Genomic DNA, 57,671 nt, shown 5'->3' with positions numbered 1-57,671 from the left:
TTAAACAAATTGGAAAAGCGTTTCCAATTTTGTTATCCTAATTAAATTTTTATTGAAATCGCGTTTCAGTATTAGAAGGAGAAAAATATGTCAATTATCGATTTAATAGAAAAAACCACTTTTTCAAGTTCTGAAAAAGAAGCAGTGAATTATATTCTGTCCCAAGGTTATAATGTGCATAATTTAACATTAAAACAAATGTCAAAAAAGAGTTACACTTCTCCTGCGACGTTTGTTCGAGTAGCTCAGAGGTTGGGATTTAAAGGATAGAATGAATTTAAAACGGATTTTTTAAAAGAAATGGCTTATTTTGATAGACAGGCCAATAATATTGACTTAAATATTCCGTTTGATAATACGGATTCCATTCTTAGTATTGCTAATAAAATTACAGAAATAAAAAAAGAAGCTTTAGAAGATACAATTGATTTACTTTCTTACCAAACGCTGTATTCTGCTGTTGAAATGTTACATAATGCCAATGAAATAAAAATCTTTGCAAGTAATGTCAATATTTTATTAGCAAAAGAATTCCAGTTTAAAATGAATCGCATACAAAAATCAGTTTCACTAAGTTCTCTTGAAGGAGAACATATCTATGATGCATTAAACACGAGAGAAGGAGCGATTGCATTAGTCATTTCCTATAGTGGAAGTAGTAAAAAAATGGATGAAATTATGCAAACTCTTCAATCTAGGAAAATCCCTATTATTGCAATAACTAGCCTCACTGAAAATTTATTAACTAAAAATGCAGATGTTATTCTGCATATGGCTACAAGAGAAAAATTATATTCTAAAATTGGGCAGTATTCCACTAATACTTCTATTTTGCATCTTCTCGATATTTTATATTCTGCTATCTTTGCAAAAAATTTCGAAAAGAATATGAAACATACTATTGAAACTTCTAGAATGGCAAACTATCGGAGGGCGACTGCTAAACCGATGGAAGAACAGTAATGATAATATAATACTTTTGTTTGTCTAACGAAATGAAATAAAAAGCATGACGGTATTATCATCCATCGGTCATTGACACCAACAATTGAAAACATGATAAAAGCAGAAAGATTAGGAGCAGATATGGCTGCAAGGGTTATGTTGAAGGTGGGATTATTCCTGCTAGAGGATATGGAACATTTACTGTTTTACCAACAATGGCGGAGTTATTAAATATACCTATTCTAGCTGTTGGAGGGATAAACGATGCTCGTGGCGTGAAAGTAGCAACTGCACTGGGAAATTCGGTGTTTATAGGAACTCGTTTTATTTTGACAAAAGAATCACCAGCCTCCAATGAAACAAAGGCAACAATTCTTTCGTAAAGAATTTCAACAATGTATTTAGATAAACCAAATAATATTGATACGAGTTCTTAGTGTTCATCATAAATTTATTGATCATATGGTTAGGTTGATTAAATTTATGCTAACTGGTTTAGGAGTGGTACTGGCTTGGGTTTTTCTAAGAGAGGACGTTCTGTACTCTAATAGAATTGATATTTTAGCTTATGCTGCTGTAGCTCTTATAATTTTCTTCTTTTTTATTTTAGTTGAGTATAGTAGAAAATATAACGAGTGTAAATTCGTTACAATTTTAAAAGATATTCGTATGTTGTGAAAAGAAAATAGAATAGAGGTAATTGTTGAAGAATAAGTTTAATATTGTCAGTTTGAGTTTAATAACTTCAATCATTCAAGTGTTATTAATAAATAATTTTTTTGATAAAAGTAACAAGCTAAATTTAAACGAATGTATTTTTTTATGATATGCCAAAAATTTACGTTTCCGAAGCAAGACGTGTTATTTTATTTTCCTCATTGCTGCTAATGAAGCATTTTTTCTTCTTTTTATTGTTATTTTAAGTTTGCCAAGAAATTCCAATTTTTAATACATGCTATCTAATTTATCTGCTGTTGATATCTGCTTACTAGTATAAAGGTGACCATATAAATCATAAATTATTTGTATAGATGCGTGTCCGATTCACTCTTTAATCATATATGGATCTTCGCCATTATTGATTAATAGTGCGACATGAGAGTGTTGTAAATATTTTAGTGAGAGAAGTATCTCTTCTAAAAATTGCATCATACTTTTTACGCACATTGTCTTTAAGCAACAATTTATTATCCTTTTGAAAGATTTGTATTTTTCCTTGTGTTTCAGAAGTAATGATTTGATATTTAGATAACCAATTGTATTGGGGATGTCTCCATTCCAATAAATCATCCATTAAGTGTCTGTTCACTGTTACAAATCGTTCGCCAGCTTTGGTCTTTTGTGATTTGATTGTTTTACGCGCATTGAAATTGGTGCGTTTTTGAAGAATGGGAAATTTTCACCAACAGAGAAGACTGAATTAGAAATTGAACTGATTTCATTACATGGTTTTTATATGCAATTTACGGATCATGGTGTTATTTTACCAGTGCAAGATAAGTTCTTAATATTTTCTTTCAAAAAAGTTGGAAAGATGTGATTTGTATATTTGTTTAAGTTATAAAGGAGTCATTAAGTTCTCCAATGTAGCGATTTTTGCGCCAATCAGTAACACCAAACGAAACTATCCATTATATGTTCCGTTAAAAGACACAGAGACCACTGGAAAAGTTTTATTAGACCAGATTAGTAACGATTGATTTCAATGCTCGAAAGTATCGATACGTTGAAACAGTCAGTGAGGAATTTATCAGACAACTATTGAAAATTGCTAAAGTAAATTTTGAAAAAGATTAACCCATAAAAAGAGAAATAGCCATCTAAACAGAAAGATAGCTATTTCTCTAAATTGAAATTATAGGTATTCCATGGTATAATTTTTTATGTAAGGAAGAGTTGCGTCAACAACCCTTCCAGCAGCACCGTTTAAGACGGTGACAGGTTTTAATTACTTATAGAAATAATCGTCATACCTGCTAAAGTCAGACGGTTATTTCTTTTTTTTGTCGTCTTTTACTGCGGATAGGATACCAAAGATAATCGTTGCGGTAAAAGAACCGAACGCAATCATTAGCCCTAACGCTTCAGCGACTGACAAAAAGGCGTCTCCTCTCTAAAGATTTTAGCACTTATTTTCATAAGCACCACCACCTTTCGAATAAGATTAGCCACCGTCACAAACTCTACTGCCACTTAAATTATACCATGATTTTAAGGAGAATTCGATGATATATAAGGGTTCTTCTTTTTTATTTGCTACAAAATAGATGGAACAAAGAAGAGGATTCGGAGACGGTGCAGTCGCCCATTCCTCAAGTACAATCTCTTTTTTGTGATCCATTCAACGATTTGGTGACTTCTTTCATTTGCTAGTCATCGTTGCCTTGGTTTGCTATTTTCGTCCGCAAAGTCGGACATAGAGAAGAATTAAATTTTATGGAAGTACCATAAAAAGACAAAAAGGATGTCCTTTAAAGCATACACTTAACTTCTCAGGATGCAAGTATGTAGGACAATCGTTGCACGATTGTTTCATTGTTCATTTTTTTGTTTTGTGCGCCATTTTTATCACCTCGAACAATCGATAGCTGCGAAAAAAGGCAAAGTTTACAGCAAGGTCTATCCTTTATTTCTCACAAGAATCTTCAAAAATAAGCAAGGGCAAAGTAAGTCGCAAGCATCTTTTGTTTATTTTTTGCCGAGTGAGAATGATCGATTATTTACCAATCGCTTGAAGCAATGTTGTGAACTCATGGTAATTGATTTGTTAGACCATATTATCGTTGGACAAGATTCTTATACCTCCTTTCGAGAAGAAAGTTGGTTGTAAAGAAAAGTTCAGGAGAATTCAGTCGGATTCTCCTGTAAGTAATCCAGGATAGAATGTACTCTTCTGATAATGAACGTTTTTTGATTGTCAAAAGAGAAAATTGTTTATGTTGTTATTCAGCCATTGATTTTCATTTGGAACACATGGTCTATCTAGCAGAAAAGAAATATTACTGGGAAAAATTTGAGTTGATGTGTCTGGAGGCTTCGTTTGAATTACGGGAACTGACCTACATGGAATTATAAAAAATGGTCTATGTATAAATTAATAAGTCATTTAGACTACAGAAATCTTTTTAGAGATACTGTGGTTTTTTTATTTTTTTCAGTGCATGATTTATAGAAATTGTCTATATATAAATCGGATAAATCTTTGTTTTAAACATTTTTACAAAGGTTTATTTCTTTGTTTCTTAAATAAAGTGTTGACAACAATATAAAAAGGTTGTAAAATTCAAATTGCAATAGATAGTAACGAATTCTTGATAGCGCTTTCTGTAATTGTATGTCTATTTGTAAAATGAGTAGAATTAGTGAAAAAATAACTTGATAAATTGGAGGAAGAAATGGAAAAAACAGTCAAGCCAAATTGTGGAGCACGTATTGATCGGCTTCCTACAAGTAAAGTACAGTGGCAATTATTTGGAATAGTCGCGATGGGACTATTAGTTAGCTGGAGTAATGCGATAGGTGGTTTGGTTTTAGCGCAGTTAGCTGAAATAGGTTGGACGAATAATAGTACTAGTGCGATTTTTTCTTCTATGACCACTGCAGGAATGTTTTTAGGTGCATTGATAGGTGGAATGATCGGAGATAGAATTGGTCGTAGAAATAGTTACTTGCTATTCGTTGCTATCCATATTATTTCGATGGTTATAGCTGCACTTTCACCAAATATAACTTTTCTAATTGTAGTTCGTGTGGTGATGGGATTTGCTTTGGGTGCATTACTAGTTACGCTATTTGCCGGTTTCACAGAGTATGTACCTGGTAAAACTCGTGGTTCATGGTCAGCACGAGCTTCATTTATCGGAAATTGGTCGTACCCTATTTGCTCAACAATCGCATTATTCATTGCACCATATCTTTCAGCAGATATGAATTGGAGAGTTCAATTTTTGATACCAGCTGCATTGTCTACCGTTCTGTTACTACTTGTGTTCAAAAAATTCCCAGAATCTCCCCGCTGGCTAGAATCACAAGGCAGATACGAAGAAGCGGAAAAATTGATGTCAGAGATTGAACAAAATGTGGAGAAATCTACAGGCAAACCGTTACCAGCAGTAGAAATTACAGCAGGTCAACAATCGAAAAAAGAAGTAGTCATCAAATATTCGGAACTGTTTAAAGGTGAATTGTTGAAACGTGTTATCTTAGGTTCCTTCGTATTGATAGCCATGAATGTTGTGCAGTACACATTGATTAACTGGCTTCCAACTATCTTTTTAAGTCAAGGGATCGACCTAAAAGATTCTGTGTTACTGAATACGATGAGTATGTTTGGGGCACCGATCGGTATTTTTATTGGAATTTTTCTAATCGACCGTTTACCGCGTAAAATCTTTGGTCCATTCTTATTGATTACGATGGCTGTTTTGGGCTATGTGTATTCAATGCAGACAAGCATGAGAATGATTTCTATGTTAGGATTTTTCTTAATGATTTTTGTATATATGTATGTAATGTATGCTTCAGCAGTTTATGTTCCTGAGATTTGGCCAACAGCTGCAAAGTTAAGAGGTGCTGGCTTAGCCAATGCAGTCGGACGTGTAAGCGGTATCTTATCTCCGTATGCGGTCGCTTATCTTCTGGACACATCTGGAGCAACAGGAGTGTTTACTTTATTGGGAATAACTGCGATTGTTACAGCGGTTGTGATAGTGCTCATTGGAGTTGAAACACGGGGTGCTTCTGTTGAAGATATTGGTAATGTAGATCTTGAAGATGAAGAAACAGTAACAGCTGAATAAAGTATAAAAATATAATTTTGGAGGAGATAAAATGAAAGCACTAGCTAGATATGGTAAAGAATTTGGAGGATACAGACTGATTGACGTACCAGTTCCCGAAATTGGGGAAGAAGACATTCTTGTAGAAATCAGAGCTGCAGCTATTTGTGGAGCTGATATGAAACATTTTCGAGTAGAAAACGGATCTGATGAATTCAATTCTATTCGCGGACATGAGTTTGCTGGAGATATCGTAAAAGTTGGATCAAAAGTAACTGACTGGCATGTAGGTCAGCGAATTGTATCTGATAATTCAGGACATGTATGTGGTAAATGTCCATCATGTGAAAAAGGTGATTTTCTAACTTGTAAAGAAAAAGTTAACTTAGGTTTGGACAACAATCGCTGGGGTGGCGGCTTTACTAAGTATTGTGTAATTCCAGGAGAAATTCTGCGCATTCATAAGAGTGCGATTTGGGAAATTCCTGAAAATCTTGACTATGAGGACGCTTGTGTATTAGATCCGATTAGCAATGCGTACAAAGCGATTGCGCAACGCTCTAAACTTTTACCAGGACAAGATGTAGTTGTGATGGGAACTGGACCTTTAGGATTGTTCTCAGTACAGATCGCTCGTATTATGGGCGCGGTAAATATTGTTGTTGTAGGGTTGGAAGAAGACACAAAAACACGTTTTGCTGTGGCTAAAGAATTAGGTGCTACTCACGTAGTCAACGGTTCTAAAGAAGATGTAGTTACCCGTTGCCAGGAAATTTGTGGGAAAGACAATTTAGGACTGGTTGTAGAATGTTCAGGTGCAAACATTGCCTTGAAACAAGCAATCGACATGTTGCGTCCGAATGGTGAAGTTGTTCGTGTAGGAATGGGCTTCCAGCCATTTAATTATCCAATCAACGATATTACAACATGGGCAATCAGTATTATTGGACATATGGCTTATGATTCAGAGACTTGGCGTAATGCTATCCGCCTACTTGCATCAGGAGCAGTACGTGTTCAGCCAATGATTACACATCGATTGGGTTTATCTGAATGGGAAAAAGGTTTTGATTTGATGGCTAGTAAAGAAGCAATTAAAGTTATTTTCCATTATGACTTTGATGATGAAGACTAATAAGTATTAAAATTAATTTAATTTGTAAGGAGAGAAATATATGTTAGCAAATATTAAATATTGGGAAGAAACAGCACAAGAAAATGGATTTGCGATTCCTCATTTCAATGTATGGAATGCAGAAATGTTAATGGGAGTAATTGACGCAGCTGAAGAAACAAAAGCGCCAATCATTATTTCATTTGGAACAGGTTTTACAGGAAATACTATCTTTGAGGAGTTCTCACATATGATGGTGTCAATGGCAAAGAATGCGACTGTACCAGTTATTACCCATTGGGATCATGGTCGTAGTATGGAAATTGTTCAAAATGCCTATAATCATGGAATGAACTCAATCATGCGTGATGCTTCATCATTTCCATTTGAAGAGAATGTTCGTTTAACTAAAGAAGTTGTAGATTATTTTCATCCATTAGGTGTACCTGTAGAAGCAGAATTGGGTCATTTAGGAAATGAAACGATTTATGAAGAAGCATTAGCTGGCTATAAATATACTGATCCAAATCAGGCAGCAGAATTTGTTGAGAGAACAGGTTGTGATTCTCTAGCTGTAGCGATTGGAAATATCCACGGTGAATATACTTCGGAACCTAAAATTGCTTTTGATGTATTGGAAAAAGTACGAAAAGCAGTAGCTATCCCAATTGTACTACATGGAGCATCTGGTATTGGTGAAGAGGATATCAAGAAAGCCATTTCTATGGGAGTATCTAAAATTAATATTCATACTGAGTTATGTTTGGCTGGAATGGATGCTGTACGAGAGCATACAGACAGTTCATTCTTAGAATTAGAGCGAGCTGTAAGAAAAGCCGTCAAACAACGTGCAATTGAAAAAATCAAACTGTTTGGTACGGATAATAAAGCACATCTATAATATGTAAATATATAATCTGTAGTTTTTCCGTTAAAACTACAGATTTTTTCTGTGTTTTTCGTTATAAAAAAAGAAAAAAATTGGTTTTCAAGCTTTTTTATTTCCTGATCTTATCTTTGATATGCTAGAATGTAGAATATAAAAGGAGTGAAATAAATGGCAGGAAAAGATAGGGTGCTGCTGATCAAACAATTATTGCTGAATGAAAAAAAAGTAGTTGTATCTGATTTGAGCAAAAAATTCTCGGTAACAGAAGAAACAATTCGACGAGATCTTGATAAGTTGGAAGCAGAAGGTTTTTTGACAAGAACATATGGTGGAGCTGTTTTAAATGCTGAAGAAATAGTGTCGAATGTTCCTTTTTATAAAAGAGCAGAACATAATTTACAGCAAAAACAGGTGATTGCAATTACAGCTCAAGAAGTTCTACAGTCTGCACATACTATTTTTGCAGATGCTAGTTCGACCGTAATTGAAACGTTAAAATTATTAAAAAATCGAGATGATCTGACGATAGTTACTAATTCTTCAGAAGCATTGAAAGAATTGATCGTATCAGATGTGAATATCTTGTCTACCGGAGGGACTTTGAATAAAAGAACATTGTCTTTACAAGGTGATCTAACGGAATATGCAACGAGTGTTTATAATGTTGATTTGGCAGTTCTTAGCTGTAAAGGAATTGATTTCCATGCAGGTGTAACCGATACGAATGAAATTGAGTGTAGAATAAAAAGAAAAATGATTGAGCAAGCAAATGAAGTCGTGCTACTTGTTGATCATTCTAAATTTGGAAAAAAAGCGTTCATACATTTATCTGATTTTTCAAACGTCTCGTATATTATAACGGATCAAAAGCCGAGTAAAGAATGGCTTGATTTTTTGAAGAATAAAGGTATTCATATTTATTATTGAAGTTGTTGACGAAAAAACTGTTTAAAAATTGCTTATTGCAATTTTTAAACAGTTTTTTTGTTTCTATAGATACATTAATTAACTATCTAAGGTCAGAATAAATAAGTGATTATTCACTTCATTTCTACGCTTATCAAGAGCTTAAAGTTAATATAACACAACAATTTTTCTTTGTTTTAAAGAAAAATTGTTGAAAACGTTGACATGATGTTTGTTTTGAAGTAATATAATTCTGTGAAGTGAAAGCGGAAACAAAAAGGAGGGATCATGTGAACGAAAAAGAAATTGGAGAAAAACTAGATCAGCTGCCTATATCTAGATGGCATTGGAAAATTTTCTTATTGATTGGTTTTGGATTACAAGTCAATGGATTTTTAAATTCTTCTGGCAATACGATTCTGGCTGATTTAGTAAACAAAGGATGGTCAAATAATTTCTATAATGCTCTTTTCTCTTCAGGGATGATGGTAGGTTTCTTTGGTGGATCAATCATTGGTGGCATGCTAGGAGATAATATTGGTAGAAAAAAGGCTTATCAAATAAGTTTGTTGACCTTCGCTATTTTTTCTCTTTTATCAAGTCTAGCATTTAATATCTATTTCTTGATTTTTTGTCGAGCTGCAATGGGATTAGGGATGGGGGCAGGAATCGTAATCGGTTATGCGTCTTTCACTGAATTTATTCCAGCGAAAGTTCGAGGGACTTGGTCTGCAAGAATGTCTTTGTTAGGAAATTTTTCTCCCTTACTTGCAACATTGATCAGCTATTTGATTATTCCTAACTTTGGTTGGCGAATGATATTTCTGATTAGTTCTTTGGCATCGTTTACAATGTTGTATTTAGTTAGTAAATATTTAATAGAATCACCTAGATGGTATGCACAAAAAGGTGAGCTGAAGAAAAGTCAGGAAATATTAAGAAATGCAATTCAAAACATTGAAAAAGAACAAGATACTCAAATTGTTTTTGAACAGCAAGCTCGATGTCCTAAAAAAGAAAATGAAATTAAAAAAATACCTTTTCGTCTTTTCTTCAAAGGAGATTTAGGTCGAAGGACACTTGTTTCTGCAACCGTTCTGATTGCAATGAACATCTCATTATATACCATCACTGTTTGGTTACCAACGATTTTTGTCCAGAGCGGCATTGATATTTCTAAGTCATTGCTGATGACGACAATCATGATGATCGGTGCTCCACTGGGAGTATTTGTTTCTTCTTTGATTATCGATAAATTTCCAAGAAAATGGTTGGGAGTTGTCTTGATATTGTTACTTTCAGTTTTAGGTTATATCTATTCATTACAACGAACAGAATGGCGAATCGTTTTAATAGGCGGTATTTTAATTTTCATATTGTATATTTACAACAGTTTTTCCTCAGCAGTTTATGCTCCGGAATTATGGCCAACAGAGACAAAAATGCGTGGGTCAGGAATTTCAAACGCAATTGGTCGAATTGTGGCAATATGTATGCCATATCTCATTGCATGGCTTTTAACAGATTTTGGTGTAACAGCAGTCTTTCTTGTTCTGGGAATACTCTTGAGCTTGTGTGCATTAGTTCTTTCAGTTTTTGGAATTGAGACAAGGGGTAAATCAGTAGAAGAAATTGCAATTGAAAGAGAGAACAGTATAGATAGTTTTGAAAATGATTTAATCGAGGAAGTTAATTAAAAATTTTTTATAAAGGAGAATTATCAATGCAAAACACAGTAGCAATTTTAGAACGACCGGGAAAAATGGTAATCAAAGATGCGGAAGTTCCAATTCCGAAATCTAATGAAGTATTAATCAAAGTTGGATACGTAGGTATTTGCGGATCAGATGTACACGGCTTTCAATACGGTCCCTATATTCCACCAAAAGATCCAAACCAAACAATAGGATTGGGGCACGAAATCGCAGGTATCGTTGAAGCGGTAGGCGATAAAGTGACAAAATTCAAAGTCGGTGACCGAGTATGTATAGAACCGGGAATTCCTTGTTATAAATGTGAATTTTGTTTAGAAGGGCATTATAATGTCTGTCCAGATGTTGATTTTATGGCAACTCAGCCTAACTATAAAGGAGCGCTAACTAATTATTTAGCCCATCCGGAAGATATGACATTTGCTTTGCCGGATAGTATGAGTTTGATTGAAGGTGCTTTAGTTGAACCAGCAGCTGTTGGTGTCCATGCTGCAGAGATGGCTGGAGAATTGTTAGGTAAGAAAGTAGTTATTTTGGGATCAGGCTGTATTGGTTTAATGACTGTTCAGGCAGCTAAACTAATGGGAGCTGCGGAAATAGTAGTGATAGATGTATTAGAAAATCGATTACAAATGTCTGAAAAATTAGGTGCAACGGCCATTTTTGACGGAAGGGAACCTTCAGTGATTGAAAGTACAAAAGCAATTGTAGGAGAATACGGGGCAGATGTGGTATTTGAAACTGCTGGAGCAATCGCCACAGCAAAAATGGCCTTGCAGCTAGTAAAACGTAGAGGGAAAATTCTTATTGTTGGAACGATTCCAGGTGAAACGCCAGTGGACTTTCTCAAAATCAATCGTGAAGTAACGATCCAAACGGTTTTCCGTTATGCGAATGATTATCCTAAAACAATCAGCATGATTTCTAAAGGTGTTTTCGATGTAGAAAATATAGCTGACCGCTATTTTGAATATGAAAATACACAAGAAGCATTTGAGTTTTCAGTAAATAATAAACAAGAGTTGATCAAAGGAGTTATTCGGGTATCAAAAGATATGAATTAAAGAAAGAGTGGTTTTGAATGGTAAAAGTTGATGTGATTTGTGTGGGAGCAGCGATTGTTGATATTCCATTGTATCCGGTAGGAGCGTTCATTTTTGAAAATGTCTCTTATCCACTAGATGATATATCAATGACGATTGGTGGTGATGCGATCAACGAAGCAACCATTATTACTCGTCTAGGAAATAAAGTTTCCTTGATGAGTGCAATTGGGAATGATGGTCCAGGAATGTATATTCAGGACTTTGCTGAGAGAAATGGAATCATCACTGATGATTTAAAAGTAGATGATCGTTTAACGACATCATTGAACATTGGAATGGTACGAGAAGATGGAGAACGCACTTTTGTTACAAATAGAAACGGCAGCTTGTGGAAAATGGGTTTAGAGCACATTAATTTGGAAAACATCAGTGATGCAAAAATTTTATCTTTAGCAAGTATTTTTAATAATCCGCTGCTAGACAACGAGACACTAGTCACTATTTTTAAAAAAGCAAAAGCGGAAAATATGATTATCTGTGCGGACATGGTAAAAAGCCGTTTAGGTGAAACATTGAATGATATCGCAGAAGCTCTAAGTTATGTAGACTATTTCTTTCCTAATTATGAAGAAGCTGCAGAAATTACAAATGAGTATGACACTGATAAAATCGCTGATACTTTTCTAGCTATGGGAGTTAAGAATGTCATTGTCAAGATTGGGAAAGAAGGCTGTTATATCAAGAATAAAGAAATAGCAAAAATTGTGCCAGCCTTTAAAAAAGATCCTTCTGTAAAAATAGATACAATCGGAGCTGGAGACAATTTTGCTTCAGGATTTATCGCAGAATTATTAAATGAAAAGTCTTTTGAAGAATGTGCTTATTTTGGTAATGCTGTAGCAGCAGTCTCAATTGAATCGTTGGGCGCAACCGCTGGTGTTAAAAGCAGAGAACAAGTCGAACGCATGATTAAAAAATACAAAAATAAAGGTGGAGAATCTATTGAGTAAGAAAATGAAATTGGGAAGTTCAGATGTAGAAGTATCACGTATTGGTTTAGGAACATGGGCAATTGGAGGCGGACCGGCATTTGAAAATCAAGACAATGAGGATGCCTCAATCAAAACAATTCAGCATGCGTTGGATTTAGGAATCAATTTCTTAGATACTGCGCCCGCATATAATTTCGGAAACAGTGAAAAAATCGTCGGAGAAGCAATTAAAAATCGTCGTGATGAATATGTAATTATTACCAAATTTGGGATTACCTGGGAAAGAGAAGGAAGCTTCTTTAATAAAGTCGGGGAAAGAAGTCTGTACAAGAACCTTTCTAAAAAATCTATTCGTTTAGAAATCGAATCTAGCTTTGAAAGACTACAGACAGACTACATTGATGTGTACATGTCTCACTGGCAGTCAGTAGAGCCTCATTTCACACCAATTTCTGAAACAATGGAAGTTTTATCTGAGTTAAAAGCAGAAGGGAAGATTGGTGCAATCGGGGCTGCTAATGTTAGCGTAGCGGAGGTAAAAGAATATTTGAAGCATGGACAACTGGATATCGTTCAAGCGAAATATAGTATTCTTGATCGTCAAGTGGAAGAAGAATTGTTACCTCTATGCCATGAACACGGGATTACGCTGCAGGCATATTCGCCATTGGAGATGGGAATTTTAACAGGAACAATCGATAAAGATTATGTAGCGCCTAAAGGAACTGCCCGCTATGGTAAGAAATGGTTTGAACCACAAAATCTTGCAAATGTTGTAGACATGTTGGAAAAATGGAAGCCATTATGTGAAAAATATGAATGTAGTATTGCCAATCTAGGCATTGCATGGATTTTGGCACAAGGTGAAAATCTAAATGTATTGAGTGGCTCTACAACACCAGAGGAGCTTGACGAAAACAGCAAAGCAATGGCAATTCAGTTATCAGAAGCAGATGTAGCCTACATGCGTCAACTTGCTGAATATATTTCTTGAAAGTGAGGCAAAGGATGGAAAGAAAATTAAAAATAGCTCCGTCAATGGGATGTTGTGACTTGCTAGATTTGAAAAATCAGGTCGAATTTATTGACGAACGCGCAGACTATCTGCATATGGATATCAAGGATGGTTATTATGTAAGAACTTTTGGAATCGGACCGGACTTTTTAGCAGCAATCAAAGATATTGTTAAAAAACCAATGGATGCTCATTTAATGGTCCAAAGACCTTGGGACTACTTGGAGTCCTGTGCCGCAGCTGGTGCTACCTATATTACACCACATACAGATGTAATCGAAAATGTTGCACTTGTAACAATTAATCGCATCAAAGAATTAGGGTGTAAAGCGGGCGTCGCACTGAATCCAGCAACATCACTGGAAAGTATTCGTTATTATTTACCTTACTTGGATAAAGTAACGATCATGATTGTTGATGCCGGTATCGCGGGACAGTCAGTTATTCCTGAAATGTATGACAAAATTCGAATGTTGGCTAAGTGGCGGGAAGAGTTAGAACTGGACTTTCTGATCGAAGCTGATGGTTCGATGAACAAAAATTTGTATGCAGGATTGTATGATGCAGGTGCAGATATCGTTGTATTAGGACCTCCAGCTTTATGGAATAAAGATGCAAATCTTGAAAAAGCATGGTCGATTATGGAGAAAGAAATTGAAGAAGCCACTAGAATTGTCGCATACAAATAATAGTTAAATTTTTTTCAAAAATGTAAATTGTTTAGAGGACATTCAGTATACAGATTAATATAACCACTCTTCTCTTTGATTTATGTAAAGACATACAGTGTGAGATTGTAGAACGGCTGTACATATCTATATAAGAGTGTCCTCTTCTCTATTCTATCGTGACGAAGCAGTACAAGAAGTTTAAGGTGATAAATATGGTGTTAAAAAAGCGAAAAATTTGGATATTAATGTTTCTCTTTTTACTTTTTTTCAACACTGCGTGTAGTGTTGAAAAAAATACAGAAGAAAAAAATGAAGTGTCGATAGGTGTACTAGTTCCCTTGAATGGGGCACAGACACAAGCTGGAAAAGAAGTAACGCAATTACTTGAATTGATTGAAGATGTGGTTAATAGACCTTCAGATCTTAGTTTGCCGTTTCATGAAGGAATTGGACTTCCCAATCTAAATGGAGTTAAAATACGTTTTGTGATTGGTGACAGTAGTACACCTGATATTGCCATGGTAGAAGCCGAACGACTAATCACGGAGGAAAATGTTATTGGGCTGACAGGTTTACTGTCCAGTTCATCCACAAAAACTATTATGGTACCTGCTGAAAGATACGAAGTTGTTTTATTAGGTGAAGGAACTTCAGAAACACTGACAGATGCAGGCTATGAGTATTTTGGTAGGACTTATCCAGGAGATGATACGTTTATTGAGGATACCTTTTCGTATCTTCGAGAAATCTCGAACGCGTCTGATAAACCAATCAATACAGTAGCTCTGGTTAGTGAAGATTCTGAGTTTGGTGCAAATATTGCTTTGATTGAACGGAAATGGCTGAACGAATATGATTTTGAGCTAGTAGAAGATATTTCTTATAGTGCACTCGCATCAAACGTCACATCTGAGGTTTTGCGTATCCGACAAGCAAAACCAGACGCAGTGATTATGAGCTCTTATATTGCAGATGCCTTGTTGTTTATGTCGACATTCAGAGAACAAGACTATTTTCCATCTGTTTTATTTGGGCAAAGAGGTGGCTTTGCATCTAGCGACTTTGTAAAAAACCTAGGTGAAGATGCAAATTATGTTTTTTCCACGGCTCGATGGAACACAGATATGGATAATCAGGCAGCTCAGGATTTAGCGGAAGCTTTTCAGGAATATTCAGATGGAACAGAGCTTATCGGTGATGTGATGGCAGTTGGATGGAATGCCTATCTGCTAGCGATAGCTGCAAATCAGGCAGGTAGTACAGAATCGGATGCAATTAGAGCGGAAATGAGGAAAGGATTGGATGTGGCAAAAGAAGAGGATCCTTCAGGGCTATTAGGATATCAGTATGATGAAACAGGGCAAAATCAATTAGCTTCAGCAATAATTGTCCAAGTACAAGATATGGAAATGGTTACAGTATATCCTGAAGCTTTGTCTATGCAGAAAGAGATTTATCCTTCACCTAATTGGCGAGAACGAAAGAGATGATTGGAGGAACACAAAAATGTTTGTGCAAGTATTGTTTGAAGGGCTGGTGATGGGAGCAATTTATGCTTTGATTGCGATGGGTATTGCCTTAGTTTGGGGCGTGATGAATATTTTAAGTTTCTCTCAAGGTGAATTTATGATGATTTCCATGTATCTAGCATTTTATCTTAATCAATCATTAAAATTAGATCCGCTCCTTTCTATACCAATTGTGGCTGTGGTGATGTTTTTCTTTGGTGTAATGATCTATCTTTTATTGATAAAAAAGGCGCTAAAAGGACCACTTCTCTCTCAGCGGTTGGTAACGTTCTCTTTAGGGCTTGTACTAACTAATGGCATGTTGATGTTGGCTGGAGGACAATACAAAAATATTCCAAATCTTTTGGTGCAGGGGTCAATAGACTTAGGCGTATTGACGATCAGTAAGCAAAAACTAGTTCCATTAGTTATTTGTATAGTTGTAACGACTTTACTGTTTTGGTTCATGAAAAAAACAACGCTAGGTAATGCGATAAGTGCTACGGCTCAAGATAAAATGGCTGCAGAACTGATTGGTATCAATACAAACAGAGCTTATATGATCGCTTTTGGATTGTCTGCATCTATTGCTGGTATAGCAGGATGTGCCTTGACTTATTTTTATTATATCAACCCTACAGTTGGCGCGCCGTTTCTTATTTTTGGATTTATTGCTGTATGTATCGGTGGATTTGGCAGTATCATAGGGGCATTTTTAGGCGGATTACTGATGGGATTCATCGATTTATTTACTGGGACATATTTGAGTGTTTCTTACAAATACTTAGCCATTTGCATGTTATTTATAATAATCGTCTCGTGGAAACCCAAAGGCTTATTTGGAAGGTGATAGATGTGTATGAAAAAGAATCAGTTGTTTGACAAACGATTTTTGATGACTTTTTTCAGTGTTATAGCAGTTCTGGTCATTGTCCCAATATTTATTCAGCGCCCATTCACCGTAAATGTTCTTATCTTGTGCCTTATTTGGTCTATTATGGGAATTGGCTGGAATTTTATAGGAGGGTATACTGGTCAAGTTTCGAATGGACACGCTTTGTATTTTGCAATAGGGGCTTATACAGGAGCATTGCTTTTAAAATGGTTCTCGATCACCCCCTGGATCTCTATGTGGATAGGTGCAGCAGTTTCAGCACTTGTTGCTTTTGTAATCGGAATGCCTTTGCTCCGCTTGAGTGGACATTATTTTGCTATTGCAACGATGGCAATTGTCGAATCTGCTCGAATTATTTTTCTAAACTGGGGTTTAATCGGAGGGGCTACAGGCGTCACATTTTTAGAAAAAAACATGTCTAGTTTCTTTACACTACAGTTTGTTGCTAAACATCCATTCTATTATGTTTGTCTTATCTTTTTTGCCTTAATGGTTCTTTTAAGTAAAGCACTGGAAAATACCCGTTTTGGTTTTTATTGCCAGGCAATCAAAGCTAATCCTGAATCCGCACAAAGTGTAGGGATCAACACGACAAAATATAAAAGTATTGCATACATGTTGAGTGCAGCAGTTGTTAGTATCGGTGGTGCGCTCTATGCACAGTATATCCAATATATTGATCCAATGATGCTACTTCCGTTGTCCACAAGTATGCTGATTGTTTTAGTCTGTGTGATGGGTGGAATCGGAACTGTCTGGGGCCCTGTGCTAGGAGCGTTTTTAATGACATTCATCAATGAATATTCACGTTCTTTATTTGTTCATATCAATGGAATGAATTTTGTGGTATATGGAGTTCTGGTTATTCTGATTGTGTTGTTTTTACCCAAAGGACTGCTTTCTATTCGATTTAATAAATTTTACAAAAAGGAGAGAAAAAGCCATGACTAGTTTGCTTAAAGTAAAAAAACTTACCAAGAAATTCGGTGGATTAGTTGCGAATGAAGATATCTCCTTTGAAATAGAAAAAGGAACGATCGTGGGAATCGTAGGGCCAAACGGTGCAGGAAAAACAACATTATTCAATTCGATTAGTCGTTCACAAATGGTAACTTCAGGTCGTATTTTTTTTGAAGGACATGATATTACAAAAATCAAAGCTCATCAGGCAATCAACTATGGAATAGGCCGTACATTCCAGATTCCTAAACCGATGGAGGGGATGACAGTTCTGGACAATATTTTGGTTGGTGGACTGGCAAAAAATAAAAAAATCAGTGACGCAAGAGAACTTGCAGAAAATATTTCAACATTTTGTGGATTAGGTCATTTGAATGAAAAGTTTGTTGAAACTTTGAATGTTATGCAAAAAAAAAGATTAGAGATTGCTCGAGCTTTAGCAGGAGAACCAAAGCTACTCTTGCTAGATGAGACGATGGCAGGACTAAATGGAACTGAGCGTCAGGCAGCGATTCAACTGATACATGCAATCAACGAATCAGGAATCACAATTTTGATGATTGAACATGTGATGGAAGTAATTATGAAAGTATCAGAAAAGGTTATTGTCATAGCTTCAGGAAAAAAAATTATGGAAGGTTCACCTGAAGAAGTGACTTCACATCCAGAAGTTATAAGTGCGTACCTAGGAGGAGACTTTCATGTTAAAAATTGAAAACTTAAGTGCTGGGTATGATGGTATTGATGTCATTAGGAATGTGTCTATGCAAGTAAGTAAAGGACAAATCGTGGCTTTGTTAGGATCAAATGGTTCCGGAAAAACAACGATTTTACGTTCTTTGATGGGCGTTGTTTCAAAGAGTAAAGGAGTTATTGAGTACGAGGGAAAGAGTTTAAATAATGTTGCGACACATGACTTAGTTAAGATGGGAATTGCGATGGTTCCTGAAGGAAGACATTTATTTCCTAAAATGACAGTGCTAGAAAATTTGATGCTGGGTGGATACACTATTTCCGATCGTGTAAAAAAACAAGAGATTTTAAATAATATCTTTAATATATTTCCTCAGCTGAAGGAACGCGGAAATCAGTTAGCTGGCACACTTTCTGGTGGTGAACAGCAAATGGTAGCTATCGGAAGAGCTCTCATGAGCAGTCCTAAACTTTTAATTTTAGATGAACCGAGTTTGGGAATTATGCCTAAATTAGTAAATGAGATATTTGAATTCATTAAAGACATCAATAGACAGGGAATCTCAATTTTGATTGTCGAGCAGAATGCAGAAAAAACATTGACATTTTCCGATTATGCTTATGTTATTGCCAATGGAGAGACGGCTATTTCTGGGACTGGTCAGGAGTTATTGAAAGATTTACAAATTCAAAAGATTTATCTAGGGCTTTGAATAATCAAATTAGGGAGGGACGAAATATGAGTAAAGAAAATACAAAAGAAAAAGTTTATGCAGAACGTCAGGACAATTACAAAAAACAAAAAGAAGAGATTTTTAAGCAGGCCAGAGAAGAAGAAAAAAATCAGAATAAAAAAAAAGAAGATAGTAGATCAGAACAAAAAATTTGCTTTTTCTCTTAAAACACAGCTTTATTTCGGTGTTTCTGGCGTGGGTGAACTTGGTATAATAAATTAGACAAAAAGATAAAGAAAACGAGGGTCTAGGTTATACCAAGACATTTATTTGACAAAGCATTTAAAATCGTCACTCTATCCGAATCAGCTATTGGTGTGGGAATGACTGACAAACAAGTTTTTTTCAAAATACAGCTACCATTTGCTACAAAAGTTATTTTTATTGGTATTCGTTTAGCAGTAACTTCGACTATTGCCATAGCCACCATTACCGAATAACTTTTCACTGGTTGGAAAATACAGCATTTTTTTCATTTCCATTATATTATTTTTGAGGCTTTTTTCAGTAGTAGTGTTTTATCGTGAAGAAAAAATATTTGAGAGAGGAATAAAGATGAGCACAAATAAAGAAAAATTCACATATTAAACAACTTAGTTTCTAAATATGACTTTCAACACTAGTGGGAAAATGAAACTCGTCTTGCAGATTTGCTATCAATGATTCTTATACAGCAGACTATGGAAAAAAATGCTAAAAAAGTACTATCTAATCTGGAAGAATTTTTGACTATTGAAGTATTACAAGATATGGGGATTGAAATGCTTCAAACCTTAATTTTCCCAGCAGAATTTTACAGACAAAAAAGTGTTTAAATCAAAGAATTAGTCTCTTGGTTTATAAGCAATGAGGCAGATTTAGATAAATTCACAGATTTTTCTACCGATAAACTACGCAAAGAATTATTAGCGATTAAAGGTATTGGTCCAGAGACGGCAGATGTGATGCTACTATACATTTTGAACGTAATGTTTTTATTTGTAACCAATATGCAATGCGCTTATTTACAAGATTAAGATTTGGAAGTTTTCAAACTTATGATGAAATGAGAAAAGAATTTAATCATTTAGCAGATCATGTACCTCACAATCTATGTCGAGAATGGCATGTAGCAATTGATACACATGGGAAATACTATAGAAAAAATAAAAAAATCGATGAGTCATGGCTTTTTAACCAGAGAATCATTAGACTGTCTACTAATCAAAAATAATTCAAAAGATAATCTATGAAAAAAACACTGGGAATTTACTTGAAAGTTACAGTATAGTGGACTGATTGAAATGGATTAACGAATCAAACAAGCAACTTTAAAGATTCTTCTCACAGAATGTTTAAAGTTGCATTTAATGTATTATCAAAAAGAACATTCAATGGGTTACTCAGCAACATTATTTACTGGTTGACCTTCAGAAAAAGCTTTTAAATTAGTATAGGCGGTGTTCATTAGACTCGTTCTAGCTTCTTTAGTAGCCCATGCTATATGTGGCGTAAGGATAATATTTGGTGCTTTTAAGAGTGGATTATCTGCACGAATGGGTTCAGTCGAAACAACGTCAAGTGCAGCTCCACCAATTTTGCCTTTTTCCAACGCTTGTGTAAGATCTTCTTCAACAATTAAAGGTCCGCGAGCACTATTAAGAATCAATACGCCATCTTTCATTTTCGCAATCGAATGTTTATTAATCATTCCTTGAGTTGTTGGTAATAAGGGAACAAATAATGCAATGACGTCCGATTGTTGGTAGAGTTCTTCAAGCGTGACCATTTCAATTGTTGGATGTAGTTTGGGATCGATAAAATCATCATGAGCAATAAGTCTCATACCGAATGCAGAAGCCATTTCTGCGAAGCGCTGACCAATTCTTCCGAGTCCTATGATTCCTAAGGTTTTATTAAGTAGTTCATATTGGGGTGTTTTCCAATAACACCAATCAATACAGTTTTGCCATTCACCTTGTTTCACCGTTTCAGAATGATAACCGATTTGATGGCATAACTCAAGTAATAGTCCCATGGTAAATTGTGCTACGGAATCTGTCCCATACGTAGGAATGTTTGAAACAACAATTCCTAACTCTTTTGCTGCTGTGATATCTACAACATTATAACCAGTTGATAATAATCCGATATATTTGAGTTTGGGGCATGCTTCAAGAATAGCTCGACTTAATTGCACTTTACTAATAATCACAGCTTTGGCATCACCAATACGTTCAATTAATTGATCGGAGTTACTGCGATCATAGATGGTTAATTCTCCAAATTCACGTAAGTTATCCCAACTGAAATCGCCAGGATTCGTTGCATAAGCATCTAATATGACTATTTTCATAATTTTTCTTCCTTTCTTTATTCAAAAGCAATATTTGAGAACAGGTGTAGATAAGGTAGAGAGGGAAATAAAAAGGTGGAATGAATCCGCTTACGTTTTATTATAAAAGAAAAACGCATCCATTTCACCTTAAGAAGGAGTGTTTATGCACTTTTATTTTTTATTTTCAAAAAATACATTATTTAATAATAAAAATGGCAGTGATTCAAATTTCAAACAAATGAGTAATAAGCGATAAAAGATTATTTGGAGCAGCATAATAAATAACATAAAAAGCCTGCTAACTTTGAATGCAACAAAAGTTAGCGGGCTTTTTTGAACAATCATTTAAACGCGAAGAGTTAATCTACTCTATTAATGGGTTTGCCTTCAGAAAAAGCATGGATATTTTCGCGTAAGATAGACAATAAACGTTGTCTAGTTTCTAATCCTCGCCATCCTATATGGGGAGTAATTATTACATTATCCATTGTATATAATGGACTAGCATCATCTAATGGTTCAACTTCTTGTACATCTAATCCTGCACCAGCGATGACTTTATTTTGCAACGCATGAATGAGGGCTTTTTCATCAATAAGCCCACCACGTGCCGTATTGATTAGATAAGCTGTCGATTTCATCATTGCCAACGTTTTTGTATTAATCATATGTTTCGTAGATTCGTTTAAAGGACAATTAAGTGAGATAAAATCGCTTTGTTTAAAAATTTCTTCATTCGTTGTAAAGTGAATCCCATGTTGATCTTCTCGAGGAGTTCTAGTCGAGACTAAAATTTTCATTCCTAAAGCTTGAGCGATTTTGATGATTTCTTTTGCAACATGACCATAACCGATTAAACCTAAAGTTTTCCCATTCACTTCTACATGATCGACCATTAAATGTTTATGGAAATTATCGTGGTTTCCTGCTGCAAGCATTCGAATTTGTTTTTGGATAGAACTTGCTAAGTTTAAAATAAACATAACCGCAGTTTGTGCTACTCGTTCACTACTGTACGCGGGAATATTACATAAAATAATTTCTTTTTCACGGACAGCATCTAAATCAATATTATTGTAACCTGTTCCTGCTTCACAAATCATTTTTACGCTGTCAGGAAGACGTTGAATAATGTCTTTGCTCATTTTCATTTCTTTGGTGACAACAATAGCACAATCTTGAACACGTTCGACAATTTTATCTTCCGGTGTTTCATCGTATATAATTACTTCAGACGCAATTGTTGAAAAATCAATACGACCATCGTAGTTTACAACATCTCCATTTAAGACAACTGTTTTATCATTCATTACTTATCCTCCTGTTAATTTAATTAATAATGCTTATATGACTAGTTTAATAGTTTTAATGATGAATTACAAAAGATACAATATATCTTAAAAAACGAGATTAAAATGACTAAACTGGTCCTTTTAATCTCGTTTTGAGTAAATCATTAGAGTCTTTTATGCAAATTTGGTATGAGTTATATAGGAAGCTAAGACTTCTTTTACATAGAATTCATGCTCGAGACTCAAATCATTATTTTCCAAAAATCTAATGGCGTTAAAATTTTCTGGTTGTAACGTAGGATCCTCTAAGTAAAAATCTAATACTTTTTTCACCATGAAATGTTCAGCTTCTGTTTCCATTTTAGAATGAAGAGCAGCAGTTTGATTGTATAAAATATAGTTTTTTTGATGCTCTGCTGCATGACCCAATTCATGTAATAATACACAGGCTTCTTCTAATTCATTTAATCCACTATATAAAATGATTGTATTTAAAACAGGAATATAATAGCCTGGTTTATCTATATCATAACGATAGACAATAGTTACATCTAGTTCTTTAATAATCCGAGTAATTCGACTATCCAAATCTAACACCTACTTTTTATCCAAATACGCTTCGATAATACTTTTTAATATCTCTCGATCATTTTCAGTGACTTCTTTACCGTCGTAACTCATCACTGATTGTAACGCTTCTTCGACGGTCTGTTCTCTTTTTTGTTCATCTGATAAAACAGAAGGATTATCTGTGCGTCCTAGAAGATAATCCGTAGACACATTTAGGAAATCTGATACTTTTTCTACTTTATCTATACTAGGATTACTTTTTTTCCATGAATAAATCGCATTTTCCCCAATTTTCAATTGAAGGCCGACTTCTTTTACATTCATATTTTTTTTTCGTTTTGCAGTCTCTTTGATACGATTAAACAATATTTCAGACATTCCTATCCCTCCCGAAATAAAATCTTTTAACAAAGTATCGAATTAAATACATTTTTAATTGACAAAGTATCGTATTCGATATATCATAATCTTGTAAGCTAATTCAATATGCTAAATAGTATAGGAAAAATATCTAATAAAAGAACCAATTCGAGTCTGAAAAGCGTAGAAATGTTAATTTTATAGAGAAACTCTATGCTTATTTAGCTATAAATTGATAGTACAGTATTCGATACTTTTTGTCAATGAAAGCAATAGTTGTATTAGCTAATAAATCGTAGGAGGTGTAAGTATGTCACAAGAGTTTATTATGAAAGTCCGGGTTGCTTTAGCGAAATATGAAAAGAGTCAGAAATGGTTAGCTAAAAAAATTAATATTTCAGAAGTGTATATGTCCGATATTATGAATGGGAATCGCAAACCCAAAAAGCAAATCGACTCAATTGAAACAGTATTAAAAGAATTAGAAGTGATAAAAAACAAATAAATTAAATATAAGGAGTGACATAAATGGATTCACATCCCAATTACTACGCTATAATTCCAGCAAATGTAAGATATGATAAAAAACTTATACCTAATGCCAAACTACTTTATGGAGAAATTACAGCTTTGTGTAATGAAAAAGGGTATTGTTGGGCAAGTAATGATTATTTTGCAAAGTTATACACTGTTGATAAAAAAACTATTAAGAAATGGCTGAAATCGTTAGAAGATAATGGTTATATTCAAAGAAATTATAAGTATAAAGCTGGTAGCAAAGAAATTGCAATGAGGTGGGTAACAATAAGTACCCAATCCAGGGAAGAAAAAGTACCTATCCCTAGGAATCAAAAGGTGCCAGATAATAGTATAGTTATTAATAATACATCTAATAATGTGTCTAATATTGATAAATTAGAATACATTCCTTACAAATCGGTTATTGACTATTTGAATAATAAAACAGGAAAAAAATATAAGATTACTCAGAAATGGAAAGATCTAATCAAATCAAGATGGAATGAAGGCCAACGATTAAATGATTTCGTTAAGGTAATCGACATTAAAAGTGCACAGTGGTTGAGTAGCAATGAAATGAACAAATACCTGAGACCACAAACCCTCTTTGGAAATAAGTTTGATGAATATTTGAATGAATATCAAGCTCCTGTAGAACAAAATAATAATGAGTATCAACGAACGCAAGAGGAATTGAGGAAAGTCTATGGAGAACAATAATTTTGAAATGAGTTTGGTTGCTGAATTATTAAACCATCCTTCGATTATTACAAATATTGACTTAGATTCTGAATGGTTTACAAATAAATATTTTCAATTAGTAGTTGAAGCTATCAATAAATTAAAGGGCTTGAACTATACAATAGAACAAATTCATAGAGAAATGAGAACAATTGATTTATTCAGTGCAGGAACTATAAATGAATTAGAAATGTTGAGAAATAATGCAGATAATTTAGGAATCGAAAGAGAGTATGCAAGACAAATTCATAATAGTTATTTAGACAATAAGCTGAAACAGGCTTCACAGGAGTATGCAGCAACATTGTCTCAAACAAGTGCTGAAAAACTTTCTAGACTTTTAGAAGAAAAGCGTAATATTAATTGTCTTAAGCAAGATGGCAGACTTGATCAGGCGTTTATGGATTTTTGTGAGCAATTAGAAAAGCCTAATGAAGCACTACAAAGTTTTCAACCAGTTGATGATTTATTAGGTGGAGGAATCACTGGTGGTAAATTAATTGTGTTAGCAGGTCGTCCAGCTACAGGAAAAACAGCATTTGCTTTAAATATCATGGAACAACTATTCAAAAAAAATAAAAATGTAGCGTGTGATTTTTTTACATTTGAAATGAGACAAAATGAGTTAATGACCCGATTAGTGTCTAAAGATACACGAATTAATTCATTATTATTTATTGGCAAAAATAATTTATCTTTTGAAAATAAGTTAAAGGCTCGCCAATCGTACGAACGAATGAAACAAGAGTACGATTTAAGAATATATACGTCAGAGTATTCAAATCTTAATGATATTAAATATGCTATAAAAAAACGCGTAGATAAGCAACATTATGTTGCATTTATTGATTATGCAGGGCTTATCACAGTTCATGATAATCGTAAAAATGAACGACAAGTTATGAATGAAGTTACTCGAGAATTAAAGAAATTAACAACAGATTATGGCATAACTATTTTTTTGCTAGCACAAGTTAATCGTAGTGTCGAATCTAGAATAGATAAACGTCCGTTGATGTCTGATTTGAAAGAAAGTGGAAGTTTAGAACAAGATGCAAATTGTGTGATGCTCTTATCAGCGGAAGACAATTCAGAAAAAATCCGATGTGAAATTGCCAAAAATAGAGAAGGAATGACTGGTGTAGCACCTTTTATTTTTAAAAAGCACTACATGGACTTTTCAATTGATTTCAACGAATGGAAAAAATAATGGATGGAAAAACATATCTTACAATATTAAGAGAAAATAATTTGCAACGATCAGAATTAGTCAAATTACTGGAAAAACAAGTGATTATTTTAGCCAAAAATAAAATGAACAATCTAGCTGAGGAAACAAAATGGCTAGCAATTGTGATTGCAGAACAGGAAAAAAAACAAAAATATTCATTTTTGAACAGATAGAACGGAAAATTAAAGGGATGTAATTTTATCTTTTGATTTTTAAGTAGATAATGATCAACTTAAAAAAACAGGCAATATAAAACCAAGACATTTTAATTATTGTTAATGTTAGGACAATTATTCATAGAGCTAGTAATAGATGGCACATGCTTTTGAATATTTTGGCGAAATATTTTCTAAATTCCCAAACATGTGCGTAGCTTACTTTGAGTTTCTACTAAGCAATAAAATTTTTAAGAAAACTCTAAACTAAATAAATATAACTATTAGAGAATGGGAGAAGTTAGAGATGATATTAACGAAAAAAGTTAATTTATACCAAACACGAAAAAATGCAAAAAATGTGTTGAAGCATTATCGACGATTAGAACGGATAGCCGGTCGTTCACAAATTGATATTCGTTCGTCAATTATTACAGACATGCCACGTAGTAATAGTAGAAACAATAAGCATATTGAAGATGTCATTTTACAACGGATAGATGCAGAAGGAGAACGTGACGCAATTATTATAGCATTATTAGCCTTAAAACTTATTAGCAGACGGATACTCTATTATTCGTTTTGTACCCCAGAACATTTTTCTAATCTTGGAATTGCTACTAAATTAGGCTATTCATTAAGATCTATTGAACGATTAAAAGCCGAAGCACTTGTTGAATTTGCTGAAAGCTATAAACAAGGAAACTTGATTAGTTATCAATAATTATGCGGTTTTATCGCGGTATTTATGTGGTTTTAGTGCAAAAAAAGATGCTAAAATGATAGTGTCATATTTAGATATAAGAGGGTCAAAGTTTTTTATCTTTAAAAAATAGAGAGATGTCTGGTTAGTTTTATATTGAGATGATATTTGACGTCATCCAATTGTATGGAAACATCCGTCAAGGGATGTGATTAATTTGAGTTTTTAACCGTATCATTATTGATGCGGTTATTTTTTATCGATCATAGTATAAAAACAGAAAAGGAAAGTGAGTTTAATGGATATGAACATGATTATATGGGCAGAAACAATGATGCAAAATGAGTATGGGAGGGTGTTAATCTGGTTAGGATTCATTTTATTTTTGATGGCAGTGGATGTTATCACGGGATTTATCCAAGCATACGTAAATCGAAAGTTAAAATCAGGAAAGATGAGTACCGGCTTACTCAAAAAATTTGCATTGTTGATAGTTCTCGTTGCTATTGTCCCCTTAACAATTTTATTGCCGGATATTATTTCCGTCAGTGTAATTATTGGTGTCTATTTGCTGGAAACTTTAAATGAGATGGTGAGCATTATTGAAAACTTAAATAAGTTAGGGGTTGCTACAGACATATTTGAACCTATTATTAAAAGATTAAATAACAAAAATATGAATGAAAAGGATTAGCAGAGAAGCTATCCTTTTTTGTTTTACAAAAATTAGGAGGAATTAATATGTTACCAATCAATAAAAAAATTAGCACATACAATCATTATGGCTATAACAATATTAAATATATTGTAGTACATGATGTAGGTACACGTTCCACTGCAAAAAATAATGTCGATTACTTTAGTGGAGGCAACCGCAATGCATCTGCTCATTATTTTGTAGATGACACAAGTATTTGGCAATCGGTAGAAGATAGCAAAGGGGCTTGGCACGTAGGAGATGGTAATGGAATTTATGGTATTAGCAATACAAATAGTATAGGTGTTGAAATGTGTCTCCCTTCAGGTTCAGTTACAACAAAAACAGAAGCAAATACCATCGAATTATTACAATATTTGATGAAGAAATACAATATTTCAATTGATCGAGTAGTTCGTCATTATGATGCTAGTCGTAAGAATTGTCCTGCTCAATTTAATTTGGATAAAAAGTGGACACGCTGGTATGTATTTAAAAATAAATTGATGAACGATGCAAAAGCTACGTTCACTGTTTTTACAAGTAAATTTAAAATTGGGGACATCGTAACTGTCCAACTGCTTGCTGACAAATACCAAACTGGGCAAAAAATTAAAAGTTTTGTAAAAGGTAATAAATACACAATCAAACAAGTAAAAATTGTTAATCAATCTATGTCTAACTATGCATATTTATTGGGAGGGATTAATAGTTGGGTTTTAGAACAAGACTTAAAATAAATGTATTATTAGGAGGAAAATATGAATAAAGCGACTAGAACACATATCAGATCTTTACTTTGGAAATATAAAGTTATTAAAAAAACATTACGTGACTTTTCTGATGTCATGAACAATCAAGAAAATATTTTTTTAGAGTATCCATTTATAGGAATTGAGAATTGTTGGACCATGAATCAAATTGTTTTCCATAAAATGTTTTTACAGATTATTTCTGATATTTTAGATGACTCAACTTCAGAAGTACAAGCGATTTTTAACTCTAAATATTTACATGGTCATCCAAGTAAAGAGAATGCAATAGTAGCTATGGAAACTTTTTTAAGTGAATCAACAGTCAAACGAAGAGATAATGAATTTTTAAAAGAAATTGCAGAACGTCTAGGCTGGTTATCCGTTTGACCTTTCTAGCTCAGTTATATGCATTAAACTTCTTATATAAGGCATATGTCTACCATGGACGCATGGAAAAATAAAATTTCAGGAGGAACAAACAATGGGAGATATTAATAAAATGATTCAATGGTTTAAAGATCGAGAAGGAAAAGTTACGTATTCAATGACCAATCGTTTAGGACCTAATAGTTATGATTGTAGTTCGGCAGTTTATTTATCCTTAATTGCAGGTGGTTTTTTACCAAGTGGAACAGGAATTGGTAATACAGATTCACTATATTCATTAGAAGGAACATTACTTACACCAATTTCTAGAAGTCAAGTAAAGCGTGGAGATATCTTTGTAGCAGGAGTAAAAGGTGGTTCAGGCGGTTCGGGTGGACATACAGGTGTCTTTCTAGATAATGCAACAATTATTCATTGTACTTCTCCAAAAAACGGTATTGCAACTACTCCAGCAACAGGTTGGATGGGAGATTACAGTGGGTTACCTGTATATTTTTACAGATTGCCTGTAACAGCACAACAACCAGAATATTATAATCAAACAGGATGGTATGAGATGTTAAAAGATGATACCTTTTACATTGAAAAAGAATTAACCAATCGTTCTGGCTGGTCAATGAAAACAGGTTCTAAAATTGCGATTGATGAAGTAGTGTCTAGTGGTACTATGAAACGCGGTAAAGTTCGTTTAGGAGCATACGATCGTTACATGTCTTTGAATAAAACAATTGTTAAAAAAGTATAGTCTTTATTTTGGATTAAAACAAACAGCCCTCTGTCTACCAGAGGGCATGTACATAATAAACTTACAAACAACATAAGAATTTTGGGGATGGGATTGGTTGTTGTCTGTATATGAGTTAGTTGTAACATAAAAAGACACGTTATAACCGAAAATATCTCAAACGTATCAAATTCATGCCTGAACGCAAGTGTTATTCATTTTTCTGCTATCTAATATTTAGTAGTATTTGTATTTATCAATAGTACTTAAATTATAAAAGGACGCTAAAAAACTATCAATACTTATGTAACAACATTGATAGTTTTTTTCATATAGGATTATTTATTTTGTATAAGGTAAGGCGTGGCGGAACTGTTCCAAATGAGAAATAGTTTTTTCTGGATCAGATGAAATTGTCAGCGTAAATAAAATATCAATTAAAACTAACTGAGAAACACGTCGCGTATAGATTCCAGCATTTTTAAAGTCTAACTCTTCAGTTGGTGTTAGAAAAACAACATCAGATTTTTTCACAAGAGGTGTATTGTCAAAGCTAGTAATTGAAATAATTGGGACCTTATTTTTTTTCAACAGTTCCACTAAACGGAGAATATCTGGATTTTTACCACTATGAGAAATAATAAATGCACAAGAATTTTCATTTAGTTTACCCGCTTTTAATAACTGCATATGATATTCCAAGTTGAATTCGACATCTAACGGTGTTCGTAAAAATTTATGATAGGCATCCAAGGCAATAGGGGTTGATCCACCCAACGCAAAAAATACAATTTTGTTACTGTTTGTTAAAAGTTGTACGGCATTCGTTAGATTTTTGTAATCGATTAGCTGTGCGGTATCTTCCAATGCTCGAATATTTGAATCAAATACTTTTTTTACCAACGCTTGCGTATCTTCATTACCATCAACACTATCGAGTAGTAATTTGTTATGGTCGTTGGCTAATAAAACGGTGAGCTCTTTAAATCCAGAAAGCTTTAATTTCTTAGAAAATAAAAAGATGGTAGATTCTGCTACACCGCAAGCTGTTGCTAATTCAGAAATTGTCATATTTTTTGCCTCTTGGGCATGATCTAGCAGGTAATCTGCAATTAGCTTTTCTTTTTTAGTAAATGATAGATAATTGATTTGAATTTTACTTTTTAAATCTTTCATATGTATTCCCCTTTAAAAAATTTCGAAAAAAACATTTACTTTTCGAAAAAATTTGATATTATAAAAATAAGTTTTAAATAAATTAGCAAAAATCGAATTTTTTTTATTTTATATTGTTTAGTATAACATAAAATGAAAAGGCTTTACTGATGGTTGCTAAATTAAAAGGAAAAATGGAGGTTTTTTTGATGGGGAAAATTGGATTAGTAAGAGTAGACAGTCGGTTATTGCATGGACAAGTTGTCACTAGATGGATCGGACAGGTTGGTGCTAAAGAAGTGATTATCATTGATGATACTTTAGCAAAAGATGAATTTATGATTGAAGTTTTTGAAATGGCAGCTCCGGCAGGTGTGAAATTAATTGTGAAGTCAGTTGCTGAAGCAAAAGAATTTTTGGACGCAAAGAATTTAGAAAAATCAATTATTTTATTTAAAGGAATCCCTTCATTATTAGATGGAATTGCTCATGATTTACCATTAGAAGAGATTCAGATTGGTGGTATTGGTGGCGGTGCAGGACGTGTGGTTGTATTTAAAAATATTACTTTAACGAAAGAAGAATATGAACAATTAAAAAAATTAGAAGCAGATGGAAAACACATTTTCTTGCAAACGGTTCCAGAAGAAAGAGAAGTCAAATTAACAAATATTGCCAATAAATTCTAAGGAGGAAAGTAAATGACAATTATACAAGCTATTATTTTAGGTGTTTTATTTTGTTTTTGTCGAATGGGGATTTTATATACGTGGCCTAAAAATATTCCATTATTTGGAGCACTGTTAATTGGAATCGTTTTAGGAGATGTCCCACAAGCAATGATTATTGGCGCAGCGATTCAAGCGATTTATATGGGTGTGATTCAACCAGGTGGAAATATTCCGACAGACCAAGTGTTAGCCACTTTTATTGCTGTACCAATTGCATTGCAATCTAATCTGGAACCGGCTGTTGCCGTAACTTTAGCTGTGCCTGTTGGGTTGTTGGGGGTGCTATTAGATTATATTCGTCGAACTGTCAATGCGGCTTGGATTCATATGGCTGATTCTTATGCTGAAAAAGGCAATACGAACGGTATCATGCGCGCGCATTTTCTATATCCTACGTTGGCGTTAATTGGTATTTATATCATTCCTGTCGCAATTGCAATCTATCTAGGGCCAAATGCAGTTAACGCTTTTATGGAGATTGTTCCTGATTGGATTATGACTGGACTACAAGTAGCTGGCGGGATTCTTCCTGCGTTAGGATTTGCTATTACAATTTCAGTGATTGGGAAAGGAAACGTTATTCCATATTTCTTATTTGGTTTCTTCTTGTTCCAGTACGCTTCACAAGTGAATACAATTGCCTTTGCATTGTTTGGAATGTTCCTAGCATTCTTGCATATCACATTTACTAAAAATAAAACTGAGGAAGCGGGGGCTTTATAATGGAACAAAAAGAAAAATTACTCACTAAAAAAGACATACGACGTTCTTGGATGTATTGGTTAGGTACATGTGAGCTTTCTAATTCCTTCGAACGTTTGCAAACGCTTGCTTTCGCTGCATGTTTAGCTCCGATCTTTAAGAAGTTATATAAAGATGATGAGGAATTAAAATTAGCTTTGAAACGGCATCTAACTTTCTTCAACACGGAAGGAATTTGGGGAAGCTTAATTCACGGAATTGTCATTGCTATGGAGGAAGAACGAGCACGTGGCGAAGATATTTCAGATGAAATGATCACAGGGTTAAAAACCGGATTCATGGGACCCTTGGCTGGAATTGGTGACACCGTAGACTGGGGAACAATTCGCCCTATCGTAATTGGCTTATTTCTGCCATTAGCTTCTGCTGGTAGCTGGATTGCTGGTTTAGGACCTTTTGTCATTGTTAGTTTAATTACTTCTTCAATCAGTTATTATCTATGGCATTTAGGTTATCGTGTGGGACGTAAAAGTATCCTTCAAGTATTAAAAGACGGGCGCATCAATCAATTTATTACAGCATCTAGTGTACTAGGAATGTTTATGATGGGAATTTTATCTTCACAATATGTAAAAATTTCTTTGAAACCAGAAATTGTAGTAAACAATGAAACGACCACAATTCAGTCTTACGTGGATCAAATTCTACCAGGCTTATTACCAGTGACTGCAGTATTTATCATGTACTATTTGATTCGCTATCGCAAAGTAAAATACACTAATATTTTATTAGGCGTATTAGCAATTTCGTTACTAGGTGCATTAATTGGGTTATTTTAGTTTGGAGGGTATTTGAATGTTAGAGGAAGTAAAAAATAGAATTGAACGAGAGGTTGATGAAAGAAAACCTGAATTAATTGAGATTAGCGATTATATTCATAGTCATCCAGAGTTAGGATATGAGGAATTCTTAGCTGTTGAAAAAATCACCACATATTTGAAACAACAAGGTGCAGAAGTTGAATCCAATTATTGTGATCTGGAAACCTCGTTTAAATCAACGCACATCCAAGGTGAAGGGGGTGTACATTTTGCTATTTTAGCGGAATATGACGCCCTACCCAAAATTGGTCATGCTTGCGGACATAATATTATTGCGACTTCTGCTGTGGGTGCCTATCTAGCAACCAAAAAAGTAATGGAAGTATTTAATATTTCAGGAAAAGTTTCTCTTATCGGTACACCAGCTGAAGAAGGTGGTGGCGGTAAAATCAAACTAATTGAACGAGGCGCATTTCAAGATGTAGATGCTGCAACAATGGTTCATCCAACTTCGGGAACCACTCGTATTGCTGGTCGTTGTACAGCCACATATAAATTTTTAATTGAATATACAGGACGCTCTGCCCACGCAGCAAGTCAACCTTTTAAAGGAGTTAACGCATTGGATGCAGCAAATTTATTTTTTAACGCAGTATCAATGTTACGTCAGCAAGTTACTTCAGATGTTCGCTTATCTGGTATTTTGGTGGAAGGTGGAACAGCCACGGGAATGATTCCTGACTATTCTAAAATTGAATATAGTATTAGATGTATGGAGGAAGACGAACTTCCTAGCTTAATAGAACGTGTTCGTAACTGTATTCAAGCAGGCGCTTTGGCGACTGGGTGTGAAGTGAAAATAACAGAAGAAAAAGGCTATGGTGCAAGAACATTCAGTCGAATTTTAGGTGATATTTGTCGTAAAGCATTAGAAAGTTTAGGCGAAGAAGTTTTACCTGATTTTCCAGATGATTTCGGTTCAACTGATTTCGGTAATGTAAGTCAACTTATTCCGACGACCAATCCTTATTTTAGTTTGAATAAAACGCGAGTATCTCTTCACACGCCCGAATATGAAAAGTTAGCAGGTTCACCTATTGGTCATACTGCCATTGAGCGTTCGGCAAAAGCCATGAGTATGACCGTGATTGAGAGCTTCTTGAATCCGACTATCATTGAAGCGTCCAATCAAGAAAACCAGAATGCAATGAATGTAAATACAAGACCCAGATAAGGAGCAGATAAAGTTGGTTGGAATTTTATTAGGAAGTCATGGATATTTTGCTAAAGAAGCATTAGCTAGTGCAGAAATGATTGTTGGCAATCAAGAAAATATTGCTAGTTTTTCGTTAGAAGAACAAATGGATTTAGAAGCAACCATTTTAAGTGCACAGGAATCCTATCAATCATTAGATAGAACCTCAGGCGTTTTGATTTTGACAGATATTCAAGGAGGAACTCCGTCTAATGTGGCGATGGTAATTCAAAGAAAAAATGAAAACACGTATGCTTTAGCTGGTTTCAATTTACCTTTACTAATTGAAGCTTTGCTAAATAGAGAAAAGAATGTCACGGATTTAGTCTCTTATTTAGAAGAACTTTTTCCAGCGACATTGAGTAATCTATCAAAATAATCTTAAGTATTTTATCAGCAAATATGGATATTGATAGAAAAATCTCGACTCTTATAAAAATAAGATGAGCATCATAATCAAAAAATAGTTTGAATTAACTAAACTGAATAGTATAAAACCATCTTATTTATTTCAATGAGATGGTTTTTTTATTTTTTATATACACTCTTCACATAACCCAAAAATCGTAATGTCATGCCCAGTAATTTTAAAATGATTTTGAGTAGCTAAATCGGGGAGAAATTTTTTGATTACACAACCAATGGGAATCATTTTTTGACAATTTGTACAAATCATAAAATGGTTATGTTCAGATTCTGCTAGATAAAAATAAGCGACGGTATTGACCACCGTTTTGTTAATTAATTTAGCCTCCAATAACTTATCCATTGTTCGATAAACAGTTGATAAGTTCATCTTGTCATCGCCGACTAAGTGATACATCATTTCAGCGCTTAATGCTTTTCCAGAATTTTCTTTGAATAAATCAATGATTGCTTTACGCTGCTTAGTCATTCGCACTTAAATCATCTCCTGTCGTTTAAAGTTTTCTGTAAACTGATTATATATTAAATGCAAATGATTTGCAATTAATGGTTGACGAAATAGAAGTTGATAGTTTAGAATACTTGCAAACGATTCGCAAAAACTGTTTTGCGTATAAGGAGGAATATCCATGTCTTTGATACCTGTGACAATTTTAACTGGATTTTTAGGAGCTGGAAAAACAACGCTGCTGAATCAATTGATGCAATCAAAAGGCGATGAAAAAGTCATTATTATCGTTAATGAATTTGGCGATACGAGTATTGATCATGAATTAGTTTTAGTCGATGAAGACGAACGAATTTTTCAAATGAATAATGGCTGCATGTGTTGTATCTTACGAGAAGATTTGGCTGAAATGTTTTTAGATATACTAACAATTGTTAAAGAAAGTGGCATTGCGATTCACCGAGTTATTATTGAAACAAGTGGTTTAGCCGAACCAAGTCCGATTGCTCAAACGATTGTTCGTACGCCACTTTTGAATGAACATTTTATGATTGATAGTATTTTGACCTTAGTTGACGCCAAAAATGCTGAATATCAATTAGATCATTATCCTGAAGCAACGGAGCAAGTCGCTTTTGCAGATCGCTTACTTCTAACTAAAACAGAAGCTGTTCCCAAACAAGAATTGCATGCATTAAAGCAAAAATTAGCTAAAATTAATCCTTTTATTGATCAAGAGTATGTCCATGGAAATTTACAATTTGCAGATTTAATTGGGTTACAATTATTTGACCATGGATTAGACAATGAAGATATTGAAGCAGACATTGATCATATGATTGATAATCACGAACACCATCATCACGACCATGAGTCACATGAACATCATCACGTTCATACACCAGTAAATAGTTTTGTGATTCGCCTGGAAGAAGCGTTACCTGAAAAACAAGTTATTCTATGGATTCGTCAATTGATTCAGCTATATGGCATGGATTTAATGCGTTATAAAGGTCTGCTAAATATAGAAGGTTACGATCAACCGGTTGTTTTGCAAGGGGTTAATATGGCTTTTCGGCTAGAAGAAGGAGAATGCTGGCAAGAAAAGCCCATAACTAAAATTGTTTTAATCGGAAAAGAGTTACCAGAAGCTGAGATTAGAGCACTATTAGTCAATCAGCATTTAACATAAAGGAGAAATTTCGATGTTAGAAAATAGTCAAACTTTTCCAGTATCTTCTATAGAAACATTGCTTGTAGGTTTTGAATCGGTTGGGAAATCAGGATTGTTTCGAGAAATGACTGGTGATAAAAGTGCTTTGCCTCAAAATGTTAAAGGTTCAACTACTTCAGCTACAAAAGGAACCTGTCAATTGAATCAATTAATTCAATTGACAGATTTACCAGGGTTGCAATTGGATATAGATAGTCAAAATATGCAAACGACGTTAGATTATTTGGAACAGGAAAATACATTATTACTAGTGGTAAAAGCACCACGTTTGAAAGAAGAATTACTGGCACTTTACGATAATTTACGTTTAAAAGGTCAAAAGGTAGCTGTCATTGCGACACATAGTGATAAATACCAGCCGACAAATACAGAGAAAAAACGAATTCAAGAATTATTACAGCTACCGGTCATCTGGATTAATACAAGAAAAATAACTGTAGAGCAACAAAAAAAAGTGATTCAATGTATCACACGAGCAGTCGTGTGGGGAGCTTCACGAAGTATCCTTACTTTTTTACCTACTTCTGCTGAAGGACAGCGAGACTTGCTGCCTCTTTTTCGTCATTCGTTTTTTGGCCCAATTTGTGCAAGTAGTGCGATTTTTTTGATGTTTGCTTTACCAGTAGTAATTGCTTACTGGTTTACTGGATGGTTAGAACCGATTGTCGAGCGTTCGTTATTAAATCCATTAATTACTTGGTTGTACGATGCGCCTTATCCTGTCCAAGAATTACTTACTGGCGATTACGGATTGATTACGTTAGGCTCATATTCTTTCTTATGGGCTTTTCCAGTCGTTTTTTTAATCAGTATTATGACGACTCTAACAGAAGAAATAGGGTTACAAGAACATTTGACGACAACATTAGATCCATGGCTTCGTAAAATTGGTTTAACGGGTAGAGATTTATTGCCTGTGATTACTGGATTTGGTTGCAATGTAGTCGCTGTTTTTCAAAGCAGAGGATGTAGTAGCTGTACTCGAACTTCATGTGTTTCTTTAATTGCTTTTGGTTCAGCTTGTAGTTATCAAATTGGAGCCACATTGTCTATTTTTAATACAGCTAAGGTCCCCTTTTTATTTGTACCTTATTTATTTTTATTGTTTATTGTTGGTGCCATACATACTCGAATTTGGCATTCAACAACCACTGAGTTAACACGAGTTGCTCCGTTACCTTATATTCAATCAGTCAATTGGCAGACATTTTGGTGGAAAATTACAAGCTCTATGAAACAATTCATTGTACAAGCCATGCCTATTTTTTTGATTATTTGTTTCATCGCATCAATTTTACAAATGTTCAATCTATTATCATTTTTAAATGGTTTAGCTTTTCCCTTATTAAGGTTTCTTTCACTACCCGTTGAAGCGGCGCCAGGATTACTTTTTTCCTTTATCAGAAAAGATGGTTTATTGATTTTAAATGAAGGACAGGGAGCTTTATTAGCGACAATCTCAACTTCACAATTATTTGTTTTTGTTTATTTGGCTTCGACTCTATCAGCTTGCTTGGTGACTTTATTGACTATTGGTAAAGAGTTAGGGTGGAAAAATGCATTTGCGATTGCCAGTAAACAAATGATAACAAGTATTGTTAGTACAGCAATTTTAGCTTGGAGTATCACTATTTTTTAAGAAACGAGGAATGAACAAGTGATTTTATCAGGAAAAAAGATTTTAGAACTACAAGGCAGTACTATTCACATTACACCATTTCGTCTGCAACAAATTAATCCGAATAGTTACAATTTACGGTTACACAATGAATTAGCTATTTATAAATCAACAACTTTAGATATGAAGAAAGAAAATGAACTTCAATTTTTTAAGATACCTCAAACAGGTTTTCTTTTAGAACCCAATCAATTGTATCTTGGTCGAACAATCGAACGGACAGAAACAAATGGCTTTGTTCCGATGTTGGAAGGACGTTCTTCAGTTGGACGATTAGGTTTAAATGTGCATGTAACAGCTGGTTTTGGTGATGTCGGTTTTTCTGGTTATTGGACGCTTGAAATGCATTGTTTAAAACCACTTTGGATTTACCCTGAGATTGATATCTGCCAAATCTATTATCATACAATTGAAGGTGACTATGACGACTATGTATCAGGCAAATATGCGAACAATCAAGGGATTCAGGGAAGTAAGTTATATTTGGATTTTGAGGAGAGAAGTAGATGAATAAAAAAATTGTTATTGTTGGAGCTGGAGCAGCAGGTATTGGTATGGGTGTTACATTAGTTGAGCTAGGTATTCGTGATTTTCTTATTCTTGAACAAAAGGAAATCGGTCATAGTTTTAAAAATTGGCCTCAAGAAACACGTTTTATTACACCTTCTTTTTCAAGTAATGGCTTTGGTATGCCTGATTTAAATGCTATTTCAGTGGATACTTCACCAGCATATACTTTAGGCAAAGAACGACTATCAGGAAAAGATTATGCAGAATACCTTGAACTAGTCGCAAAAGAATATCATTTACCTATTTTTACAAATAGTAGTGTGAATCATGTGAAAAAAGTTAAAGAGCAATATATTTTAGAGACTGATTTAGGTGAAATTATCGCAGATTATTTAATTTTTGCAGTAGGTGAATATTCATTTCCTAAACATTCTTTCGCTGGTAGTGAACATGCACTGCATTATAGTGAAATTGATACATGGAAGCAAGTGACTGGTAATGAACAAGTCGTTATTGGTGGGAATGAAAGTGGGATTGATGCCGCATTAAACTTAGCAAAACTTGGTAAAAAAGTGTCTGTCTATACCAATACCACAGGATTAACTGCAAAAGAAGCGGATCCTAGCATTCGGTTAGCTCCAATTACTCGTCAACGATTTATGGAATTTAAAGAAACAAACCAAGGTGAGATTAAAGTGTACCAAAAAGTTTGTATTGCAAACATTCAGCCCAATTCAGAAGGGTATGAAATACAGACGACAGATGGTAGAAGTATTTTTTCGAAAAATCGCCCCTTGTTGTGTACAGGGTTTATGAATGGCGCAGCTATACTAGCACCACATTTATTTGATACTACCTCAGGAAAGTTTGTTTTAAATGCTATTGATGAATCAACTATTTCAAACAATGCTTTTTTGATAGGTCCCAGTGTTCGCAATCAAGGTGTGATTTTCTGTTATATTTATAAATTCCGTCAACGATTTGCAATTATTGCCGAAGCAATTGCACAAAGAGAAAATGTACCAATTAATCAAACACGCTTGGCTTATTATAAACAACAAGCTTTTTATTTAGACGATTGCGCTAATTGTACAGTGGATTGTCAATGTTAAGAGAAAATTTCAATGGAGGAGAGAAAATATGGCATACGATAACTGGTGGCAAAAAGGAATAAATGGAGATCAAGAAATGGAAGACAGCCATAAAGAAGCATGGGAAAATGTTATTTCACTTTTGAATCCTAACGATGTAGAAAATAAGCAGATATTAGATTTTGGCTGTAACCAAGGAGGCTTTTTACGAGTACTGTATGATCAGCTTCCATATCAAAGTGCATACGGTATTGATTTAGCAAAAAAAGCAATTGCTGTTGCTAACGAAAGAGTAGGAGATTATCCGATTACTTATAGAGCTACAGGAGATGCATTAGCTTTGGAACAGTCATTTGATACGGTAATTAGTACATCTGTTTTGTATTTAATTGAAGATTTAGCAGCACATTTTCAAATGATTGCTCAAGTATTAAAAGAGGAGGGGACCTATTACGCCTCATTTGCAGATCAATCACAAAATCCTAGTTTTGACTATATGGAAGCTCAAATTAATCAGTATGGTGCCACAAAAATGCAAAATAAAACATTAACTGAAGTAGTTAATCAGTTGCTTGCACAGGATTTTTCCGTAGAGCTAATCAAGGAATACACAGATTCTATTTATGATGTGACAAATTATCAAGAATTTTATCGTTCAGTAGATGATTATATATTATCACTTGATAGTTCCTATTTGATTAAAGCTAAAAAGCGAAGGAAAGGAAAATAAAAGATGAAAATAGGCATAAAAATAATTTTTTCGGTACTTATACTTGTGTTTTTAGCGAGTTGCGCAACTCCTAATCAGCAATCATCTCATGGAATCCCAACGATTAGTATTGCCATTTCGGGAGATGCAAACGCTGAAAAACTAGATGCGACAAGTTATGATTCTGACATGCCTTTGTATGGTGCTGTCTATGAATCGCTTGTGCAGTATGGTGAAAAAGGTGCATATACGTCTGGATTAGCTGATAGCTGGGAAATAAGTGAGGATGGAAAAAAATATACCTTTCATTTAAAAAAAGATAGTAAGTTTTCTGATGGCAGCACCTTTGATGCAGAAGCAGTCAAATTTACCATTGAACGCGCAAAAATCAAAAATGAGACGACTACTCTTCAAACATTAATCAATTTAGAGAAAATTGAAGTACTTGATTCGTATACCATTGTTTTATATTTTAAGGAACCCTCGAATCAGGTCTTAGCCGAATTGAGTCAAACTAGACCACTACGGATAATGAGTCCTCATTCCGTTGAAAATAACGTAGTAACAGGAGTATTTAAAGAAGCAATTGGAACAGGACCATTTAAAATAAAAGAATTTACTTCTGAGCAGGTAACAATGGAACCTAATCCTTATTTTAATGGAAATCAACCTGTGACCTATCAAATTAAATTTAAAACAATTGAAGATGGTAGTTCTCGTACATTGGCCTTAAAAAGTGGTGAAGTCGATATTGTAGGTGGCACTCTAGGTAATATTACAGAAAAAGATAGTGAATTATTAGAAGCAGATGCTTCATTTACTGTTCATGCGTTTAAAGGAACAATGTCTCACTTTTTAGCATTTAATCCAGAAAATCCAGCATTAAAATCGCCCATTCGCCAAGCAATGGATAGTGCTATTAATAAAAAAGAGTTGTCCACGAAACAACTCAATGGACTATTTAGAGATAATGTAGAATACGTCACTTCAGACAATCAACCAACGTCTACTTATGATTTGAAAAAAGCACAAAGTATTTTGGAACAAGAAGGCTTTCAAAAAAATTCTCAAGGCTATTACGAAAAAGAGGGCAAAGAACTAGCTTTTAAATTAGTTATTCAAACGACTGAATTTCCTGAATGGAAAGAACAAGCCGAAGTGATAGAAAGTGAGTTGAAAAAAGCTGGTATCAAAGTAACGATTACAATTTTAGACAGTGAAAGTTATTATGATGTCCTATGGAATACAAAAGATTTTGATTTGATTTTTTATCGTACGTATACGGACGCATTATTGCCATATAATTTTTTGAATTCTTTATTTCATAATACCGCAGAGAGTCATGGTGTATTGGCAGATGATGTAGCATTAACAAAACTTTTAGATCAATCTGCATTAACCATTAATGAAACAACTCAACAAGAGATTTTTGATGGAATTTTAAAACGAATAAATCAAGAAACATTGGCAATTCCAATCGATTATAAAGATGAAATTTTTGTTACGTCAGAAAAAATTGCAGAATTTTCTTATTCAGGGTTGTCTGATGCACCTATTGATTTTAAAAATATTAAGGTGAAATAAAATGAGTGTCTCCTTTGTTATAAAAAAAACTCTCCGTTTGTTGATAAGTCTCCTACTATTTTCTTTCCTATTATATGGCTTGTTAGCTCTTTCAACTGGGGATCCAGCTCTAGGTGTTCTGCGGAGGTTAGGTGTAAATCATGTATCACCTGAAGCTTTGGAAACAACAAGAGTAAAATTAGGAATGGATGGTGCTTTTTTAGAACGTTATTTTAAGTGGCTTTTACAATGTTTACAAGGAGATTTTGGCTATTCTTTTCAATCGAATATAGCAGTCAGACAGTTAATGGTAGAAAAATTGAGTATTACTATGCAACTTGTGAGTAGTGCATTTATTATTTGTCTTTTTATGGCAGTAACAATTGGAAGTTTAATTGGAAATTTTCCTGCTTTGAATTGGTTGAATCAAATAGTATCAGTCGTGTTATCATTTCCAATTTATTGGATGGCCATTGCTACTATTTTTTTATTTGGTGTACAACTCAAATTGTTTCCTTTTGTTGGTAGCAGTACCACTTGGCATTTAGTATTACCGATTTTTGTACTTAGCCTATCAGAAGGTTGCTATTTAACGAAAATGACAGGTGATCTACTTTCAATCTCAGCTATTAGTGAGCGACAAACAATTGCTAAATTTCGTCATATTAAATGGTATTACCGCCTTTTTTATCAATTAAAAGACGTGTTTGTCCCGTTGTTAACTCTAAGTATGACGAGTTTGATTCATCTATTCAGTGGGGTTATTATGATTGAAATTATCTTTAGCATTTCTGGTATTGGAAAGCTTTTAATGGAGGCCATTTCTACTAGAGATTATCCAGTTATTCAAGGTATCACTTTATTACTTGCCTGTGTAACATTTGTCCTCAATTATGTGGTTGATTTGTTAATTCAAAAGATTGATCGTAGAATTCAACTTGAACGAGGAGGTCAGGCATGAAAAAGTATGGCACTGTCTTTAGCATAGGAATTATAGTTATCATTATTATTTGGCAATTAAAAGACCCCTATCTGATTGACAAACAGAATGCCTTGCAAGGTATGAATCTAAAACATTGGTTTGGTACAGATTATTTAGGGAGAGATTTATTTTCTAGAATAATTTATGGCACTATTTATTCCTCACTTCTAGCAATTTGTTCTTTGATAGGTGTAATCACTATTAGTTTAATTTTAGGTAGTTTTGCAGGATATAGTGGAAAATTAATTGACCTCATTATTACAACGTTTGCTGATATTCTAGTAAGCATTCCGACCTTGATTTTAACGTTAGTTTTTGCTGGTTTATTTGCTAATTCTTTGATGACTGTTTTAATCGCTCTCGTTATTAGTTGGTCGGGGAAGTATATTCGCTACATTCGTAACCTAGTCTTAAATATACGCAAAGAAGAATTTATCATATTAGCACCATTGCGAGGTTCTTATGGCAAACATACATTGTTTCATCATATTGTGCCTAACATTATTATCGAATTAGTGTCTTTATTTTTGACAGATATTGGAAAAATTATGTTAAGTATTTCTGGTTTATCTTTTTTAGGAATTGGGGTACAACCGCCAGTTCCTGAATTGGGCACTATTTTATTCGATGGCAAAGCGTATTTTTTTGTGGCTCCTTGGATTTTTATTTTTCCAGGAATTATTCTAAGTATCATCGTTTTAGGAACACAGTCCTTAGGTAAACACTTTAGAAATAAGTGTGGTGTTTCATTATGATTCAATTAACAAATTATTCCGTATTTTTAAGTGGAGAAGAATTACTCCAGTCTATTAATTTAACAGTAGAGGCAGGTGCTTTTTTCTGTTTGATTGGAGAAAGTGGTGGAGGAAAAACATTATTAAGTAAGGTTATTTTGGATTTACTTCCATCGAAATTTCAAACTAGAGGGACGAAATGCTGTGTTACTGAAAAAATGGAACTTATTTTGCAGAATCCGCTAGACAGTATGCAAAGTAATGTATTGATTCGCACACAATTTCATCATTTATTAAAATCTAAAGGTATTAAAGAAAAAGGAATACGTGAAAAAATGATGAAGCGAGCTATGCATCAAGTTGGTTTTATTGATAATTTGACTATATTAGACAACTATCCATATGAATTGAGTGGTGGAATGTGTCAAAAAACTGCCTTGGCTTTGGCACTTGTCTCTAACCCGGAAATTATTATTGCTGATGAAGCAACGAGTGCTTTAGATGTTCAAAGTCAAAGGACAATTTTAACTCTTTTGCAAAAAATGAATCGACAAGCCAATAAAACTATTTTTTTTATTACACATGACCTAGAATTAGTGCGACAATTTGGAACCCATGTAGGAATTATTAAAGAGGGGTGTTTATTAGAGACAGGCAAAGTGAACGATATTTTAACACATCCTAAAAACCAGTATACTAAGGAGTTGATTGAGATTTTTGATGACAATTAATTTATTAGAAGTGAAAAATTTAGAAAAAAAGTATGGCAATCAATTAGTGATTGAAGACTGTAATTTCCAATTGAATCAGAGACAGTGGTTAGGCATTGTTGGCAAAAATGGTTCAGGTAAATCGACACTTGTAAAAATGATTGTTGGTTTAGAAAAGTGTACGAAAGGAGTCATTTACTTAGAAGGAAAAAAGCAAGAAGATGTTTCAATGAAAAAATGGGTACAAACGATTCAATTAGTTGCTCAATACACACGTAAATCATTGGATCCGAGTAAAACAATTGAGCAGATTTTAAGTGAACCATTGATACAATTTCAGTTATGTCAGAAACAACAAATAAAAATGACGATTGAAAAAATTTTATTGGATTGCGACTTATCAAAAAAGACTCTTTCAAAACGTCCTCATGAATTAAGTGGCGGACAATACCAACGAATCTGTTTAGCAGTAGCTTTATTAGTTAAACCTAGGATTTTAATTTGTGATGAAGCAACTGCTAATTTAGATAAAATCAATGAGAAACGAATAATTAATCTACTAAAAAAACAAAAAAATATGGCTGTTCTTTTTATTTCACATAACTCTTCCTTAGTGAAAAAAACTTGCGATGATGTTATTTACATGAAGGATTTCCATTCATCCGATAAAGACAGGAGACTAATAGAGTGAGCATAAAAAACAATTCTGATAAACTTCCCATCACCGTCATTTCTGGTTATTTAGGATCAGGAAAAACGAGCTTACTTTTACATTTACTCAAATGTAAAGAGCAGCGTCGTATTGGTATCATTGTTAATGATGTTGCTGAAGTGAATGTTGATGCAAAAATTATTGAAAAATCACCGTATTTTACTGAAGAAGACCAGTTAATTCCGTTGCAAGCGGGTAGTATCAGCAGTGATTTAAGTGAGGAATTAATTGAAGCAGTAGCGAATCTAGCGAAATCACAGTGTGTGGACTATATCTTGGTGGAGTCTTCAGGAATTGCTCAACCGGATTTAATCGCTAACTATTTATCACAAGGAACTACTCGTCAACAAGAACCCCTTAATCAATTTTGCTACATGGATACGATGGTAAGTGTTGTGGATGCATACCGTTTATTGCAACAAGTTATTCCTGAAAATGGGAAATTCAATGAAGAATTTCAAAATAGCAATCAATTAATTATGCATCAAATTGAATTTTGCGACGTGGTTTTATTTAATAAAATTGATTTAATTCAAGAAAAAGAAAAGCAGTATTTAAGTGCTCTAATTAAATCAATTAATCCGCACGTAGCAATTATTGAAAGTACGTATTGTCAAGTACCCGTTCGTCAAGTGATGGATACGCAGCTGTTTAATCAACAAAAAGCGTTTGATTATTTTGAGCATAATCCTGTGATTGCTCAACAAGAGAATTCTGAATTTACGGTACAAACATTTGTTTATCGAAGGCGTGCACCCTTTCATCCTGAACGATTTGATGCTTGGTTAAATCATTGGCCTAAAGAGGTTATTCGCTGTAAAGGAGTCGTTTGGTTTGGAACACAACCGGAGAATGTTATCAACATTTCGCAAGCTGGTAGAGCAATGGATATCACACATAGTGGTTACTGGATTGCGACTCTAAAAAATTGGGAAATTGAAAAAATGAAAACAATTCGCCAGCATTTAATTGATATTTGGGATGATTATTATGGTGATCGTATGATTGAATTAGTCTTTATTGGAACGAACCTTAATCAACAAAAAATGATTCATGAATTAGATGAATGCCTGATGAAGAAAGAAGAAACAATCGTTGGTTTAAAAGATCCGTTTCAACCTCAAGTGGACAAGTAGGGAAAGCACTACTTGTCTTTTTTTATACACTTTTTGAATGATTTCACAGATTAAATTAAAAATAGCTTGTAATTTGTTAATAAGTAAATTATAATCTTTTTCATTGATAATGAGAATCATTCTCAATTTATAAATGAAAAGGAAGTGGATGAAATGAAAAAGTTAACGTTGTTTGTTGCTTTATTAGGTTTAAGCAGTTTTTTAGCTGCATGTACAAATAAGAGTGGTTCAGAAGAAAGTGCTGAACCAGAAACTAAAGTAGTTGAGACAGAAATGGGTGAAGTAGAGGTTCCAATCAATCCGAAAAATGTTTTGGTGAATTGGTATGTTGGAGATGTCTTAACCTTAGATGTAACACCAGTGGGCTACTCTGGTTGGGCTCAAGAAACAATGCCTTTTTATGATGAATTAAAAGATGTCCCTGCTATTGAAAAATGGGAAAAAGAAGAATTACTTTCTTATGAACCTGATTTGATTGTTACTTATAATCCGGAAGATTATGAAAAATTATCAAAGGTTGCGCCGGTTGTGGTGATTTCTGAAGATAAGAGTTCAGAAGAACGTTTGGAATTTTTAGGGGAAGTTTTAGGTAAAGAGGAAGAAGCTACAGAAGCGATTGATACATTTGAAACAAAATTGGCAGATGCAAAAGAAAAATTTTCAACCGATGCTTTCAAAGATAAAACGTTCAGTATTTTTGAAGACTGGGGAAGTGATTCTTATGGTGTCTATTATGAAACTGGTTCACGTGGAGGGACTTTGTTATACGATTATTTAGGCTTGAAATTAGCACCTAAGTTAGAAGAGTTGATTGAGTCTTCTGGCGAAGGTCGCGGTTCTTTGTCTTATGAAGTAGCTGCTGATTATTTTGGTGATTATATTATCTGGTTCTTACAAGAAGGCAAAGAATCAGAATTTGAAAAAACAGAAATTTGGAAAACAATCCCAGCAGTTGAAAAAGGAAACATCACAACTGTGCCTGGAGAATACGCAGGTTTATTCTATTATTCTGATATAGCCAGTTTAACAGCACAATTGGATTATGTAGTTGAAAATCTAAACATCAGTGAATGATTTTAAAGAAGACTTCCTGATTATCTTGGGGAGTCTTTCTTTCTAATTATTCAGTAATGGAGTGAGAGTATGCAAAATTTGGTAAAACCAAGACAACAAAATGGTTCTTGGAATTTTACATTTAAAATGGCGATAGGATTGCTGTTATTGATTTTGATTACGGCAGCATCTATTTCTTTTGGTGCGGCAAAAATGGACTTTACGACGGCTTGGGGAGCTATTTTTAATTTTGACAGTCGTTTAACTGAGCATCAAATCATCCGTACATTGCGTCTTCCGCGGACCATCGCAGATATTATTGTAGGTTGTAGTTTAGCAATCTGTGGGGCGATTATGCAAGGAACAACCAAAAATCCATTAGCTGATTCAGGATTGATGGGAATTAGTTCGGGAGCGACATTTGCGATTGCTTTATGTTTATCTTTTTTAGTGAATCGAACGTATGGGCAAATGATGTTTTATGCTTGTTTAGGTGCTGCGGTGACAACAGGATTAACTTATTTCATTGCTTCGGTTGGTCGTGGCGGAATGACACCGCAACGATTAGTTTTAGCAGGGTTATCCATTTCGATGTTATTTGGGGCATTAAGTTCTTATCTGTCGATTCGTTATCGTTTAGGTCATGCTTTGACTTATTGGAGCGCAGGCGGAACAGCGGGGGCGAAATGGAGTGAATTAATGGTAATTACGCCATTTTTTGTACTTGGCGTCTTAGTTGCTATTGCTTTGTCTCCTTCAATTACTATGTTGAGTTTAGGTGATGAAGTCGCCATTGGTTTAGGGTTGAATACCAAATTGGTGAAAGGCATTTCGACAATAGTAGTGCTTATTTTGACAGGGTTATCCGTTATCGTAGTGGGTCCTGTCAGCTTTGTTGGGTTAATTATTCCCCATATGATGCGTTATTTAGTCGGTGTCGATTATCGATATATCATTCCTGCTAGCGCATTATATGGTGCAGTATTAACTGTTGCGGCGGATTTAGTTGGACGTTTAATCAATCGCCCTTTTGAAACACCCATTGGGATTATCTTCTCCGTGATTGGTGTGCCGTTCTTTTTATACTTAGTAAGAAAACAACGGAGGGAATTTGAATGAAAACGTCGAAGTTTAACTTACGAAGAAACCTCCTAATGACATTTGGGTTAATTTTATTAACGGTTTTTGTTGCTGTAATTAGCATTAATTCTGGAAAAATGAATTTAGCACCTAGTGAAGTTTGGCAAGTGTTGTTGGGAAATGGCACTAGCCAGCAAGAATTAATTGTATACGACTTTCGTTTGCCACGAATTGTGTTAGCTATTTTGGTTGGTATCGGCATGGGTGCATCAGGAACCATTATGCAAAGCTTATTGCGCAATGATATGGCAAGCCCAGGAACATTAGGTATCAGTTCCGGCTCTGGCTTATTTGTCTTATTGTATATTGGAATTTTTTCAACAAAAGGTTTTTCTTCGCCTTTTGCGATTCCAATTTTGGCTTTTATTGGAGGGATTATCTCAGCATTGATTATCTTTTTCTTATCCTACAATAGAGGGCGTGATATTTCACCGACCGGCTTAATTTTAACCGGAGTTGCTGTGAGTAGTGGATACAGTGCATTAACAACTTTAGTGACATTAAAATTAGACGATCAAGATATGGAATTTATTCAACGCTGGCAAGCAGGAAACTTATGGGGCGATGAATGGCGGTATCTGGTTATTTTGGCACCATGGGTAATTTTACTGTTAATTTATACCATTTATAAATCCCGAGTGTTAAATACCTTAAACCTGGGAAATGAAACAGCAACTGGGCTGGGTGTCGCTGTCAAACCAGAGTTTATTGGTTTATCGTTAGCTTCAATTGCTCTAGCTTCTGGTAGTGTCGCATTAGGCGGCAACTTTTTCTTTGTGGGGATGATTTCACCACATATGGCACGAAAATTAGTGGGACCCAATCATAAATTTTTCTTGCCAGTTTCAGGAATTATCGGTGCTATTATTATTTTATTATCAGATACAATTACTCGCTCAATTAGTTTTGGTAGTGATGTTCCTACGGGGATTGTAATTACGGTGTTAAGTACACCATACTTTTTATATTTGTTGGCTAAAGCCAATTAGGAGGGTTATATGAATCACATTGAAACCAAGTCATTAGCAATCGCGTATGAAGATGCTTTGATTGTTAATGAGTTAAATTTAGCTATTCCAACTGGAAAAATCACGTCGATTATTGGCCCAAATGGCTGTGGAAAATCAACCATTTTAAAAGCTATTGGCCGCATTATTAAGAAAAAAGCAGGCGTTGTTTATTTAAATGGTAGTGATATCAATAAATTGTCAACGAGAGAGATTGCTAAGAAAATGGCGATTTTACCACAAACGCCAACTGCGCCTAATGGACTGACAGTCAGTGAATTAATTGCTTATGGTCGCTTCCCTCACCAAAAAGGCTTTGGAAAATTAAAAGAAGAAGACAAAGAATTAATTGATTGGGCATTAAACGTAACAAAATTAACTGAATTTCAATATCGTGAAGTCGATAGTTTGTCAGGAGGGCAACGGCAACGAGTCTGGATTGCCATGGCTTTGGCTCAGCAAACAGAGCTGATTTTGCTGGATGAGCCAACAACTTATTTAGATTTAGCACATCAATTGGAGATTTTGGAATTACTGCAGCAATTGAATCACACACAAAATTGTACGATTGCAATGGTCTTGCATGATTTGAATTTAGCTGCTCGTTTTTCGGATTATATGGTTGCGATTAGTAAAGGTAAAATCGTCCGTCATGGAACAGCAATGGAAGTTCTCACGCCATCTGTTTTAAAAACAGTTTTTCAGATTGATGCCAAAATAGTTATTGAAGAAAATACACAACGACCAATTTGCTTAACTTATAACTTAATTAAGGAGAATGCGAATGACAGTTTTATTTAGGGTATTAAAAGATTCAAAAAAGTATCATGGATACATTGGTTTAGGCATCTTAGCTAGCGGATGTGCAACGATTGCTAGTCTGTATGCTCCTTGGGCGATGCAACGCTTAATTGCTTTAATTACCAGTGGAGATCCAGATGTTGCACGAAAATCCTTGATTATGGGGGTAACGCTACTCGGTGTTTATATTTTGCAAGGCGTATTTAATTATATCAAAGGGTATTATACACATTTAGGCGCATATAAATACGTAGCAGAATTACGACTAAAAATTTACGACAAATTGCAACATTTATCTTTACGCTATTATAGCGACAAACAAACAGGAAATTTGATGAGTTACGTGATGAATGATGCAGGAGGCGCAGAACGTTTATTTGCCCATGTTTTTCCAGATTTTGTGGTTCATGGCTTAACGTTAATCGCAGTTGCTTTTATGTTATTTACAATTAATGTGCCATTAGCACTTTTAAGCTTAGCAAGTGTGCCTTTAATTATTTTCGCCAACTACCTTTATTCAAAGCGAGCATTTCCTTTATGGGGAAAAAATGCCAAAGTGATGGCTGAAATGAGTGGCACGTTACAAGATAATTTATCGGGAATGAAAGAAATTCAAGCGTTTAATCAACAAGCCAGTGAAAAAGAACGGATGTCACAAGCTATCAACAAAGAACGCGATGCCATGTTACAAGCGATAAAAATGGATGAATTCGTTCGTCCGTTAATTGGCTTTTTTAGTTCTGTGGGCTTAGTAGGAGTCATTATTTATGGTGGGTATTTGGTTTCAATTAATCAAATGGCTGTCTCAGAACTAGTTGGATTTATTTTGTATTTAAATCTCTTTTATGCGCCCATCAATGTTTTATCGTCTCTCAATGAAAGCACCAATAATGCGATTGCTAGTTGTCAACGAGTATTTGAGTTGTTGGATGAAGAATCTGAAATTCAAGAAAGCAGTGACGCACAAACAATTGCTAAATTAACTGGCAGAATTGACTTACAAGATTTAGGTTTTGCATATAAAAAAGAGCAACCGGTACTTCAAAACATTAATTTGACCATTGAACCAGGAGAAACAGTGGCTTTAGTCGGTTCTACTGGTGTTGGGAAAACGACGATTAGTAATTTATTGAATCGTTTTTATGATCCTACACGAGGTCGGATTTTATTTGATGGTGTGGATTTGAAGCAACTAAAATTAAGTACTATTCGCGACAATATCAGTATGGTATTACAGGATACCTTTTTATTTAATGGAACAGTTTTCGAAAACATTGTCTACGGATTGAAACACGCAACAAAAGAACAAGTAATACAAGCGGCTAAAGCGGCGAATGCCCATGATTTTATCGAATCATTAGAAAATGGTTATGATACTTTGATTGGTGAACGGGGATTTAAATTATCAGGAGGTCAAAAACAAAGACTATCAATTGCACGTGCGATTTTAAGAGATACACCGATTTTAATTATGGATGAAGCAACATCCTCTTTGGACACCAAAACTGAAAAGGAAATCCAACAAGCGTTAGATAAAATCGCTATTGATCGTACGACGATTGTTATTGCTCATCGCTTATCCACCATCCGCCATGCAGATAAAATTGTCGTATTAGCTAATCGTGAAATTTCGGAAGTCGGTACACATGATGAGTTGTTGCAACATGCAGGTGTTTATGCACAATTATGTCAAAATCAACAAATTTAGGGGGAGAAAAATGAAAAAAGTTAGCATTTTTTTATTAGCACTATTTTTAATGTTCTTAGGTGCTTGTAGCAATCAAGAAAATAAAGGAACCGAAAAAGAAAGTAACGAAACTCGTACAATTGAAACAACATTAGGTGATGTAGAGATACCTGATGTTCCACAACGCGTCATTGTAACGTATAACTTAGGTGATGTTTTGGCGTTAGGAGTAAAACCAGTCGCAACCTATGATGCAACTGGCAAAGCCTATGAAAAAGAAGTCGCTGATATACCTGTTTGGGATACGTTTGATGAAGAAACAATTATGGCGTATGAACCTGATTTAATCCTAGTTATTTCTGAAGATGATGTGGAGAAAATGTCGAAAATTGCACCAACGATTTTCGTTCCTTTTACGGAAATGTCAATGGAAGAACGATTAACCTTTTTAGGAGAAGTCTTTAATAAACAAGAAGAAGCGAAAACGTTGTTAGCTGATTTTGATCAGCAAATTACAGATGCCAAAGCTAAGCTTGAAGAGAATGGTATCTTGGATCAAACAGTCAGTATCTTTGAAGGAGATTATGATGGAAATGGCAGCATCTGGGTTTTTGGTGATAAATGGGGACGTGGTGGCGATTTAATTTATAGTCATTTAGGCTTAAAAGCACCAAAAGTGATCGAAGATGAAATTATTGGGAAAGACCAATATCGAGAATTATCAATGGAAGTCTTGCCAGAATATACGGGTGACTTTATTATCTTTTCTGGTGAACAAGGTGGTTTAGCGGACAATAAAGTATGGCAAGCAATACCTGCTGTTCAAGAAGGAAAAATTGTGCCTATCGACTTTGACTTATTTTATGATATTGACATTTATTCATCAAAAGTACAATTAGATTACTTAGTGGATGCAATGATTCAAACAGTTAAATAAAACGATTAGCGGGGAAATGCATACATTGATATGTTTCCCCGCTAATCTTAGTATGGTTTCAATATGCCTCATAAGTGAGTCGAGGTAACTTAGTGACTACTTCATTTAAGGTAGTCAATTCATTGATTAAATAGTTTCCTGCAGGCACAGATGAGTCTAGAAGTTTAAGAACCATTAATGTTGCAATTTCGCCAGTTATTTTTGCTTCTTCTTTTCCGTAAACAACAATCATTTTGGAAGGCATTTCTTGAGGACTAGAAATTTTTACTACGAATTCATTACTCCCGATTATTCCTTTTCTCATGGTTAAAGCCAAGAAATCTAAGACTTGTTTATTTTTTAAAATTGTTGCAAGTTTCGTCTTTTTTAAAAGAGCTAAACTTTTGGTTATCCAGCTTACATCAAACCCTAAGTAGGTCGTATAATGACGAGTAGAATCATTTAGTGCTAAAAGATGTTGGTCAGCAAAATCAAAATTATAGGTTGTTTTTTTTCCATAGCGCGGTCCAAATGTTGCATTTTTTCCTATTGTAAAATTAGACACTGGTTTTTGGTAATGAGGGAGGCTATAAGAACTTGTTAACTGTGAAAAGGTCCAATCAATAGCTGCTTGTCCATGCTGATCACCAATGCCTAATAAAATATCAATATCAACTGATTTTGTATTTTCGTACGTCGCTAAATAATCTGCTACAGCTAAATTGGTAATTCCTGGTGCTAAGCCAATTCCTGTTAATGTACGAGAGAAAGGGCTAGGTAACTGATCAACTTTTTTTAGAAAAATACTGTTAGCAGTAATATCTAAATAATCAATTCCTAGTCTTTGACATTGTTGAATAAAACGAGTCTTTTTTTGATCAAGACAAACAATCACCATCTGGATATCCGCTAACTGGGTATCATCAATGGACTGGTTCAAATCAATTTGTCGAGTTTCAATAGCAATAGGTAAAGATTGTGCAAAATAAGTCATTTTCTTTTGATTTCTTCCCATGATTAAAAGATTTTGTTTTCCATGATGAATCAGCTGTTGCACAATAACGCTACCGACTTGACCATAACCGCCGATAATTGCAATTTTTTTCATTTTACACCTCCAAGAAGATATAAAAGACATTTTATATCTTTTATTTTAAAAATAAAAAACAAGAGAATGTCTCTTGTTTAGATTAAAGACTCTATTTGTCTATAATAGTAGGTGTTACTTAAAAATGTCAAGTTGAAATTTAGAAAAGGCAATCGCACATAGATTTTCAATAGTTTTTACTAAAACATAAATGTTGTCTGTCGATTTATTGTTGGTTATGATAAGAGTGTATAATAAATAGATGATAGAAAGGAAATGAGATGAAGAGGGTATTAGTTATCAAGAATGAGCGTTCTATTTCAAAGAAAATTGTTAGTGGTTTGTCGCAAGAAGGCTGTTTTGATTTAACGTTACATAATGAAAATGAGGGGTTACGTATAGTTTTTGAACAACATTGGGATATTATTATTCTGGATTGGGATGACTTAAGTATACCTGGACCAGAAATTTGTAGACAGATTCGAATGAGTACCATGATTCCAGTAATTATTTTAACTGATAATGTTTCAAGTCAGGATTGTATTGCTGGCTTGCAAGCAGGTGCCGATGATTACATAAGAAAACCCTTTGTAATAGAAGAATTAATTGAACGAATAAAAGTGATTTTACGTAGAGGAAATTTTGCAAATTTGAACACTACAAACTTTTATTATTTTAGGGATATATTTATTGATGAAGCACGTAATTTAGCGATAAAAAATGGCGAAAATCTTTCATTGACACAGCGAGAATATGAATTGCTATTGTTTCTAATAAAAAATAAAAATAGTATCTTAAGTCGAGAATTAATTTTAAATCAAGTATGGGGATATGAAGTTGTTGTCAATCCGAATGTTGTTGATTTATACGTTGGCTATTTAAGGAAAAAGATCAATTGCGAAAAAAGCAATCGCTATATTCAAACAGTTCATGGTCGTGGCTATGCCATGCTTGAACAGATTTAGAGAAATGGACTATTTCTCTTTTTTTATTGATTGTTTGTCTCACAAGATTTTCACAGAATTACCGATTATACTTTTAATTATACTAAATGAAAATGATTATCACTATCAGTGATTGTTGTGTTCGTTCACAAGTATAGATAGAAAGTTGAGGAGAATGTCTATGAAAAAAAGTTTGGGTTTAAAAGTAATGGGGTTATTATCTGTTTTAGTATTAGCAGCTTGTACAAATACAAATGATACAAAAAGCGACACAAGCAAGGCATCAAGTTCAAGCGCGGTTGTTGAAACATCAGAAAATACCAATAAGACTGTCGAAATTACGGATGCTCATGGAACAGTTACGGTTCCTGTCAATCCTGAAACAGTCATTTCATTGGATAATAGAACTTTTGAAACATTATCAGATTGGGGAATTGAGTTAGCTGCGGCTCCTAAAGATGTTATGTATGCAGATTCGCCTTATGTCAGTGATGAAGCTGTTCAAAATATTGGTAATCATCGTGAACCAAACTTAGAAATCTTAGCTGCTGCTGAACCAGACTTAGTAATTGTTGGTCAAAGATTTGCTGGATATTATGAAGAAATCAAAGAATTAGTTCCGAATGCAACGGTGATTGATTTAACCTTTGATGTATCTGAAGAAGCAGATAAACCTGGAGAAAATTTAGTAAACGGCTTAAAAGATGCAACGGTGAGTTTAGGACAGATTTTTGATAAAGAAGCAGAAGCAACACAATTGAATGCTGATTTTGACGAGGCTATTGCCAAAGCAAAGGATGCTTATAACGGAACTGATACTATAATGAGTGTAATTGTGAGTGGTGGAAATATTGGATTTTCTGCACCACACTCTGGTCGTGTTTGGGGTCCAATGTATGAAATCTTTGGTTGGATACCAGCATTAGAAGCAGATGGTTCGACTTCTGATCATCAAGGTGACGAAGTTTCAGTTGAAGCTATTGCTCAAAGCAACCCAGATTGGATTTTTGTCTTAGATCGAGATGCTGCAACGTCTGAAGCAAGTGAATCAGTACCCGCACAAGATGTGATTGATGAATCACCTGCACTTCAAAATACAACCGCTATTACTGAAAAACAAATCGTTTATGCACCGGCAGATACTTATACAAATGAATCTATTCAAACTTATTTAGAATTGTTTGAAAATCTTGCAACTACTTTAGCGAAGTAGTGTAAAGGAGAGTATCAAAGTGTCAAAAAATAAATTTACTAGGGTTGAGAGTTTCTCTCAACCCCAGTTTTATCATCCTAGGAAATTATGGACAAAATCTTTTATTTTAACTTTGATTGCAGTTCTAGGATTAGCAGTAGTGTCTTTATTTACAGGAGTTTATGACATTCGTGGACAAGAAGATGGCTTAGACATGTTCTTTATTACAAGAGTACCAAGAACTTTTGCATTAATGCTGACAGGAGCAGCAATGGCGATTTCGGGTTTAGTTATGCAGTTGCTGACACAAAATCGTTTTGTTGAGCCAACAACAACTGGGACAATTGAGTGGTCAGGTCTAGGCTTGTTATTGGTTTATTTGTTGTTTCCTTCTCCTAGTTTAGTCTTGCGAATGACTGGAGCAATCATTTTTTCTTTTATAGGAACAATGGTTTTCTTTTTATTTTTACGACGCGTGAAACTACGCTCGTCTTTAATCGTACCTATTATTGGTATGATGTTAAAAGGCGTAATCTCTGCTATTTCAACTTTTATTGGTTTATTGTTTCAAATGACACAAAATATTGAAACATGGTATATCGGTTCTTTTGCAGCTGTTCAAATTGGTAGGTATGAATATCTATGGTTAATTGTCTTAGCGGCTGGTTTAATTTACCTTTTTGCAAATCAATTAACTTTAGCGGGGTTAGGTGAAGATATTACTACGAATTTGGGCGCGAATTATAATGGGATTATTCTTGTAGGAACATTATTGATTTCTTTTACAGTGGGAATTGTGGCTGCTGTAATTGGAAATTTGCCATTTTTAGGCTTAATCGTACCTAATATTGTCTCGATGTTTCGAGGCGATGATTTAAGAAGTAACTTACCGTGGGTTTGTCTGATAGGAATGGCAACAATCATTATTTGCGACATCATCTCTCGAACAATTATCATGCCTTTTGAAGTACCAGTATCACTAATTTTAGGAACAGTAGGCGCCATTTTATTTATCGTTATATTATTTAGTCAACGAAAGTTAAGGAGCTGATTTGAGTTAATGGAAAAAAACAAAACACTAGAAAATCGCTCATCTTCAGTTTTTCGTACAAAAAAAGAACAAAAACGATATTGGATATGGCTATTAATTTTTATTGCTTTAGGATTGTTTGCTTCCTATGGATTATTGGTTTTTAATAATCCTGTTCCTATTCATTCACCGTCATTTGTTCCTATTGTGAAAAGAAGAATCGTGGCGCTAATCGCTATGCTGATAGCGGCTGTTTGTCATAGTTTGTCGACAGTAACATTTCAATCTGTCACTAATAATCGGATTATCACGCCATCGCTTTTAGGATTTGAAGCACTCTATTCTACAATTAATACCAGTGTCATTTTTTTGTTTGGCGCAACAGCTTTAATTAATTTTAAAGGAATCGGTGTTTTTATCTTTCAAGTTTTTATGATGGTGCTATTAAGTTTATTACTGTATGGATGGTTATTGTCAGGGAAATACGGTAATTTACAATTAATGCTTCTAGTAGGGATTATCATTGGTGTAGGATTGAGCTCTGTATCAAGTTTTATGCGCCGTCTTTTAGCTCCTTCTGAATTTGATTTATTACAGTCCCGTTTATTTGGTTCAGTGAACAATGCAGAGTCTAGCTACTTTCCAATTGTTATACCAGTAGTCATTTTGATTACTGTATTATTTTTTTTACAAGCAAAAAAATTGAACTTATTATCTCTTGGAAAAGATGTATCTGTTTCATTAGGCGTGAATTACCAATTAAATTTGATTTATGTTTTGGTACTGGTGGCCATTTTAATGTCTATTTCAACGGCTTTAATTGGTCCAATTACTTTTTTTGGATTTTTAGTCGCAACGTTAAGTTACCAAGTCACGCCTACTTACGATCATAAACATTTGTTTTTAAT

At 34.4% G+C, this 57,671-nt stretch carries 62 protein-coding genes and 1 pseudogene (1 of these 63 running past the window's edge); 55 read left to right on the top strand and 8 right to left on the bottom strand.

Annotated features, from left to right (window positions below; genetic code table 11):
- Positions 1 to 87: 87 nt before the first annotated feature.
- The 4 genes and pseudogenes from DOK78_RS12895 to DOK78_RS12885 all read left to right on the top strand — a co-directional run.
- The gene (locus DOK78_RS12895) at positions 88 to 270 is read left to right on the top strand and encodes a hypothetical protein (protein ID WP_243430392.1); all 183 of its coding nucleotides are present in this window, start codon (positions 88 to 90) and stop codon (positions 268 to 270) included.
- 30 nt (positions 271 to 300) lie between these two features.
- Positions 301 to 963 carry a MurR/RpiR family transcriptional regulator gene (locus DOK78_RS12890; RefSeq protein WP_243430393.1) on the top strand — a complete coding sequence of 221 codons (663 nt, stop codon included), beginning with the start codon at positions 301 to 303 and terminating at the stop codon, positions 961 to 963.
- A 110-nt stretch (positions 964 to 1,073) separates the two neighbouring features.
- Positions 1,074 to 1,328, top strand: coding sequence for a nitronate monooxygenase (locus DOK78_RS15815; protein WP_207940624.1), 255 nt, complete (start codon positions 1,074 to 1,076; stop codon positions 1,326 to 1,328).
- Positions 1,329 to 2,489: 1,161 nt separating this feature from the next.
- Positions 2,490 to 2,742: pseudogene (locus DOK78_RS12885) on the top strand (type II toxin-antitoxin system PemK/MazF family toxin); the annotation flags it as partial.
- 193 nt (positions 2,743 to 2,935) lie between these two features.
- Here the strand turns inward: DOK78_RS12885 and DOK78_RS12880 are convergent.
- A complete protein-coding gene (locus DOK78_RS12880) occupies positions 2,936 to 3,043 on the bottom strand; it encodes a putative holin-like toxin (RefSeq protein WP_243430387.1) in 108 nt (35 codons plus the stop codon).
- Positions 3,044 to 3,442: 399 nt separating this feature from the next.
- Here DOK78_RS12880 and DOK78_RS15810 point away from each other — a divergent pair, with 399 nt between their 5' ends.
- The 16 genes from DOK78_RS15810 (at position 3,443) to DOK78_RS12800 (ending at position 19,025) form a co-directional block, all read left to right on the top strand.
- Positions 3,443 to 3,775 carry a JAB domain-containing protein gene (locus DOK78_RS15810; protein WP_207871882.1) on the top strand — a complete coding sequence of 111 codons (333 nt, stop codon included), beginning with the start codon at positions 3,443 to 3,445 and terminating at the stop codon, positions 3,773 to 3,775.
- Between the two features lie 565 nt (positions 3,776 to 4,340).
- A complete protein-coding gene (locus tag DOK78_RS12870; protein WP_207871883.1) occupies positions 4,341 to 5,744 on the top strand; it encodes an MFS transporter in 1,404 nt (467 codons plus the stop codon).
- Positions 5,745 to 5,775: 31 nt separating this feature from the next.
- The gene (locus DOK78_RS12865) at positions 5,776 to 6,858 is read left to right on the top strand and encodes a zinc-binding dehydrogenase (RefSeq protein ID WP_207871884.1); all 1,083 of its coding nucleotides are present in this window, start codon (positions 5,776 to 5,778) and stop codon (positions 6,856 to 6,858) included.
- 40 nt (positions 6,859 to 6,898) lie between these two features.
- Positions 6,899 to 7,738, top strand: coding sequence for a class II fructose-bisphosphate aldolase (locus DOK78_RS12860; RefSeq protein ID WP_207871885.1), 840 nt, complete (start codon positions 6,899 to 6,901; stop codon positions 7,736 to 7,738).
- Positions 7,739 to 7,894: 156 nt separating this feature from the next.
- Positions 7,895 to 8,653, top strand: coding sequence for a DeoR/GlpR family DNA-binding transcription regulator (locus DOK78_RS12855; RefSeq protein ID WP_207871886.1), 759 nt, complete (start codon positions 7,895 to 7,897; stop codon positions 8,651 to 8,653).
- Between the two features lie 269 nt (positions 8,654 to 8,922).
- Entirely contained in the window at positions 8,923 to 10,329 is a 1,407-nt protein-coding gene (locus tag DOK78_RS12850) for an MFS transporter (protein WP_207871887.1), read from the top strand.
- Between the two features lie 26 nt (positions 10,330 to 10,355).
- Positions 10,356 to 11,408 carry an NAD(P)-dependent alcohol dehydrogenase gene (locus DOK78_RS12845; RefSeq protein ID WP_207871888.1) on the top strand — a complete coding sequence of 351 codons (1,053 nt, stop codon included), beginning with the start codon at positions 10,356 to 10,358 and terminating at the stop codon, positions 11,406 to 11,408.
- 17 nt (positions 11,409 to 11,425) lie between these two features.
- Positions 11,426 to 12,400 carry a carbohydrate kinase family protein gene (locus DOK78_RS12840; protein WP_207871889.1) on the top strand — a complete coding sequence of 325 codons (975 nt, stop codon included), beginning with the start codon at positions 11,426 to 11,428 and terminating at the stop codon, positions 12,398 to 12,400.
- Positions 12,393 to 13,376 (top strand): aldo/keto reductase, encoded by a 984-nt coding sequence (locus DOK78_RS12835; protein WP_279381631.1) that lies wholly within the window; start codon positions 12,393 to 12,395, stop codon positions 13,374 to 13,376. The genes DOK78_RS12840 and DOK78_RS12835 overlap by 8 nt, the downstream gene beginning before the upstream one ends.
- Positions 13,377 to 13,390: 14 nt before the next feature.
- On the top strand, positions 13,391 to 14,086 hold the full coding sequence (locus DOK78_RS12830) for an allulose-6-phosphate 3-epimerase (RefSeq protein WP_207871890.1): 696 nt from the start codon (positions 13,391 to 13,393) through the stop codon (positions 14,084 to 14,086).
- 194 nt (positions 14,087 to 14,280) lie between these two features.
- Positions 14,281 to 15,558 carry an ABC transporter substrate-binding protein gene (locus tag DOK78_RS12825; RefSeq protein WP_207871891.1) on the top strand — a complete coding sequence of 426 codons (1,278 nt, stop codon included), beginning with the start codon at positions 14,281 to 14,283 and terminating at the stop codon, positions 15,556 to 15,558.
- 16 nt (positions 15,559 to 15,574) lie between these two features.
- Positions 15,575 to 16,426, top strand: a complete 852-nt coding sequence (locus tag DOK78_RS12820; RefSeq protein WP_207871892.1) for a branched-chain amino acid ABC transporter permease — start codon at positions 15,575 to 15,577, stop codon at positions 16,424 to 16,426.
- A gap of 9 nt (positions 16,427 to 16,435) precedes the next feature.
- Positions 16,436 to 17,422, top strand: coding sequence for a branched-chain amino acid ABC transporter permease (locus DOK78_RS12815; RefSeq protein WP_207871894.1), 987 nt, complete (start codon positions 16,436 to 16,438; stop codon positions 17,420 to 17,422).
- A complete protein-coding gene (locus tag DOK78_RS12810) occupies positions 17,415 to 18,146 on the top strand; it encodes an ABC transporter ATP-binding protein (protein WP_207940626.1) in 732 nt (243 codons plus the stop codon). Before DOK78_RS12815 ends, DOK78_RS12810 begins: the two co-directional genes overlap by 8 nt.
- On the top strand, positions 18,133 to 18,837 hold the full coding sequence (locus DOK78_RS12805) for an ABC transporter ATP-binding protein (protein WP_207871896.1): 705 nt from the start codon (positions 18,133 to 18,135) through the stop codon (positions 18,835 to 18,837). Before DOK78_RS12810 ends, DOK78_RS12805 begins: the two co-directional genes overlap by 14 nt.
- Before the next feature lie 26 nt (positions 18,838 to 18,863).
- Positions 18,864 to 19,025 carry a hypothetical protein gene (locus DOK78_RS12800; protein ID WP_207871898.1) on the top strand — a complete coding sequence of 54 codons (162 nt, stop codon included), beginning with the start codon at positions 18,864 to 18,866 and terminating at the stop codon, positions 19,023 to 19,025.
- A 1,211-nt stretch (positions 19,026 to 20,236) separates the two neighbouring features.
- On the opposite strand, the gene DOK78_RS12795 is transcribed toward DOK78_RS12800, so the two are convergent.
- The 4 genes from DOK78_RS12795 to DOK78_RS12780 all read right to left on the bottom strand — a co-directional run bounded on the left by DOK78_RS12795 (position 20,237) and on the right by DOK78_RS12780 (position 23,415).
- Complete coding sequence (locus DOK78_RS12795) at positions 20,237 to 21,193, bottom strand: D-2-hydroxyacid dehydrogenase (protein ID WP_207871900.1); 957 nt, start codon at positions 21,191 to 21,193, stop codon at positions 20,237 to 20,239.
- Between the two features lie 341 nt (positions 21,194 to 21,534).
- On the bottom strand, positions 21,535 to 22,485 hold the full coding sequence (locus DOK78_RS12790; RefSeq protein WP_207871902.1) for a 2-hydroxyacid dehydrogenase: 951 nt from the start codon (positions 22,483 to 22,485) through the stop codon (positions 21,535 to 21,537).
- A 156-nt stretch (positions 22,486 to 22,641) separates the two neighbouring features.
- Positions 22,642 to 23,055, bottom strand: a complete 414-nt coding sequence (locus DOK78_RS12785; RefSeq protein ID WP_207871904.1) for an ImmA/IrrE family metallo-endopeptidase — start codon at positions 23,053 to 23,055, stop codon at positions 22,642 to 22,644.
- Positions 23,056 to 23,064: 9 nt separating this feature from the next.
- Complete coding sequence (locus DOK78_RS12780) at positions 23,065 to 23,415, bottom strand: helix-turn-helix domain-containing protein (RefSeq protein WP_207871906.1); 351 nt, start codon at positions 23,413 to 23,415, stop codon at positions 23,065 to 23,067.
- Positions 23,416 to 23,707: 292 nt separating this feature from the next.
- On the opposite strand from DOK78_RS12780, the gene DOK78_RS12775 reads away from it, so the two are divergent.
- The 9 genes from DOK78_RS12775 (at position 23,708) to DOK78_RS12735 (ending at position 29,330) form a co-directional block, all read left to right on the top strand.
- Entirely contained in the window at positions 23,708 to 23,902 is a 195-nt protein-coding gene (locus tag DOK78_RS12775; protein WP_207871908.1) for a helix-turn-helix domain-containing protein, read from the top strand.
- Positions 23,903 to 23,925: 23 nt separating this feature from the next.
- Entirely contained in the window at positions 23,926 to 24,636 is a 711-nt protein-coding gene (locus DOK78_RS12770; RefSeq protein WP_207871910.1) for a conserved phage C-terminal domain-containing protein, read from the top strand.
- Positions 24,623 to 25,867 carry a DnaB-like helicase C-terminal domain-containing protein gene (locus DOK78_RS12765; RefSeq protein ID WP_207871912.1) on the top strand — a complete coding sequence of 415 codons (1,245 nt, stop codon included), beginning with the start codon at positions 24,623 to 24,625 and terminating at the stop codon, positions 25,865 to 25,867. The genes DOK78_RS12770 and DOK78_RS12765 overlap by 14 nt, the downstream gene beginning before the upstream one ends.
- Complete coding sequence (locus tag DOK78_RS12760; protein WP_207871914.1) at positions 25,867 to 26,061, top strand: hypothetical protein; 195 nt, start codon at positions 25,867 to 25,869, stop codon at positions 26,059 to 26,061. The genes DOK78_RS12765 and DOK78_RS12760 overlap by 1 nt, the downstream gene beginning before the upstream one ends.
- A gap of 289 nt (positions 26,062 to 26,350) precedes the next feature.
- Positions 26,351 to 26,767, top strand: a complete 417-nt coding sequence (locus DOK78_RS12755) for an ArpU family phage packaging/lysis transcriptional regulator (protein ID WP_207871916.1) — start codon at positions 26,351 to 26,353, stop codon at positions 26,765 to 26,767.
- Positions 26,768 to 27,044: 277 nt separating this feature from the next.
- Complete coding sequence (locus tag DOK78_RS12750) at positions 27,045 to 27,440, top strand: phage holin family protein (RefSeq protein ID WP_207871918.1); 396 nt, start codon at positions 27,045 to 27,047, stop codon at positions 27,438 to 27,440.
- A gap of 47 nt (positions 27,441 to 27,487) precedes the next feature.
- Positions 27,488 to 28,183, top strand: coding sequence for a peptidoglycan recognition protein family protein (locus DOK78_RS12745; protein ID WP_207871920.1), 696 nt, complete (start codon positions 27,488 to 27,490; stop codon positions 28,181 to 28,183).
- Between the two features lie 21 nt (positions 28,184 to 28,204).
- Positions 28,205 to 28,585: a transcriptional regulator gene (locus DOK78_RS12740; protein WP_207871922.1), complete on the top strand. Its 381-nt coding sequence runs from the start codon at positions 28,205 to 28,207 to the stop codon at positions 28,583 to 28,585.
- A 94-nt stretch (positions 28,586 to 28,679) separates the two neighbouring features.
- Positions 28,680 to 29,330 (top strand): peptidoglycan amidohydrolase family protein, encoded by a 651-nt coding sequence (locus DOK78_RS12735; protein ID WP_207871924.1) that lies wholly within the window; start codon positions 28,680 to 28,682, stop codon positions 29,328 to 29,330.
- A 321-nt stretch (positions 29,331 to 29,651) separates the two neighbouring features.
- Here DOK78_RS12735 and DOK78_RS12730 read toward each other — a convergent pair whose 3' ends face one another.
- Complete coding sequence (locus tag DOK78_RS12730; protein ID WP_207871926.1) at positions 29,652 to 30,485, bottom strand: MurR/RpiR family transcriptional regulator; 834 nt, start codon at positions 30,483 to 30,485, stop codon at positions 29,652 to 29,654.
- A gap of 188 nt (positions 30,486 to 30,673) precedes the next feature.
- Here DOK78_RS12730 and DOK78_RS12725 point away from each other — a divergent pair, with 188 nt between their 5' ends.
- From DOK78_RS12725 to DOK78_RS12705, 5 genes are read left to right on the top strand one after another with little or no spacing between them, the layout of a single operon-like run.
- Positions 30,674 to 31,153: a PTS sugar transporter subunit IIB gene (locus DOK78_RS12725; RefSeq protein WP_207871928.1), complete on the top strand. Its 480-nt coding sequence runs from the start codon at positions 30,674 to 30,676 to the stop codon at positions 31,151 to 31,153.
- A 12-nt stretch (positions 31,154 to 31,165) separates the two neighbouring features.
- On the top strand, positions 31,166 to 31,918 hold the full coding sequence (locus DOK78_RS12720; protein WP_207871930.1) for a PTS mannose/fructose/sorbose/N-acetylgalactosamine transporter subunit IIC: 753 nt from the start codon (positions 31,166 to 31,168) through the stop codon (positions 31,916 to 31,918).
- Positions 31,918 to 32,736 carry a PTS system mannose/fructose/sorbose family transporter subunit IID gene (locus tag DOK78_RS12715; protein ID WP_207871932.1) on the top strand — a complete coding sequence of 273 codons (819 nt, stop codon included), beginning with the start codon at positions 31,918 to 31,920 and terminating at the stop codon, positions 32,734 to 32,736. Before DOK78_RS12720 ends, DOK78_RS12715 begins: the two co-directional genes overlap by 1 nt.
- A 16-nt stretch (positions 32,737 to 32,752) precedes the next feature.
- The gene (locus tag DOK78_RS12710; RefSeq protein WP_207871934.1) at positions 32,753 to 33,952 is read left to right on the top strand and encodes a M20 family metallopeptidase; all 1,200 of its coding nucleotides are present in this window, start codon (positions 32,753 to 32,755) and stop codon (positions 33,950 to 33,952) included.
- 13 nt (positions 33,953 to 33,965) lie between these two features.
- Positions 33,966 to 34,352 carry a PTS sugar transporter subunit IIA gene (locus DOK78_RS12705; RefSeq protein ID WP_207871936.1) on the top strand — a complete coding sequence of 129 codons (387 nt, stop codon included), beginning with the start codon at positions 33,966 to 33,968 and terminating at the stop codon, positions 34,350 to 34,352.
- 156 nt (positions 34,353 to 34,508) lie between these two features.
- Here the strand turns inward: DOK78_RS12705 and DOK78_RS12700 are convergent, their stop codons facing one another.
- A complete protein-coding gene (locus DOK78_RS12700; RefSeq protein ID WP_243430456.1) occupies positions 34,509 to 34,868 on the bottom strand; it encodes a Fur family transcriptional regulator in 360 nt (119 codons plus the stop codon).
- A 160-nt stretch (positions 34,869 to 35,028) separates the two neighbouring features.
- On the opposite strand from DOK78_RS12700, the gene DOK78_RS12695 reads away from it, so the two are divergent.
- The 17 genes from DOK78_RS12695 (at position 35,029) to DOK78_RS12615 (ending at position 52,531) form a co-directional block, all read left to right on the top strand.
- Positions 35,029 to 36,039, top strand: a complete 1,011-nt coding sequence (locus tag DOK78_RS12695) for a CobW family GTP-binding protein (RefSeq protein ID WP_207871940.1) — start codon at positions 35,029 to 35,031, stop codon at positions 36,037 to 36,039.
- A gap of 13 nt (positions 36,040 to 36,052) precedes the next feature.
- Positions 36,053 to 37,720 (top strand): nucleoside recognition domain-containing protein, encoded by a 1,668-nt coding sequence (locus tag DOK78_RS12690; RefSeq protein ID WP_207871943.1) that lies wholly within the window; start codon positions 36,053 to 36,055, stop codon positions 37,718 to 37,720.
- 18 nt (positions 37,721 to 37,738) lie between these two features.
- Complete coding sequence (dcd, locus tag DOK78_RS12685) at positions 37,739 to 38,269, top strand: dCTP deaminase (RefSeq protein WP_207871946.1); 531 nt, start codon at positions 37,739 to 37,741, stop codon at positions 38,267 to 38,269.
- Positions 38,266 to 39,381 (top strand): NAD(P)/FAD-dependent oxidoreductase, encoded by a 1,116-nt coding sequence (locus tag DOK78_RS12680; protein ID WP_207871948.1) that lies wholly within the window; start codon positions 38,266 to 38,268, stop codon positions 39,379 to 39,381. Before dcd ends, DOK78_RS12680 begins: the two co-directional genes overlap by 4 nt.
- 28 nt (positions 39,382 to 39,409) lie before the next feature.
- Positions 39,410 to 40,090 carry a class I SAM-dependent methyltransferase gene (locus DOK78_RS12675; protein ID WP_207871951.1) on the top strand — a complete coding sequence of 227 codons (681 nt, stop codon included), beginning with the start codon at positions 39,410 to 39,412 and terminating at the stop codon, positions 40,088 to 40,090.
- Positions 40,091 to 40,093: 3 nt separating this feature from the next.
- Positions 40,094 to 41,653, top strand: coding sequence for an ABC transporter substrate-binding protein (locus DOK78_RS12670; RefSeq protein WP_207871954.1), 1,560 nt, complete (start codon positions 40,094 to 40,096; stop codon positions 41,651 to 41,653).
- A gap of 1 nt (position 41,654) precedes the next feature.
- On the top strand, positions 41,655 to 42,593 hold the full coding sequence (locus tag DOK78_RS12665) for an ABC transporter permease (RefSeq protein WP_207871957.1): 939 nt from the start codon (positions 41,655 to 41,657) through the stop codon (positions 42,591 to 42,593).
- On the top strand, positions 42,590 to 43,369 hold the full coding sequence (locus DOK78_RS12660) for an ABC transporter permease (RefSeq protein WP_207871960.1): 780 nt from the start codon (positions 42,590 to 42,592) through the stop codon (positions 43,367 to 43,369). The genes DOK78_RS12665 and DOK78_RS12660 overlap by 4 nt, the downstream gene beginning before the upstream one ends.
- Positions 43,366 to 44,079: an ATP-binding cassette domain-containing protein gene (locus tag DOK78_RS12655; protein WP_207871964.1), complete on the top strand. Its 714-nt coding sequence runs from the start codon at positions 43,366 to 43,368 to the stop codon at positions 44,077 to 44,079. The genes DOK78_RS12660 and DOK78_RS12655 overlap by 4 nt, the downstream gene beginning before the upstream one ends.
- Positions 44,069 to 44,749 (top strand): dipeptide/oligopeptide/nickel ABC transporter ATP-binding protein, encoded by a 681-nt coding sequence (locus DOK78_RS12650; RefSeq protein ID WP_207871968.1) that lies wholly within the window; start codon positions 44,069 to 44,071, stop codon positions 44,747 to 44,749. Before DOK78_RS12655 ends, DOK78_RS12650 begins: the two co-directional genes overlap by 11 nt.
- Complete coding sequence (locus DOK78_RS12645; RefSeq protein ID WP_207871971.1) at positions 44,746 to 45,906, top strand: GTP-binding protein; 1,161 nt, start codon at positions 44,746 to 44,748, stop codon at positions 45,904 to 45,906. The genes DOK78_RS12650 and DOK78_RS12645 overlap by 4 nt, the downstream gene beginning before the upstream one ends.
- A gap of 153 nt (positions 45,907 to 46,059) precedes the next feature.
- Positions 46,060 to 46,980 (top strand): ABC transporter substrate-binding protein, encoded by a 921-nt coding sequence (locus DOK78_RS12640; RefSeq protein WP_207871974.1) that lies wholly within the window; start codon positions 46,060 to 46,062, stop codon positions 46,978 to 46,980.
- A 69-nt stretch (positions 46,981 to 47,049) separates the two neighbouring features.
- Entirely contained in the window at positions 47,050 to 48,078 is a 1,029-nt protein-coding gene (locus DOK78_RS12635) for a FecCD family ABC transporter permease (RefSeq protein WP_207871977.1), read from the top strand.
- Between the two features lie 35 nt (positions 48,079 to 48,113).
- Complete coding sequence (locus DOK78_RS12630) at positions 48,114 to 49,088, top strand: iron ABC transporter permease (RefSeq protein ID WP_339076259.1); 975 nt, start codon at positions 48,114 to 48,116, stop codon at positions 49,086 to 49,088.
- Between the two features lie 9 nt (positions 49,089 to 49,097).
- Positions 49,098 to 49,907: an ABC transporter ATP-binding protein gene (locus DOK78_RS12625; protein WP_207871984.1), complete on the top strand. Its 810-nt coding sequence runs from the start codon at positions 49,098 to 49,100 to the stop codon at positions 49,905 to 49,907.
- Positions 49,891 to 51,615 (top strand): ABC transporter ATP-binding protein, encoded by a 1,725-nt coding sequence (locus DOK78_RS12620; protein ID WP_207871988.1) that lies wholly within the window; start codon positions 49,891 to 49,893, stop codon positions 51,613 to 51,615. The genes DOK78_RS12625 and DOK78_RS12620 overlap by 17 nt, the downstream gene beginning before the upstream one ends.
- Before the next feature lie 10 nt (positions 51,616 to 51,625).
- Positions 51,626 to 52,531, top strand: coding sequence for an ABC transporter substrate-binding protein (locus tag DOK78_RS12615; RefSeq protein WP_207871991.1), 906 nt, complete (start codon positions 51,626 to 51,628; stop codon positions 52,529 to 52,531).
- 58 nt (positions 52,532 to 52,589) lie between these two features.
- On the opposite strand, the gene DOK78_RS12610 is transcribed toward DOK78_RS12615, so the two are convergent.
- Positions 52,590 to 53,618 carry a saccharopine dehydrogenase NADP-binding domain-containing protein gene (locus DOK78_RS12610; protein ID WP_207871994.1) on the bottom strand — a complete coding sequence of 343 codons (1,029 nt, stop codon included), beginning with the start codon at positions 53,616 to 53,618 and terminating at the stop codon, positions 52,590 to 52,592.
- Between the two features lie 260 nt (positions 53,619 to 53,878).
- Between DOK78_RS12610 and DOK78_RS12605 the strand changes: the two genes are divergently transcribed.
- The 4 genes from DOK78_RS12605 to DOK78_RS12590 all read left to right on the top strand — a co-directional run.
- Complete coding sequence (locus DOK78_RS12605) at positions 53,879 to 54,562, top strand: response regulator transcription factor (RefSeq protein WP_207871997.1); 684 nt, start codon at positions 53,879 to 53,881, stop codon at positions 54,560 to 54,562.
- 160 nt (positions 54,563 to 54,722) lie between these two features.
- Positions 54,723 to 55,754, top strand: coding sequence for a siderophore ABC transporter substrate-binding protein (locus DOK78_RS12600; protein WP_243430395.1), 1,032 nt, complete (start codon positions 54,723 to 54,725; stop codon positions 55,752 to 55,754).
- Positions 55,755 to 55,773: 19 nt separating this feature from the next.
- On the top strand, positions 55,774 to 56,784 hold the full coding sequence (locus DOK78_RS12595) for an iron chelate uptake ABC transporter family permease subunit (RefSeq protein WP_207872001.1): 1,011 nt from the start codon (positions 55,774 to 55,776) through the stop codon (positions 56,782 to 56,784).
- Positions 56,785 to 56,793: 9 nt separating this feature from the next.
- A protein-coding gene (locus DOK78_RS12590; protein WP_243430396.1) for an iron chelate uptake ABC transporter family permease subunit crosses the window boundary here: on the top strand, positions 56,794 to 57,671 show its 5' portion. The gene runs 148 nt beyond the window's last position; the window shows 878 of its 1,026 coding nt (coding positions 1-878); its start codon is at positions 56,794 to 56,796; the stop codon falls past the right edge of the window.

Origin of the sequence: Enterococcus sp. DIV2402 (assembly GCF_017426705.2) — a bacterium.
Classification (GTDB): domain Bacteria; phylum Bacillota; class Bacilli; order Lactobacillales; family Enterococcaceae; genus Enterococcus_F; species Enterococcus_F lowellii.
Note: the sequence above shows the minus strand (reverse complement) of the source record. Positions and strands in the feature narration are given on the sequence as shown.

Excerpts from the sequence above, each read along its gene's own strand:
- DOK78_RS12895 (WP_243430392.1), top strand. The coding sequence starts at position 88 with ATGTCAATTATCGATTTAATAGAAAAAACCACTTTTTCAAGTTCTGAA.
- DOK78_RS12890 (WP_243430393.1), top strand. The coding sequence starts at position 301 with ATGGCTTATTTTGATAGACAGGCCAATAATATTGACTTAAATATTCCG.
- DOK78_RS15810 (WP_207871882.1), top strand. The coding sequence starts at position 3,443 with ATGCAAGTATGTAGGACAATCGTTGCACGATTGTTTCATTGTTCATTT.
- DOK78_RS12870 (WP_207871883.1), top strand. The coding sequence starts at position 4,341 with ATGGAAAAAACAGTCAAGCCAAATTGTGGAGCACGTATTGATCGGCTT.
- DOK78_RS12865 (WP_207871884.1), top strand. The coding sequence starts at position 5,776 with ATGAAAGCACTAGCTAGATATGGTAAAGAATTTGGAGGATACAGACTG.
- DOK78_RS12860 (WP_207871885.1), top strand. The coding sequence starts at position 6,899 with ATGTTAGCAAATATTAAATATTGGGAAGAAACAGCACAAGAAAATGGA.
- DOK78_RS12855 (WP_207871886.1), top strand. The coding sequence starts at position 7,895 with ATGGCAGGAAAAGATAGGGTGCTGCTGATCAAACAATTATTGCTGAAT.
- DOK78_RS12845 (WP_207871888.1), top strand. The coding sequence starts at position 10,356 with ATGCAAAACACAGTAGCAATTTTAGAACGACCGGGAAAAATGGTAATC.
- DOK78_RS12840 (WP_207871889.1), top strand. The coding sequence starts at position 11,426 with ATGGTAAAAGTTGATGTGATTTGTGTGGGAGCAGCGATTGTTGATATT.
- DOK78_RS12830 (WP_207871890.1), top strand. The coding sequence starts at position 13,391 with ATGGAAAGAAAATTAAAAATAGCTCCGTCAATGGGATGTTGTGACTTG.
- DOK78_RS12825 (WP_207871891.1), top strand. The coding sequence starts at position 14,281 with ATGGTGTTAAAAAAGCGAAAAATTTGGATATTAATGTTTCTCTTTTTA.
- DOK78_RS12820 (WP_207871892.1), top strand. The coding sequence starts at position 15,575 with ATGTTTGTGCAAGTATTGTTTGAAGGGCTGGTGATGGGAGCAATTTAT.
- DOK78_RS12815 (WP_207871894.1), top strand. The coding sequence starts at position 16,436 with ATGAAAAAGAATCAGTTGTTTGACAAACGATTTTTGATGACTTTTTTC.
- DOK78_RS12810 (WP_207940626.1), top strand. The coding sequence starts at position 17,415 with ATGACTAGTTTGCTTAAAGTAAAAAAACTTACCAAGAAATTCGGTGGA.
- DOK78_RS12805 (WP_207871896.1), top strand. The coding sequence starts at position 18,133 with ATGTTAAAAATTGAAAACTTAAGTGCTGGGTATGATGGTATTGATGTC.
- DOK78_RS12800 (WP_207871898.1), top strand. The coding sequence starts at position 18,864 with ATGAGTAAAGAAAATACAAAAGAAAAAGTTTATGCAGAACGTCAGGAC.
- DOK78_RS12795 (WP_207871900.1), bottom strand. The coding sequence starts at position 21,193 with ATGAAAATAGTCATATTAGATGCTTATGCAACGAATCCTGGCGATTTC.
- DOK78_RS12790 (WP_207871902.1), bottom strand. The coding sequence starts at position 22,485 with ATGAATGATAAAACAGTTGTCTTAAATGGAGATGTTGTAAACTACGAT.
- DOK78_RS12780 (WP_207871906.1), bottom strand. The coding sequence starts at position 23,415 with ATGTCTGAAATATTGTTTAATCGTATCAAAGAGACTGCAAAACGAAAA.
- DOK78_RS12775 (WP_207871908.1), top strand. The coding sequence starts at position 23,708 with ATGTCACAAGAGTTTATTATGAAAGTCCGGGTTGCTTTAGCGAAATAT.
- DOK78_RS12770 (WP_207871910.1), top strand. The coding sequence starts at position 23,926 with ATGGATTCACATCCCAATTACTACGCTATAATTCCAGCAAATGTAAGA.
- DOK78_RS12765 (WP_207871912.1), top strand. The coding sequence starts at position 24,623 with ATGGAGAACAATAATTTTGAAATGAGTTTGGTTGCTGAATTATTAAAC.
- DOK78_RS12760 (WP_207871914.1), top strand. The coding sequence starts at position 25,867 with ATGGATGGAAAAACATATCTTACAATATTAAGAGAAAATAATTTGCAA.
- DOK78_RS12755 (WP_207871916.1), top strand. The coding sequence starts at position 26,351 with ATGATATTAACGAAAAAAGTTAATTTATACCAAACACGAAAAAATGCA.
- DOK78_RS12750 (WP_207871918.1), top strand. The coding sequence starts at position 27,045 with ATGGATATGAACATGATTATATGGGCAGAAACAATGATGCAAAATGAG.
- DOK78_RS12745 (WP_207871920.1), top strand. The coding sequence starts at position 27,488 with ATGTTACCAATCAATAAAAAAATTAGCACATACAATCATTATGGCTAT.
- DOK78_RS12740 (WP_207871922.1), top strand. The coding sequence starts at position 28,205 with ATGAATAAAGCGACTAGAACACATATCAGATCTTTACTTTGGAAATAT.
- DOK78_RS12735 (WP_207871924.1), top strand. The coding sequence starts at position 28,680 with ATGGGAGATATTAATAAAATGATTCAATGGTTTAAAGATCGAGAAGGA.
- DOK78_RS12730 (WP_207871926.1), bottom strand. The coding sequence starts at position 30,485 with ATGAAAGATTTAAAAAGTAAAATTCAAATCAATTATCTATCATTTACT.
- DOK78_RS12725 (WP_207871928.1), top strand. The coding sequence starts at position 30,674 with ATGGGGAAAATTGGATTAGTAAGAGTAGACAGTCGGTTATTGCATGGA.
- DOK78_RS12720 (WP_207871930.1), top strand. The coding sequence starts at position 31,166 with ATGACAATTATACAAGCTATTATTTTAGGTGTTTTATTTTGTTTTTGT.
- DOK78_RS12715 (WP_207871932.1), top strand. The coding sequence starts at position 31,918 with ATGGAACAAAAAGAAAAATTACTCACTAAAAAAGACATACGACGTTCT.
- DOK78_RS12710 (WP_207871934.1), top strand. The coding sequence starts at position 32,753 with ATGTTAGAGGAAGTAAAAAATAGAATTGAACGAGAGGTTGATGAAAGA.
- DOK78_RS12700 (WP_243430456.1), bottom strand. The coding sequence starts at position 34,868 with ATGACTAAGCAGCGTAAAGCAATCATTGATTTATTCAAAGAAAATTCT.
- DOK78_RS12695 (WP_207871940.1), top strand. The coding sequence starts at position 35,029 with ATGTCTTTGATACCTGTGACAATTTTAACTGGATTTTTAGGAGCTGGA.
- DOK78_RS12690 (WP_207871943.1), top strand. The coding sequence starts at position 36,053 with ATGTTAGAAAATAGTCAAACTTTTCCAGTATCTTCTATAGAAACATTG.
- DOK78_RS12680 (WP_207871948.1), top strand. The coding sequence starts at position 38,266 with ATGAATAAAAAAATTGTTATTGTTGGAGCTGGAGCAGCAGGTATTGGT.
- DOK78_RS12675 (WP_207871951.1), top strand. The coding sequence starts at position 39,410 with ATGGCATACGATAACTGGTGGCAAAAAGGAATAAATGGAGATCAAGAA.
- DOK78_RS12670 (WP_207871954.1), top strand. The coding sequence starts at position 40,094 with ATGAAAATAGGCATAAAAATAATTTTTTCGGTACTTATACTTGTGTTT.
- DOK78_RS12665 (WP_207871957.1), top strand. The coding sequence starts at position 41,655 with ATGAGTGTCTCCTTTGTTATAAAAAAAACTCTCCGTTTGTTGATAAGT.
- DOK78_RS12660 (WP_207871960.1), top strand. The coding sequence starts at position 42,590 with ATGAAAAAGTATGGCACTGTCTTTAGCATAGGAATTATAGTTATCATT.
- DOK78_RS12655 (WP_207871964.1), top strand. The coding sequence starts at position 43,366 with ATGATTCAATTAACAAATTATTCCGTATTTTTAAGTGGAGAAGAATTA.
- DOK78_RS12650 (WP_207871968.1), top strand. The coding sequence starts at position 44,069 with ATGACAATTAATTTATTAGAAGTGAAAAATTTAGAAAAAAAGTATGGC.
- DOK78_RS12640 (WP_207871974.1), top strand. The coding sequence starts at position 46,060 with ATGAAAAAGTTAACGTTGTTTGTTGCTTTATTAGGTTTAAGCAGTTTT.
- DOK78_RS12635 (WP_207871977.1), top strand. The coding sequence starts at position 47,050 with ATGCAAAATTTGGTAAAACCAAGACAACAAAATGGTTCTTGGAATTTT.
- DOK78_RS12630 (WP_339076259.1), top strand. The coding sequence starts at position 48,114 with ATGACATTTGGGTTAATTTTATTAACGGTTTTTGTTGCTGTAATTAGC.
- DOK78_RS12625 (WP_207871984.1), top strand. The coding sequence starts at position 49,098 with ATGAATCACATTGAAACCAAGTCATTAGCAATCGCGTATGAAGATGCT.
- DOK78_RS12620 (WP_207871988.1), top strand. The coding sequence starts at position 49,891 with ATGACAGTTTTATTTAGGGTATTAAAAGATTCAAAAAAGTATCATGGA.
- DOK78_RS12615 (WP_207871991.1), top strand. The coding sequence starts at position 51,626 with ATGAAAAAAGTTAGCATTTTTTTATTAGCACTATTTTTAATGTTCTTA.
- DOK78_RS12610 (WP_207871994.1), bottom strand. The coding sequence starts at position 53,618 with ATGAAAAAAATTGCAATTATCGGCGGTTATGGTCAAGTCGGTAGCGTT.
- DOK78_RS12605 (WP_207871997.1), top strand. The coding sequence starts at position 53,879 with ATGAAGAGGGTATTAGTTATCAAGAATGAGCGTTCTATTTCAAAGAAA.
- DOK78_RS12600 (WP_243430395.1), top strand. The coding sequence starts at position 54,723 with ATGAAAAAAAGTTTGGGTTTAAAAGTAATGGGGTTATTATCTGTTTTA.